The following is a 56,736-nucleotide window of genomic DNA, read 5'->3' as shown; positions in this document are numbered from 1 at the left end:
GTAATAGAAGAGCTAAGAGATTGAAGGTCAAGTGAAAGAATAGAAATCTACAGAGCCGCCAGCGGATGAGAGGTACTAACATGCATGTCGTTTGTAAAGATCATGTGGAAATAGCCATAGATGAATTTGTTGATGAGTATGAGGAAGCACCAGACGTTGTGGATCTGCAGAAAACCCACTTCGCCCACTGGGCACCGCCTGAGCACTGCGAGCATTGCCAGTCATTATCACGTTTTCTAATCGTATGAGGGGAGGCCTGAGGGCCTCTTTTTTCTACATATAAGTAATTAAATGTGTTTTTGGCGTGAAGTGGGCTGGTGGAGATGGTTTAAGCACAAGCATCGGCACTAGCCACAGGGCATCTTGGCCAAGCAAATAACTGGATTTTATGCAGCTAATTCAAGTGGAATCACCGCATTTCGCAAATTAACTGGATTTCCTCCCGTTATTTCAGGGCGAATTCGCCAAACGGGACATTTTGAGCAAAAATAGATGTAGAAAATCCATTTAAACTCCCAAAAGGCTAGTTTTACCCCGAAATAGATGTAGGAAATCCAGTTAATCCCCAATAGCTATCCAGCCTGAGAATGTAAAAGAACCCCATATAACATCACGAGCAGGACTAGATGGTATCGAGAAAGACGACGTAGCCGTTTATTTCGTTTATGGTATGATGATGAGATCAGTTAGGCCTAAAATGGGAAAAGAATAGGGGCTCACTATGCAGATACAGATACTGACCGTTGGTAAATTAAAAGAGCGCTATCTCGTGGACGGGATCGCGGAGTATGTGAAGCGTCTTGGCCCGTATGCCAAGATGCAAATGATTGAGGTGCCAGATGAGAAGGCACCGGAGAACATGAGCCCTGCTGAAGAGCAGCAGGTGAAGGATCGTGAAGGCGCGCGGCTGCTGGCTGCGCTGCGCCCAGATGTGTACGTCGTTGCGCTTGCCATCGACGGTGAGATGTGGACGAGCGAGCAGCTGGCGAGCTCGCTCGATAAGTTGGCCACCTATGGGCGGAGCCAGGTGGCCTTCGTTATTGGCGGCTCGCTGGGGCTGTCCAGAGAGCTGCTGCGCCGTGCGGATATGCGGCTGAGCTTCGGCCGCATGACGCTGCCGCACCAGCTGATGCGGCTGGTGCTGGTGGAGCAGATTTATCGCGCGATGCGGATCAATCGGGGGGAACCGTATCATAAATAACGGCAGCGAGATAAGATGAAAAAGGTGCATGTACAACCGGACAGTTGAGAGAGCACCGAACTTTGACCCCAAGGGATGGGATACAATGGGATTGAAGTTGGTTGTAAACAGTGTTAGTCTAACAACGGTAAACTCATAATCTATTTTTTGCAATACATTTACTAATAGTCACCATTTTAGTTATAAAGAAAGGTAATACTATGATAAAAGTTGATAACTTATCCTTCTCATTTCCGCAAAAAGAACTATATAACAACATTTCATTTACGCTTGAAGAGGCACAACATTGCGCTTTTATAGGAACAAGTGGCAGTGGGAAAAGTACATTGATCGATATATTGATGGATCCAGAAAGATATTTGTTCGAGGGCAAGTTAGAAATAGATCCAACTTGCAAAATTACGCATGCAAGTCAATTCCCACAATTTGACAAAAGAAAAGAAACAACAGTTTTTGAATATATAGGGGAAGAATTTATTAAGGTACAAAATGAAATAACATCTATTTGTGCGGAGATGGAAACTTCATCGGATATGGATGCGTTATTAGAAAAGTATCAATTAGCTTTAGACACATTTGATTCAATCGGTGGGGCTGATTTTGAAAGCAATATTAATAAGAAACTAAATCTAGCAAACCTCATGAAGCTAAAAGATCTTAGGGTATCCGACCTGAGTGGTGGGGAATTCAAACTTATTCAAGTGATGAAGGAAATGCTTAGTAGTCCAGACTTAATGATTATGGACGAACCTGATGTATTTTTAGACTTTGAAAACCTAAATGCGCTTAAAAATCTAATTAATTCTCACAAAGGAATGCTGCTAGTTGTTACACACAACCGATATCTATTGAATCATTGTTTCAACAAAATTTTACACCTTGAAAACATGGAGATCCAAGAGTTTGATGGGCGGTATATTGAGTATAATTTCTCATTACTTCAGACAAAAATTGAGTTGCAAGAAATCGCAGTCGCTGAACAAGAAGAAATTGAGAGATACGATAACATTATTGATAATCTTAGAGCTATCGCAACGTATAATTCAGAAGCATCTAGAGGGAGAGCATTAAAAGCTAGAGTTAGGTTTCAAGAAAGATTGGAAGCGCGTAGAATTAAAGCGCCATTTGTTGATATTAAGCAACCGAATATTAGTTTTGGTATTGAAAATGAGATTGAAGATACCATTGTTGTAAAGGTCAATAATTATCGTGTTACGTTTGATGAGTTGCTTTTAGACAATGTTAACTTTGAGATAAAATCTACGGATAAAGTAGCCATTATTGGTCCAAACGGTACCGGGAAAACGACTTTACTCCGAGATATCTTTAAAAATAATCATGCTTCAATTGAAATACATGCTGATGTTAAGGTGGCTTATCTATCTCAGAATCAAGGCGAAGTGCTAAAGGATTCTAATACAATACTAGAAGAATTCATCGATGCTGGGTTTAAAACGTATGATGAGGTTAGATCGTATCTTTCAAACTATGGCTTTGAAGGAGAGATCGTTAATCAAAAGATAGCCTCTTTATCTGGTGGAGAAAAGAATATGCTTCAATTGGCTAAAGTTTCTGCCAGTAAAGCAAACGTATTGCTTCTTGATGAACCGACAAGCCATTTAGACACCTATACACAAATAGCACTGGAGAAAGCCATTGAAGACTATAAAGGTGCGATTCTCATGATTTCTCATGATTTCTATTCTGTTGTAAATGGTATGGATTATGTTTTAATCATTGACGATAAGACAATTAGAAAAATGAGTATGCGAAAATTTAGACAGATGATTTATGCTAGTCATTTTGATAGAGACTATCTAGAAAATGAACAAAATAAAAAATCTGTTGAAATGAAAATAGAATTGGCTTTAAAAGATACTAATTTTGAACTTGCAAAAGTATTGGTTGACGAGCTAGAAGAGCTGATTAAGTTGCTTTAAATTACAACCCTTTGATTGAAATAAAGCGTGCGCTCTTCTCAATGATTCCAGAAATTCACAGTCGGCTGAATGGTCTTTTTATGGCTATCTTCTTTTTTGGCGGTGCCATCGGATCCGCAATTGGTGGATGGGCATATGCTACAGGAGGTTGGAGTGCCGTGTTATGGATTGGAATAGCTTTCCCGATCGCAGCCCTCCTTTATTTTACGACAGAGAAGAAATGATAATTCCATTCCACATAGTAATTGGGAGATGCCCTGTTGTACTCACTCAGAAAGACAAATAAAAAAAAGCGTACGATCCCAGAAACGAGATCATACGCTTTTTCGTTTTCTGTGACGGATAAGATTATCAAGTTCATGGCGAACTGCAAGGTTTACGCCTAGATGGATCAGAAGTATAATTATGGAAAACATGCGACCCAGTCTAGATAAACGATTTTCACAAAAAGGAAGGAACTGATTCCCATCCATGAACCGATTAATAGATCAATATAGCGATGAGATTGTCCGGATCTTCGGAGAAGCCTCGGCTCAATTGCAGACGCTTCCGGAGGAACTGAAGGAGCAAGCTTTGGCGCTTCTGGGCGGGTGCTATCCATTAGACAGGAAGGACAGCGAAGGACCTAATATGATCAGCTACCTGCTCCCGTATTGGGTTGGAGAGACCTTGGGGAGTCCGATCGAGCTGTGTCGCGAGTTAGCGGTGGGAAATGTGTACGGGATGTTGTCCTTTTTTCTCTTGGACGATGTAATGGATGAGAAAGGTGAGGTTCGGCGTTCGCTGTCCCTAAGCACGCTTTTGAATCAACGGTTCTTGGAGGCTTATCAGCGGTGTTTCTCAGGAAATGCTCAACTGTGGGTTTATTATAATCGCTATTTAGCGGAATGGGCAGATGCTATGTACCGTGAGGTGGACGAGTCAATGGATCCACGGGATCCTGGCCGATTGGCCCGCAAGGCTGCCCCGGTGAAGCTGTGCGCCACGGCATTGTTGCTCCAAGTCGGACGGGCCCAAGAGATTCGGGTTATGGAGACAGCCATCGATTTGGCCCTTGCGGTACTCCAACTCTCCGATGACTGGACAGATTGGCGGGAGGATTTGCCGATGGCTTCCTGTAACGCTTTTCTAGTGTTGCTGCGGGAGAACCTTGCATTACATGCAGGCGAGGTTTTGGATGAGAGTATGGTGAAACGCAGCATTTATCGTGAGCAGGCCTTAGGAGGGCTTGCGACCCTTGCAAGCGATTATGCGGATCAGTTGAGCGCCATGAAGGATGCTCCCGCATCCCTTCAGGTTTTCGCATCCTCGATCGCTCAAAGCTTGCAGAGCAAGGCAAACGAGATCAGAGATCGTTACAATAGTTTGTTAAATGATGGGGGATTTTCAATTTATTTAGCGATAAATGGTTAATTATGGTACAAAATATCTAGTTCTATGGTATTATGAAAATGCAATATATCCTAATATTTGGAAGGTTGTGTTGTCATGTCCATAGATACGTTGAAAGTGAATATCATCAAGAAAGCTTGGGAGGACCCGGATTTCAAGGCGCGTTTGCTGGCAGATCCCCGTAGTGCGCTGCAGCAGGACTTCGGACATAATATTCCTGAAGGTATTGAGCTGCATGTGATGGCGGTAACACCCACTAAGTATGCGCTGATCATTCCCCCGAAACCGGAGGAATTGGATGGTTTGACAGCTACTGAGGTACAACCGCAAATGGCTACTTGGACCTAGGGTTGGAAACGAGAGGGAACCGGGCAATGGCTTCGGTTCCTTTTCCTTTTTCATTAGATCATTACGATGGTTTGTTGAATGGTGGCGTATTTGAAATTTATTTGTCGATTATTGGTAAACAATGGTACAAAAGATCTAGTTCCATGGTATTATGAAAATGCAGATATCCTATATTTTGAAGGGTTGTGTTGTCATGTCCATGGATACGTTGAAAGTGAAGATCATTAAGAAGGCTTGGGAAGACGCGGATTTCAAGGCACGCTTGTTGGCAGATCCCCGTAGTGCGTTGAAGCAGGACTTCGGAATTGAAGTTCCTGAAGGTATTGAGCTGAGTGTGCTGGCAGAAACACCAGCTCATTATGCACTGGTCATTCCCCCGCAACCGGAGGAATTGGATCAATTGAAATCTACTGGGGTACAACCGCAGATTTCTTGGAACTAGGGTTGGAAACGAGAGGGAACCGGACGATAGTTTCGGTTCCTTTTCCTTTTTCACTATGGAATTCCAAGGTGCCCTCCATCACTTCGATGATACGAAAGGTAACCATCAGGCCGAGGCCAGTTCCTTTGGATTTTGTTGAGAAGTAAGGCTCTCCTAGTTTCGCGATTTGCTCCGGTTCCATGCCTTCCCCGTTATCTGCAATGAGGATGACAGCGGTTCCTCCCTCGGTCCAGGCGTTGATGGTAATGTGGCCTTCTTCGTGAAGGGACTCGATGCTATTCTTGATGATGTTGATCAATGCTTGCTTGAACTTGGATGAGTTGCCCAGAATGATTTGAGGTTCGGGCACGTGGACTTCCAGCTCCCCATTGTTCAGCAAGACCAGCGGCGTCATCATGGTTTCGATCTGTGCGAGCTCATGCTGCAAATTCAGCTCTACTAGGGTATCCAGCTCCGGTTTCGCAAAGGTCAGGAAGTCCGTTATGATGCCTGACGCCCGATCCAGCTCCTGAATGGCCAAGGTAAAGTAGGACTTGTCGTGCTCCACTGATTTTCCCGAGAGTAGCTGCAAAAAGCCTCTTGTGACCTGAAGCGGGTTGCGCACCTCATGGGCAATGGATGCAGCTAGTTCGCTAATGATCTCCATTTTCTCCGTCCGCTGAAGTTGGTGATTATAAAGCTCCAATTCTTTGGAGTAGGAGAGGAGCCGGGCATAGTCAGATGCAATGCGGCGGTTCAGGATCATCACCAAGGAAGCGATCAGAATAAGGATGCCAAGCTTCCATAAATTAAGCATACGGAGCATATCTATCGCGTACATCAGCAAGAGATCCGTCACACCGGATAGGGCAAGGATCAGAATGCCTAGAGAGAGGATCAGGGAATTGGGATTCTGCATGGCGTTCCGAAAGGCGAGGACGCTAATGAGAATCAGTTGTCCGATAATGAGCGGTGCACCCAACCAAAGGGTCAGGAACGCGTAGAGAGAATACAAGGGAGTTCCGATGATCTTATAACAAACCATAACGCAGAAGCTAATCGAATAATAGACGACAAGCCAGCGGAACACCCGCTTGATCCATGGATACCGGCCTTCGAATATGTGGGTGACGAAGTACAGCAAGGCAGGAAACATAATATAAATAGACGTATCAAAAATAAATACAAAAAAGTGTCCAAGCTCAGGGAAATAGTAGTAAGGCATTGCCGAATAGGTTACGATCAGAATGCCGCTGCACATGACAAATAGGGTCAGCGCCAAGGCGGTATTGCGTTGGGCTCGGTTCAGGTACAAGGAGCAGAGAAGCATCATGAGCGATAGGAAAACGAAGCCTCCCCCTAGCAACAGGTTAGGCAGTTCCTTGCGGACGGCTTGCCGGGAGTTTTCGGGAAGCTCACCAAGTTGGACATCACTGGTGATGCCTGCCCGTTCCTTCGCCGTGAGCCGCAGGTAGAGATCGCTGGTTTTCTCAGCATGGTCGAGCGGCAGTTGGAGAAGGGTGCGCTCGAAGTCAAAGCTGCGATCGACCTGATAGACAGGCTTGCCGTTCTCATAAATCATTACGTTCATGGCATACAGGCGTTCAATATACAGCCCGGGTTTGGATAGGTTGGACGTCGGGGGGACAGTCAGGTGAATCCATGCGCCGACCTTCCCTTTGGGAATAGCATCAAACGGGTGCTCAACCGTGGCAGACAGCCACTCTCCGTCTATGTCAGGCGGGGCGTCTTCTGGAGCTCCAACAGGAATCCATTGCACTCTCCATGTGGTTATTGGAAGATTGGTTGAATCCTTCGATGAGTTTATGAAGGGATACAGGAGCAATGCCAAGAAGGCAGCCCCGCCTAAAGTGAGTAGTAACAAGATCAAGTGGAAACGCTTCATTTATGCACCTCGTGGGAACAACCCAATATGTCATGTATGCCTATAAATTCGACAAAATTGTGTGCAAATCCTTTCGTTGCCGACAAATTTTTACAAATCCCTCGACATGCCAAAAGACCCACTTCACAACCGTAAATGAACGGATAGAAGAGGGTCTGTATTCAAATTAGGGCATTAAATTCTATCGGCCAGCCAGAATGGCATCAGCCAAGATATCGATCTGATTTTCGACGGCAATAGGATCATCGTTATACAAGTAATTATCCTTAGGTCCGCCATAATGCTTCTTCATTAATCATTTTACTTATTCGTGAAAAGAACTATTCTCTCCTGTAAACCTTCCATAACCTCTTTAGGTACTTCCCTAATCTTGATATCTCCACCTAAGAAAAGCAGCCAATTTGTGATTTCGGTCAATTCATCCGAGTGATGAATATTGATGAAAGTCTTTAGAATAGCCGTAGATTGATAAGGGTTCGTGTATGAAATTGACATTTTTAACGGATGGTATTTTTTGAACTGGGCAATCGCTTTTGGACCAAGTTCAAGGACAAGATTGATGACTTCTTCCTGCTTGCTTAGTTGTTCTATAATCTTCTTCTTACTTATTCTTTTTTTCTCAGAGTAAGGTGTAACATCGGTGAGATTGTCGACGGGAATAATCCGCCTCTTCTCTTCCTCTAGGTCAAAGCCTTCAATTTGCCAAGAGCTTTTTTCACGATATAAGTGCAGGAGATAGATGGGATAAGTCTCTATTTCCCTCCCTACTTCAACGGAAACCACTAAGTAGCTATCCATAATAATGATTTGGATAAGTTGTTCTAACATAGGATGGGGCAGATCCGACAGATCAAGCAGGTCGGGATTGTGGGGGTTGGTTCCCTCAAATAGCAAGATTTGATTTAACATAACAAGATCGTCTTGCTGGTTTTCCGAGATAAGTCCGAGTAATTTTTCCGCTAAAGAGTGGCGACTCTTAAGATAGGGGAGTTGTTGATTTCTAGTGGCCATGAAGGCAATAAAAAGGGCTTTGATCTCATTATCGGTAAAGCGGACAGTCGGTAGGACGGAATTTTTCATGACAAAATAACCCCCGTCCCTCCCGACTTCGGCGACAAGCGGCATTCCCATCGTCTCAATTTCTCTGATATCTCTAATGGCTGTCGAACGAGAGATATTAAATTCCTGCATAATCTCAGAAATGGTAAAGTGGGAGCGGTTATTGATATACCGCATGATGATGTTAATTCGTTCTACCTTTTTCATCGGATCCTCTAAACAGTATCATTTTTTGACATGGTTTATTGTTATTATAAACCTATCAAGTAGAAAAACAAATCATTTCATCCATTTGAAAAGAGGAGATGTCATTATGGCAGCGTATACCCTTGAAGAGAAAGACAGTTTTATTGTTCTAGGTATTGGCACGGAGCTGAAGAGCGATTACACGGATTATGCCGGCATGAACAAGGAGAAGGAAAACTTTTGGCGGGCAGTGGAGCAAGATGGAAGCCTTGACGCTTTAAAGGCTATCGCTACGAACGACTACATCTTTGCCGTGAATGAAGCGGTAAATCACAAGAGGATGTATTATGCTGGCGTTATGACAGGAGGATCAGTACCAGAAGAACACAGGGTGATCCAATTCCCAAAGGGACAATACCTCGTCATTAAAGGCAAAGGGAAGACGGCTGATGAGTTGAGTAGTATGCTTACTGGCATTGCCTTTGGTCAAGTCTTGCCAGCAGCTGACGATTTTGCCTATGTTGGCGGGCCTAATACAACGGTTGAGATGGGTCAACGAGATGGCTTCGTATTTGGGGAAATGTGGATTCCGGTTGTTAAGAAGTAAACAAGATCTGAGGAGGAATGAACATGAGTACGATCATCAGTAATGAAAAAATGGCAAAACTAGAGTCCCGCCCTTTTGGAAGGATGGCCATTTATTGGACCGTCACAATCATCCTCGCATTCTCAATTGCATTAAGTGGTATCGGGCAACTCATGCGATATGGGGGGAATGTCGATCTAGTGACCGATATTGGTTTCCCGTTATATGTCACAACCATTCTCGGAACTTGGAAGTTGCTTGGCGTCATTGCAATCGTAGTGCCTGGTTTCCCCCGGCTTAAGGAATGGGCTTATAGTGGTATCTTTTTTCTAATGACTGGTGCGGCCTTATCTCATGCCTTTGCTAACGATTATGGCGATTACGGATTCCATATTATTCTTCCGCTTTTCTATGCCGCGCTTAGTATCGCCTCTTGGGCGCTGCGTCCAAAAAGCCGCAAACTTTAGTAGGTAGTATAATTAACATCAGTCCATTTAAAAACAAATCATTTTATCAAATTTAAAAAAGGAGATTTCATTATGACAATGTATACGCTTGAGGAAAAAGACAGCTTTATCGTTCTAGGTATTGGCACGGAGCTGAAGAGCAATTACACGGATTATGTGGGTATCAACAAGGAGAAGGAGAACTTTTGGCGGGCAGTTGAGCAAGATGGAAGGCTTAACGCTTTAAAAGCGATTGCCACGAACGACTACATTTTTGCCGTGAACGAAGCGGTAAATCACAAGATGATGTATTATGCTGGCGTCATGACAGGGGCATCGGTACCGGAAGAACACAGAGTTATTCAATTTCCTAAGGGACAATACCTCGTCGTTAAAGGCGAAGGGAAGACGGCGGATGAGTTGAGTAATAGGCTCACGGGTATTGCCTTTGGCCAGGTTTTGCCAGAAGCCCAAGATTTCGCCTATGTAGGCGGGCCAAATGCAACGGTTGAGATGGGGCAGCGAGACGGCATCGTCTATGGTGAAGTATGGATTCCCGTTGTTAGCAAATAAACGAGATCCTTGGAGGGATGAAAATGTCTTATATTGTTGATTTCAAAAATGTGTCTACGGTTGGTTTAGAGTCATCACCAGTAGCAGAAGCGCTTGCCGGTTTACGTGCGAATGAAGCCCGTTACTTTATGAATAAATACCAACATGAATTTTCGGTTATACCCGCTAGCGAAAGTCAGGAGAACCTTGATTATGTGAACCGCGTTTTGAAAGAACGTGATATTGCGTTTGCGGCCAAACCTTTAGAAACGTCGCGTTTTCAAGTGGAAAATATCCAATTTACTTACGTTTTTTATGAGGATGGTCTGGGTATCAATGTCATGTATACGGTTGATGACCCTAAGAAGCGGGCTGTGGGTTTTAAGCTCTCTGAGGGGATGGAGGTACCAAAGGAGTTAGAAGAGAAGTTTAAGTTTGCTAGACAGAAGTCTAAACTGGCTGGAACCATTCGCGGCTCGTTTTTTGTAATTAAAGGGCAATACTAGTAAGCGTCATGATAACCTAAAGTATAAGAATGCATCGTTTTCTGCTCTTCATGACTCGATCCTTCTAAATGGGGGTTGCTGTATTAGACCTATAGTTCTCGAACCACCTGTTTAACTACAAGGGTGGTTCTTTTTGTTTGAGGTACAGCATCATAAGCTGCCGTATCCCCGCGACCACCGGACAAACGCACTTTTTTTTCTTGTACACATGTATACCATACCAAAAACGATTCAATTGCATTTAATGAACTATATCAAAAAAAAAGGGAGGTTTTGAGGATGGGAAATAGAGGACCTGGCGGTTATGACCCCGTTCAGATCTTTAACTCTACTTCGTTTAATGCGTTTGGAAAAGTTGAATATGCATCCATCTTTTGTAGTGACGACAATTATGATGTTCAGCGTGACGAGACTTGGAGAGCTTCTAGCCGTGGAGTCTGTTTGGTGACTAGAATCACCGCAACGGTTAAAACGCCGAGTGGAAATATTGAAGCGGAGCCTTATACTTCTTCCGGCACTTCTTTCAGCCAGTTTGCCATTATACAGGTAGGGGTAAATAGGTTCCAAGTGACACGCGTTGTAAGTGCGAGTAGACGTAAGTGAAATCCCATGCGGGGCATGATCAAGAATAGGTACCGAACATGAAAAGACGACAGGCCAAAGATAAAAGGCAGGTCGTCTTTTTTTCGCTTTAATGTTTCTTATACCATAATATTCTGCGATGCATCGAGGAATCTTTCAAGAGCCGGAAAGGGCGCAAGTCCGGTTGATAATTGCCTTCGATGATCCAAATCCGACGTTCCTTGTCGATGCCTATATCGAACCCGACTTGTCTAAGTTTGGGGTAACGCTCTTCCAGTCGTTTGGCAGCCAATAGTGCGATCTGTTCCACTTTGACAAGCAAGCTCCGATCTCCGATTCGGGCTAATTTTAGCGCCTCAAGCACTGGAATGGTGCGGCTAGTCACATTCGTGACTAGATATCCTTGCGCCGCGACTTTCGCGTATGAGCCTGTCACGTTCCAAGTGGATGAAGAGCCTTTTTTTCGCTGAGCCATTATCCGAATGTCGAACGGCTTGTGCCCAATTTGAGCAAGCTGCAGACGCCTTTGGACAATATATCCACGACCTCTATTTTTTTTGCGGAGCAATTTGAGTAACTTATCAGTGTCTCTCATGGTGACCGCATTCTTTTCGTTATGAATACGATAGGCGTTCGCACCGTTCCGTTTAATGAACAGGATATCCCTTCCGTAACTCCCGTCGCGAGGTTTCAGTACGACGCTTTGATATTGAAGCAGCATCTTCGATAAAACGTTTTTCTTAAGCAACTGTGTCTCTGGCAACCGTCCAGCAAGAGAAGACCCCTTGCGAAGGATGTGATATTGCAACCATTTGTCTCTTTTAATTAACATTAGAATCACAGCCTTTTTCAATCTTTTACGGTAATTCTAAGTCAAATTGGTGATCAGCATAAGTGACTATCCGTCTATATTACCGGCTTTCTCCTTTTGATCACGATCAGTTATATAGTCCATTTCAATCTTTGATGAAGTAATCCATCAGAGTCTTTATTTTCTCCCACGACAAAGTCGGTCATATGGTACGTTAGATATTCTCCGTACTTGCTTTCGGTGTTGAGCAGGAGCTCATGAACATTATAAATACCTACAGGAATATCATCTAGGATTAGGCTGGCCAAGCCTGCATAAATGCCGCATGCGACTTGAAAATACGTGGCATTCGTTTTGTACTTAGCATAAATGTCACTACTTTTCATCGAATTGTACATAAACTTTTCCATATCCTCGTAAACCAAAAGAACACCAACGAGGTCTTCACCTTCAACCTTGCCTTTTTCTGGATCAATTATGCACTGGTTCCAATCCCATAAATCGTCTACATGATCTATATTGTTTCGGATTAATTCCGTTGTATATTCACTGACACGATAAATAAATCCAATCTGTATATCAAATATTTCACCTAGTGTTAGTACTTCTTCATGCGGCATCAGACATCCGTAAAATTCCTTGTCTCCTAGCCTTACTTTGTATTCCATCGCATAGACTTCTTCATAAAAATAATGAGGCAAATGATTATGGACAAACATCGGATAGCTTAATATTGATTCATCCAGGAAACATTCGACCGACCAAGAAGTGTAGATGGTGTTAGGTTCGATTAATGTTTGGTCTGCAAAAAAGGAAGTATCATGCTCAACAATGTAGCAGGCTAAAGGTTTTTTGTCTGGATTTTCTTGCATCAGTTTTAGAGCCATCCATTGTACGACACCGGGATTCATACCCGAGCATGTAATGGCCGTTGTATGGGTAAAATCAGTTTTTCTAGATTTATATCTAAGATATCGCTCTGCAAGGGGAAAACCGTATAGACTCTCGTCCTCATCGACCTGCGCATTCTCAAGGGCTGAATTGACGTACAATATGCCTAATTCGTTACAGCAGTTAAGCATCTCAATAGTATCGGCCCATGATACATCAATGACTACTTCTGTATTTGTCTTAGTAAGGTGTTTCCGAAAGTCGCTTACATTCGTAAGATCTAGCTGGTGGAGCTTGATTTGATTCGAAAGATGGGGGAATAGTTGATCAAAATATGCTTTATCCTTTTGATTGATATCAATGAGGTGAAGTTGCGAATGGATAATGACAGGGTGTATAGGGTCATTTTTATCTTGAACGGATTGATTTAGAATGGCTAACACCGCTTTAGCAGCACCTCCGCTGCTGCCTAATATCGTAATGGAAGAGGGTCTTGTACAATTCAACATCTCATCACTTCCTTCAAAGTTATTCATGCTGTATGTATAAATATATGATTCTACTAATTGCAACGTAAGTGCTACTACCCATTAACAAGAAAGATAGATCATGTTTTGTAGGAGTGATATTACGATTTTGGTTTAATAGGAAAGCGTACAAGCCGATCAAGCTCCCTTTCATATACTAGTTTGGAAGACTAGATTGAAAGGGTGGATGGGGAGTGACGAGCAGGAAGGACTTGGGTCAAACGGAGCCAAGAATGCGAACCGCAGCCGTAATCGGGCTTGGGTATGTTGGACTTCCGTTGGTTTTGCATCTGTTGAGGAAGGACTTCCGGATTGTGGGCTATGATTTGGATGTCCGAAAGATCTCCTCACTAAAAGCAGGCAAGAGTTATATTGCGGAGATTGAGGATTCAGAAATTATGGAGGCCCTATCGACTGGGCGGTTGGTACTGACGGATCGATATCAAGAAATGGGGGATGCGGAAGCCTTCATCGTGTGTGTGCCCACTCCTCTCAGTGATAGGGGGACGCCGGATTTAAGCTACTTAACACAGGCCGTTTCCGAGATCAGCCGGTTAGTTCCCAAAGGGAAGTTGATCGTCCTGGAGAGCTCAACCTATCCCGGTACGACAAGGGAGGTTGTTGCCCCGATTTTAGAGCGAATCGGACTTACCGTCGGGCAGGACGTTTATTTGGCCTACTCCCCGGAGAGAATTGATCCCGGGAACAAGGATTATCCTTGTCACATGATCCCGAAGGTCGTGAGCGGGATGACGCCGACCTGTTTAAGGCAGGTTGAGGAGCTCTACAGAGGTGTATTTCCCCAGATTCATTCGGTCTCCTCCGTAGAATCAGCTGAAATGGCGAAAATCATGGAGAACGCTTATCGATTGATCAACATCTCCTTCGTGAATGAGCTGGCCATAATTTGCGATGAGCTGAATTTGGATATTTGGGAGGTCATCGAAGCAGCCAAGACAAAGCCATTTGGTTTCTCCGGATTTTATCCCGGACCAGGGATCGGGGGACACTGCATTCCAGTGGATCCCATTTATTTAGAATGGAAACTTCAACAATATGGTATGGGTTCCGGATTCATTCAGCTCTCGCAGACCATCAATCACCGGATGCCTCAATATATTGCCGGACAAGTTCAAAAGCTTCTAGATACGAAGTCACTGCAGGATGCTCGGATTCTGGTCTACGGGATAGCGTACAAGAAAGATATTGCTGATTCGCGGGAGTCTTCGGCTCTTCACCTTCTGCAAGTTCTTCGAAGCATGGGGGCTAACGCCGTCTATCACGATCCCTATATCCCAAACGTAAAGGTGGATGGGGAGATATGGAACAGCGTGGAGATAACTATCGAGCTCTTGGCTGAGATGGATGCTGTGATCTTGGCTACGGACCATTCCTGTATTCCTCTTTCGCTGCTCCTTGAGCATGCGAAGCTTGTATACGACACACGAAATGCGACAGACGGCTATGATGGTATAGCAAAGGCAAGGGTTGTCCGCTTAGGAGGCGGAGGTGTTTCATAAGGGTGGATATAAAAAGGGACCGGCCAATTAGGCTGGTCCTTATAGGTTTTTATGCCATTGGCCGAAATCGAGGGCGACCTTTCTAGATATCCTTGCGATTTTAGGGGCGAGAATGACAGCGCTCACTCCAGTAGAGATTAGAACCAAGTCGAATGAATGCCTTAAGATCTTGACTTTATCGAGGGTTTGGCCGATCTGTTTGTAATGAGTAAAGGGGATGATCCCGACAACGTTCAATCCTCGTTTTTCCAAAATATTCTTCATGTTCTTAGCGTGCTGGCTGATGATGAGGATTCGTCTTCCCTTAAGCATTCCCCAGAATGCCTTGTCCCGCGGGGCGTACCGATTAATGCAGGCGTTGCACGTAAAGAGAGGAGAAAGCCGGAAGTGGGCGAACACTCTATTGGTCAGTGGACGCTTTAGACGCCGCGGTGCCCGAATTAAGGTATCACTTGGTGACAACACACCCACAACGGTAGCTCTCTTTATCTCGGTCACCATCTGATTGCGTAGCCGAAGGCTTGGAAGGGTTACTCCCTTCTCTTTAGCCTTAACGGCCCAAGGCTCCTTCAGCACTTGTTTAATGGACCAAACCGAGCTTTGAGCCAAACAAATATTCTCACCATCTCCGATTCGAACCAGGGAAAACGGTTGTTTATGATCCATGGCATACCGGATTCTTGCGTATGTCTGTCCCCGGGTTAAAAGGGTCGGCATTCCATCATCGCTCCTCTTCCATCATATATTTGTTTATCATATGATCCTACCTGCTGATCGTTTGGGTTCGACTTTATTCATGCCGGAAATCCGCATTTATCCGTATAACTGAACCTTCCTTGTATAGCAGGAATAGCATATATTTCAGGTACAAACTAAGGAAGAAGGGGGCTGTGCAGTGAAGGCTAAGAAGCTGTTGCATCCAAAAGTGGGCGTTACGGTAATTTCGGTGACGAATAAACCTGACTTTATGAAGAATCTCTTTCGCAATTACCGTCATCAGTCATTGGACCGCCGGGAATTAATCATCGTCTTGAACCACGACAGCATGAATTCCGCCGCGTACCGGGAATATGCAAGTCGTTTGGGAATACGGGCTTCCGTTTTTCAGCTTCCAGAGAGGGCATCCTTGGGAGAATGCCTGAACTACGGAATTCAGAGAGGACGCTATAAGTACATCGCCAAGTTCGATGACGATGACTACTATGGACCTGACTATTTGGCGGAAGCGGTTCACATGGCGGAGAGCACAGGAGCGGATCTAATCGGAAAGAACCGATTCTACATGTATATGGTCAGAACGAAGCAGCTTCTCCTATTGAGGAAGGGGCGGAAGGACTCCGTAGCAGGGGCGACCCTGGTATTCAGGCGAAGCGTTTTTCCACGCGTTAGATTTAAAAGAATGCGGGCGGGCTCTGATATGAAATTTCTTCAGGATATTTGGAAGCAGGGCGGTGTGGTGCGCTCTACGAGCCATCATCATTATGCCGCCATTCGCCGAGCAGATCAATCCAGGCATACCTGGAAAATTGATAGGACCACGATGCGGAAATTGAGGGCGGTTGCCATAGCACGGACTGAAAATTATGAGAGCATCGTACGAGGCGTCAAACGTAATCAGAAAGTGAGACATTTATTGCTAAGTTCTACAATCAACTTTTCTCAAAGCGGGGAGGACGCTTAAATGGTAGATTCAACGCCTGGGCGAAGGCTTGCTGTAATCGATTCTAATTTCCCATGGAAGCAAAGTGGATTTAGGTATTGGGAAAATTATGAAATATACCGACAACGGCCTGATACTTTGTTCTTTGCCACCAAGCCATATACGGATTGGAGGGGCTACCCAGTGCCGGATAGCTTCCCGGTGATCGTGCACCCTTTTTCGCAGCTTGTTGACCAAATTTATTCCGAAAAAATAACCGACATTTATTGTGTATTTTTGAGTATGGCTCTCAACTTAATCGGTAAAAGCTGCCTTCCTAACGGTTATACGGTTCTCGGGTCCAATAGTGAGCTGAACATATTGCCGGTAATAATGGATCGGCAATTAAAGCTTCATACGACCATCTATCCAGGTGGCGGATTGACTACAACTACGCCAATTGAGATAAGCAAATTGGACTCTTATTATTCTACGATTTTTTCCAACGTTCAAGAGGTGCTTAAACAATATCCCGGCAGTGTTTATGTTCCCGGTATGATCAACTCAGAGTTCTACAGTCTACTCCCGAAACCGAAAACTCCGCCGATTAGATTGGTATTTTCAGCGCATCAAGGCGTGCGTAAAAATTTCCCTCATATGGCCGAAGCTTTCAACCAGCTCGACGAAAGCTTTCATCTTGATATTGTAGGTGACTGGGAAAACTATTTGCACTTGTTGACCAACAATAACTTTACCTTTCACGGTTTATTGGGGCCTGAGAAGCTCCGAGATATATATCATCAAGCTCATGTGTTCATTAGTTGCAGCACAATGGACCTTTCGGGGATGGACGGGTTTCCGACTACGGCTGCCGGCGATGCCATGTCGACCGGGTGCCTGTTGGTTTCAAGCAATCCTCGTCGCGATAGTTTTGTGTTGTTGAGCGGCGTGGACTATCTTGAAATCAACGAAACCAGAAGGTTGGTCGACATTCTATGGTGGATAAAGGATCATTTCAACGAAGCGATGGTCATCGGCGGCAACGGTACCAGTAAAATCAGATCCTATTATGATTCCAAGGTAGTTGTATCAAGGAAACTAGAGGTTATGGGATTGATTTAAAAGGGTATGTCTAAGAGATGCGTTCAAGAACAATTTAATGTTCTTGGACGCTTCTTTATTATGGTCTGGTTTTTCGTGTTGCTTGCATTTCTAAAGGAATTTATGGAATAATTTTTAAAGAGTGTCTTGGTATGAACAACAAATTTAGGGTAATGGAGGTTTTTCGTAATGTCAGATAACACGGCAAGCAACAATCCGGGAAAAATGCACTTCATGTTATGGTCTACGCCGCCAAGAACAACTTTTCATCAGGATATGACCGTAGAAGAACGGAACATTATGCACCAACACATCGCCTATTGGACGGATAAGCAGAATCAGGGGATTGCTTTGGTTTTTGGACCTGTTCGAAAACCGAACGATCCTCATGGACTCGCCATCATTGAGGTTGAGAATGCAGATCAAGTCCCAAAACTTATCGCAGAAGATCCTGCCGTTATCGCGGGAGTAATGAGCACAGACTTTTATCCAATGATGGCAGTCTTACCGAAATAACACGTTTACTTATAATTAGGGAATCCCTCGGGGTTCCCTTGTTTGCTTTCGAGTCGATGTTCAGCAGGAAAATTAGAAAACATTTACAGGGCAAATTTAAGATGGTATGCTTATTCATAAATAGTTCTAGTAGATATATCTATACGAAACAAGAATGGTGGAATACAATATGCAGGACAAAATCATTTTAGGGCTACTGCTAGACGGTGATAAGTCGTCTTATGATCTGAAGAAAAGCATGGAATCAAGCACGGGATTCTTCTACAATTCCAGTCAAGGCAGCATACAACCGGCTTTGAAAAAGCTCATCCAGAATGGGCATATTCAGGTAACGGAGGAGCATCGAGGAGCAAGAATCAAGAAGGTTTACTCGGTCACGGAGGAGGGGGAGAAGGCGTTTCTGCAGTGGGCTGGCGAGCCGATCGCGTTAGACAAACCCAGAGATCCCGCGCTCGTCAAAATGTTTTTCTTCAACTATGTCGAAGATCACCAAAAACTTGTGCTTGTTGAAGCATACTTGCGTGAAATCGAGACGGTCGAGACGACGTTGAAAATGATTCAGCAAATGAACCGTGAACAGATCGGGAATAATAGGGAGCTATTGAAAAATCCGAAAGTGAAAAGCAGATTGGATACGTTGGAGTTCGGATCGGAGTATTATGCTTTCTTGAAGGAGTGGTACGGGAAGTACCTAAAGAAAATTAAAGAGGAGATGGAGCATTGAAGGCAAAGGAAAACAAGACGCTAAGGAATATCATCATTTTTTCTATTATTGCATTAAGCTGCGGGTGGATTGGACGTCTGGTGGATTTGCAAGTTGGAACGGATGAAAACGGCAGCCTCGGACAGCTGATTTGGATCGTGTCACCGCTTCTGTGCATGGTGATTTTGCGCAGTTGGATGGGAGACGGGTGGAAAGATTTCGGTATTCATCCTCGATTTAAGAGAAGCATATTTCTGTATATGTTCAACATCCTATTCTTTCCCTTCATGGCAACAGTAATTATCGGAATAAGTCTGGCATCCGGGTGGGCGGATATGCCTCCGTCATCTTCAACCTATTTAGCGGCATTCGGCATGGCACTCCTACCTAGCTTCTTCAAAAACATTTTCGAGGAGTTTGCTTGGAGGGGCTATATGGCTCCGAAGCTGTTCACGCTTGGATATAACCGGTTTCTCGTTCATATGGCCGTTGGAGTGATTTGGGGGGCGTGGCATTTCCCATATTTGTTTATGTTCGTGGACACCACGGAAAGCATGATCACTTATATCCCTCGCATGATGATTGGTGTGATCGCTATGTCGATTCTGTATGGCGAGATTCTGTTGATGACTAGAAGCGTCTGGCCAGCTGTCGTTATGCACACGATGGGGAATGCCTTCATTGATACTTTGATATTGGAAAAATTCATTCATATACATGAGGAGTTTAGTATTGTGGCCATGCCCAGTCCGGAAGGAGTGCTGACCATTGCTTTGACGGGGCTTGCTGGGCTATGGGTATATAAGAGAAGAAGAAGGAACATTTCTGAGTTTCCTACTCAACCAAAGTTCCCAGCCTAAATTGCAAGTATTAAATAAAGAACGTGTCCGCCGCCTCGAAAAGTTAGGGTTCATGAGAGACGAAGGAAGAATGGTTCTTCCTGATATGAGTGACGATTCTTTCAGAATAGATGAAGTTATAGAGCATAAGAATCAGCCAGAATTATTTAAGAGCAGATTGGACAAATTCATAACAAATACGAGAGAAAACAAAATGTACGGTCAATGGAGCGATAATAATGGGAAATACGGATAAGTTTGAAATGATAGCTAATGTATATGACACGCCTGAAAGAATTCAAATTGCAAAGGTATCATCAGATGCCATTCGTGAATATGTAGTTGACGCTACTAGTAAGAATGCTATTGATTTTGGGTGTGGAACTGGTCTTGTTGGAATGAACTTGTTAAACGATTTTAACTCTTTGCTTTTTCTGGACACTTCACAAAACATGATTAATCAAATAAAGCAGAAAATTTCTGGTTTACATATTCAGCATGCAGATACGTTATGCTTTGATTTTGAAAAGGAAGGTCTATCTGAGTTACATGCTGATTATATTTTTATGGCTCAGGTTCTACTCCATATTCCTGATGTAGAATTCGTTTTATCCAGATTATTCGATGTTCTCAATGAGGGAGGACATTTACTAATCGTGGATTTTGATAAAAATGAAAAAGTAGTTTCAGAGATGGTTCATAACGGATTTAATCAAGAAAAGCTAACTGAGATTATGACGAAAATAGGGTACAGGAATATTCAATCCAAAACTTTTTATCATGGAAGTAAAATATTCATGGGACAAGATGCCTCCATGTTTATTCTTGATTCTCAACGTTTATATTGAATTCATTTTTGATATAATAATAGGAAATAGTGAGAGAAAACGAGGGATGGAAATGTCGTATATTGTTGATTTTAAAAATGTGTCTACGGTAGGTTTAGAGTCTTCACCTGTAGTAGAAGCGCTTGCTGGTTTACGTGCGAATGAAGCGCGTTACTTTATGAACAAATACAAACATGAATTTACGGTTGTGCCAGCTAGCGAAAGCCAGGAGAATCTTGATTATGTGAACCGCATTTTGAAAGAACGTGATATTGCGTTCGCGGCCAAACCGTTAGAGACATCGCGTTTTCAAGTGGAAAATATCCAATTTACCTACGTCTTTTATGAGGATGGTCTTAGCGTCAATGTCATGTATACCGTTGATGACCCTAAGAAGCGGGCCGTTGGTTTTAAGCTTTCTGAAGGAATGGAGATTCCAAAGGAGTTAGAAGCGAAGTTTAAGTTTGCTAGACAGAAGTCTAAACTAGCTGGAACCATTCGGGGCTCGTTTTTTGTAATTAAAGGTGAATATTAAAGTAACTATTGTAACATGCAGGGGAGGTAAAGTTACGCTCCATCTCTGAACTTGAACGGAAGGAGAGAGGCGATATGCCTCTCTTTTTGTTCTATACGCAAGAATAAAGTTTGGTAGTTACGCATAAGGCTATGGGGGAGAAACGATGGGTAGTTGCCCTTTTTGAATAGATGCTGACGTACGGGCTATTCCTCTACCTTTTCCTGAGCCAACTCGAAAATATTACCCCATGGATCGGTGAAAAATGCGAGGCGGCGACGGATGGCATCCAAGTCAAAAGGCTCCCCGATTAGACTGACCCCTTTGGAATTCAAATACGCAATTGCTTCATCCACGTTGTTCACGGTCATGCAGAGGTGATGGTAACCGGCTTTATACATACTGCTGTTAATATCATTGTAAATGGGAGCGTCACTTACCTCTCCGTCTCCAATAATTTCAAAGTAAAAGGAGTCGTCTTGGGGCGGGGCGACATAAGCAAGCTGCAGCTCTCCAAACGGCCATTCTTGAATGACACGGAAGCCCAGCTTCTCCACGTACCAACTCTTTGCAGCCTCATAGTCTGGCACGCGGATAGCGATATGATGACCTTTCAGTGAAGCGATAGGGTTGGCAACAGAATCCTGCCGAAGGTTAGAGTTAGACATGATTTTTCCTCCTTGGGTTCAATAGGACTAGACTTGAATAGGTACATTTATAAATGTAACAGATGGTTGCGCCCTATACTTTGTTCGGAGGTCCAAATCAGTTGTTCATTCAGCTCAAGTTCATTCTTGTTTTGGCGGTTGTTTGAGTGCGGAAGGTGGGATTCCAAATCTCAGTTTAAACACTTTGGAGAAGTGTGAGACATTCTCAAAACCCGTTGAGAAGCAAACTTCAGTTACGGATAAGGACGAATGGATCAGCATTTCTTTGGCTCTATCCAATCGGCGGTTTCGTATCCACTGGAGTGGGGAGGTATTATAGACAGCTTTAAAATCACGTTTGAAAGAGGACAGGCTTCGTCCAGATAAGTAGGCAAGATCATGCAAGGTTACAGGATTTGTAATATTTGCATCAACGACGTCCTTGATGCTTTTTCGTTCTTGGCGCTTGATTATCTGGGAAAGTTCAGATAGGAAAATATCATTTCTATCGGCTATGCCAAATAATAATTCTAATAACTTTACCTTAACTAACCCATCTCTAATCCGTTCCGGTTCATTGAAATACGGTTTCAATGATTCCAGATAGCTGAAGAGTCTATCATCGATCGTATGTACAGATACTGGGCCCAGTGTCCTAACTACTGAGGAAGGAGTATAATCTGTTAGCTTCATAAACTCGTTAATTAATTCATCATTTAATAAGAACATCATATAGTTGAGTACATAATCGGAGTTGGGTTCCCCGCTCTTTTCATATTGGATCGCAATAGATTTATGGATCAGCACCATTTCATGCTTGTGTACCGTATGCACCTCAGTTCCAAACCGTACGGTATATACCCCTTCAATTACGAATAAGAGCATATGGTCTTCAAGAAATAATGTGCCGGTGGCGCCTTCTGTACGGGTACAAGATTCGATGGCAGATAGTCCATTCATTCTTAATATTTTTTGTTGATGGTTTGGTGTTTGGGTTAGGATCTGAGATGTTTTTGTCAATCTACTCCAGGGTACAGCCAATGGACATGACTCCTTAAGGATATTTTTGTAGTCCATACTTAAATATCAAGTTTCTTTTGAAGATGCTCACTTCATGTAAAAAAAAGCAATTATGGAGAAGTTGCCTATTGTTCTCACTCTACCAGACCGAGAAGTATTTTTCTATTTCTTCATTTTTAGACGCGCACAAAGCTCCCGGAGATGAAGCATGACAATCCGCTCAACGGTCTCTGGTGTGTAGAGCTCTGGGCGAAGCAATGCAAGGATCGTCAGGCCTTCGACAACCGCAGCCAATCTAAATGTTTCGAGTTCAACGTCTACCGACTTCGGTTCGTTTTTCGTGCGCTTCACCCAATTTAAGATTCATTAAAGGTTCAAGCCGTATACTCCATACATTCAGATATGGAGGTTGAACGGAATGAAAAAAATCAATTTTGTAAAGTTTGCGCTTGATGTTGTTATGGGCTTATTGTTCGTCTTGTTTTTCAACAAAAATGTGTTGGGCGGGTTAGCGTTTCATGAAATTGCGGGCCTCTTTTTTGCCGGCGCATACATCACTCATATTCTTCTGAATTTGGGTTGGGTGAAGAGGGTCACTTTAAAGATGTTCGATCGCAGCTTGTCCTGGAGAGTGCGCGGCAGTTATGCGTTAAATTTGTTGTTGTTGGTTTCTATGACGTTCATTATCGTCAGCGGGATCATGGTTTCCCATGTGGTATTTCCAAATATTAACGTGGGCAATGAGGGTTGGTTTAAAATGACTCATATCTCGGTATCTTTCTTGGTGCTGGCGCTAGTCGGGATCCATGTCGGGCTTCATTGGCAGTGGGTCGTGAACATTTGTAAGAAAATGACCAACATAAAGAAGAGCCGAGCTTGGATGCGGTATGTTGCTCAAGGCTTGACTCTGATCGTTCTGCTATTCGGTCTCTACCAAATCAATCAGACATCGTTCGTTACGCATCTAAAAAGCTCGGTTTCGGCGTTCGGCGTGAACACGCAGCAAACAGGCTTCGGAGGCAAGGAGGCTTTCGGAGAACGAGGAGGAATGAGTGAAGGGAGGCCTTCCGGCGGAGAAGGTCAATCTGGATTCAAACGAGGAGAAAAGGGAGGTAACGTGAACGTCGTTACCGTTATTTTGACTTATACCGGCATCATGGCCGTGTTTGTCATTGTAGCCTATTATCTGAGAAAATTGAGCTTATACCGTAAGAAAAAAACAGTTGCAAACCAGAATTGAGGAGGGCAGCGAATTTTAGAATATGTGTAAATAAAGGTAGATAACCGATTGGTTGTCTACCTTTATTTACTAATCATAAAAAAGAAGGAAACCGGTCGAAAAAAATAGAATGTTAATAATTGGTATTTTTACCTAAGGGAATCTTATATGACAAACATGCAGGGAGAACTCATCTATGGTATATGGAAATAAGTTTTTAAAAGTGTTGCTTGGTCTTTTTATCATAGCTTCAGGGTTATTTATTGCTCAGCCACAAGCGGAGGCGGCCTCTTATTCTTCCTATTGGTATCCACAAGGAAAAGTAGGATTGATGAAACCAACGATCGTGTTTGAATTTGTAAAAAGTGATATTACACCCGAATTCAAAAGTTATACGATGAAAATCGACCAAGTCAAAGTAGATGCCCAATGGGATATAGGCAGAATGATCCTGTCTTATACACCATCAGCGGATTTAAAGCCAGGAGAGCATACCGTTAATATCGTATTGGAGCTTAAAGATGATGGCTATTTACCACTTGAGAAGAGTTGGACATTTCGTATTGACGAAAAAGCAATTTCTGACCTTCCTTCAAAACCTACGGCCCAGCAGTTAGAAGGCATTGAGGCGATAAACGATTACAGGGTTATGCATGGATTGAATCCCCTTACCTTCAATAAGAACCTAACGTATGCGGCAAAACTGCATGCTCAATATTTAGAAACTAACAAGGTTAGTGAATCTGGCGTATCGATGCACGAAGAAAATAGTAGTCTCCCCGGCTATATTGGAAGTAAGCTGTATGAGCGCGGTATGTATGCGTCGTATGCTGGTAATTTCTCAGAAGACGTATCTTACAATGGAAGCTCGCAAACGACGATTACACAAGCGATCGATGGTCTTTTCGATGCCCCTTATCACCGTACGCCGTTCTTAACGCTTGATGCCGTAGAAATTGGTCTCGATAAACAAGGTGATTATACGGTCATTGAATTTGGATTAACGAATGAATGGAACTCGCGATTAGTCGTTTCTCCGGCTCCTGGTGATCCCTATGTTCCGATTGGTTTTGATGGTCATGAGTCGCCGGACCCGATTCGAAACCATTCCGGTACAAAGTACCCTGTCGGTTATCCAATCATGGCTCAACTATCAGGAAGATTTGTTAGAGAAGTAAAATTGGTAGAATCCACGCTGACGGACAGCACGGGCCAGAAGCTTGACCTATTGCTGAATACGCCGCAAGACGACGATCATCTGCAGAACGAGGTAATGTTGATTCCGACGAAGCCGCTCTCCCCTGATACGGTCTACACAGCATACGTTAAATTGTCCGTCATTGAAGATAATCAACCCAAAATCTATGAAAAGAAGTGGGATTTTCGTACGGAACCTGTTGAGTATTTAGGGAAAGATAAATTACATAGCGATTCTTCCGAGTATTTGAAAAAAATGAATCAACCTGGCAAGTTGCCACATGTGGTTTCTTTTGGACTAACAGATAATAAATTCATCTTGGATGATGTTAAAGTGCCGATGAAGCAAAAGCCTATCATTAAAGAGGGGAGCTCATACCTTTGGATAAGAGATTTAGCAGGGGCACTCGGGGCATCCGTAGAATGGGACGATAAACAGAAAGCAGCTATATACACGAAACAAGGCAGAACCATTACACTCTTTACGACCAAAAGTGCATATGCGCTAAATGGAGTGGAAGTTGCGACAGATTCTCCAGCTATTTTGGACAACGATTCTACGATTATCCCAGTGAGACTGCTATCTGAAGTGCTTGGCGCTAAGGTAGAATATGAGGAACAAACACGAACGGTTAAAATTAGTTATTAACTCAACTTTCGTTACAAAGGCACGTACCAACCCGCATCAGTTGATGCGGGTTTTGTTGTTGATGGAGGTGTACCGCGGATTCAAGAACAGCAGGGATGAAAAGCGCAGCAATTCCATTTAAGCTCCATTAAAGGTTTAGAGTCTAAGCTATAGACATAGAGGCGAGATACTTGTGTGGGCAATACGGGATGTCGAGATAGTTACACAGCTGCTTCTGTACCCTCCAACCAAGAAAGAAAGGTGATGAGAATTGTGTTTAAACTAACAAAAATTATAATAATAGCGTTAACTGTAGTGGTTACTTCCATGCTGACCGGTTGCGCGATTCATACATCAAAAGACTCACAGGTGACAACCCTTGGATATGTGGATGAGTTTGATAAAAATAAAATCATGACATTTGGGATTACAGTAGATGAAACCAAATGGCAGGCCATGTTGGACAACGCGGCAGAAGAAGAATATATATCAGCAGACATTACTATTAATGGTATGACGATACAAAATGTTGGTATTCGCCCTAAAGGTAACTCGAGTCTCTCTTCGATCGTGCGAGATGAGACTACAGACCGTTACAGCTTCAAGATTAAGTTCGATGAGTATGTGGAGGGTCAAACATGGCTTGGTCTTGACAAAATCGTGCTTAACAACAATTTCTCCGATGCAACAAGCCTAAAGGAATACCTATCTTATGACATTATGTCTTATATCGGAGTAGATGCACCGCTATTTGCTTTCGCTGACATTTCGCTTAATGGCCAGACAAGGGGCTTTTATCTGGCTGTTGAGGATTTTGACAGCAGTTATCTTGAACGTGTTTATAACGATGAAGGCGAACTGTATAAGCCCGAATCCGATATGGGCGGCGGTGAGATGGGCGGAGGGCAGCTGCCGGATGGTGCAAAAGAGGGACAAGGCGTTACACCTCCTGTGGCAAATGAGAGTGTATCCGAAAAGTCCGCTTCGACGGCTCCAACCGCTCCAAATCCGACAACACAGAATCCTGTTCAAGCAATGCCTGACCGACAGAATGGCGGAGGGATGAGAGGCATGGCCAATAACGGTGTCTCCCTGCAATATACGGACGATCAGATCAGCAGTTATTCTGCTATCTTTGACAATGCGGCAACCAAAACAGAGGAAGCCGATCAGCAGCGCGTTATTGAAGCTTTGAAGAACCTAAGCGAAGGTAAAGAACTTGAAGCTAATGTTGATGTAGACGCAGTGCTAAGGTATTTTGCTGGCCATACCGCGGTCGTCAATCTCGACAGCTATGTTTCCAATATGGGGCACAACTATTACCTCTATGAGAACGAAGGACAGATCAATATCCTTCCTTGGGATTACAATCTTGCGTTTGGCGGTTTTCAGTCGGGCAACGCGTCGAATGTCGTAAACTTCCCTATCGACACCCCGGTTTCAGGCGTGAGCATGGAAGAGCGTCCGCTGCTTGCCAAATTACTTGAAGTACCCGAATATCTTGAAAAGTATCACGAGTATTTACAAGAGATCGTTAATGGTTATTTTACCGACGGTAAATTCGAGCAGACGGTTGATAAGCTAAGCTCGATGATATCCGAATATGTTAAAAACGATCCCACGGCGTTTTACGGCTTCGAGGAATTTGAAGCAGGAATTGTAGAACTGAAAGAGCTGGGAGCACTTCGGGCAGAGAGCATTCAAGGTCAGCTTAACGGGACAATACCATCGACGACGGAAGGTCAGAAGGAGGATCCAAGTACACTCATTGACGCATCAGCTGTAAATCTCCAAGCGCTCGGCTCTCAGAGTGGCGGAGGTGACCGCGGGGAAATGGGAGGTGCAGGCGGCCAAGGTGGTTTTCCCGGAATGAGTGGGCTTGATCGTGAAGTCATGCAACAGGCCATGCAGCTCATTCAGGATGCAGGAGGACAGATAACGGATGAAGTAAAAGCGAAGCTCGTTGTGCTGGGCCTAACTGAACAAATCACAATGGTATCACAAATGCGAAGTGGTCAACGTCCGAATGGTAGGAATTAATTTTCGTTTTGCTCTACAATTGCCGCAAGAGATCGTCGATAGCTGACGGTCTCTTTTCTTTTACAGCTTATTAATGCACGTCGTCTTAAAACCGACAGATTGTAATAAGTGCAGCTAACGAGAAGAACACAATGTTCACGCCGATTTCTCGATATTCCTTTCGTGAAACATGGAATAGGGCACCGAGAAGAACGACTGCAGCAAGTCCAGTTGCAGCAATTGGCGTCAAAATAGGTGCAATACTGGTCACCTGAGGCAGAATAAGTCCAATTGCCCCGATTAATTCAACTATCCCGATAAAAACAACGAACGCTTTTGAAACGTCTTTTACCCATCCCCAAGAGGCTTTGGCTTGTTCATACCTAAAGGCCTTCAACCAGCCAGAATAGACAAAACCTATAGCTGCGAGACCTTGAATGGTCCATAGTGCGATATCCATGAAAGGTGTAACCTCCTCATTACTTTTGACAACTCTACAGGTATAATAAACGCAAGTATTCGATTAAGGAAGTAGGCACTTTTACTAAACATAGTAAATAAAAAGTTACCTAACAAAGAGAAGTGTGGGAGGTTTTTATGAAAGAGTATTGTAAATTTGAATCGGCGCTGAGTATTTTAGTAGGAAAATGGAAGCCTGTCATTCTGCTTCAGCTGATTTCAAACGGCACAATGAGATTCAGCGAGCTTCAAAAAGCGATACCGGATATAAATAAGAAGATGCTTACCCAACAATTAAAAGAACTTGCGTATAACGATATCGTACATCGCGAGGTGTACAACCAAATCCCTCCGAAAGTAGAATATTCGATTTCGGATTACGGCAAAGGTTTAAGTGCGGTGTTACAGCCATTGAACGATTGGGGAGCCGCTCATATTGCGCATATGGCGTCGTTATACGGCGTAGATCGCTCATCCACGAAAGACTGATTACGGTACCGGAACAGCGTAAGCAACAGCAGGTTGGTCAATATCCTTTAGGTTATAAATTCATCCAATAGTAAGCTCTAGTAAAGAAACCACTCCATGACTAAACTGTACCCTATCGAGAGACTTTTTAAAGTGTCTACTCAATAGGGTACAGTTTATAAGGAAGTGGCTTTTTGCTTTTTTAATATACGAATTTTCGCTGTGCCCAATAACTGAATGAGAATAAGAAGGCTTCCGTCATGAGCTTTGCAGCTATGAGCGGGATGCCGATGCTTTCGTGAAAAAGGTACATAATACTGTAATTTAACAACATGATAATGATAACTAGAGAGAAATACCGGGGCAACGATTTGCGGATAGCCGCTCCGTTCCTTTTGGCAAAAACAAATTTGCGATTCATTGTGTAATTGAACATGGAACTGAATAGTCGTGATCCAATGACGGATACGAGCAAATTTGAGGTTATCCCTTGCAGCAAGAGCAGCAGCATGAAGTCCAAGATCGCCGCGAATCCCGAAGACGCACAGAACTTCAGGAAAGGAAAGTAAACTCTGGCAGAATCGGCGAGTGGGCGAAAATGCGAAGATTTATTGTCGTCCAAATAGATGGTGTCGATCGGCACCTCAACCAAGTCGTACCCCACACGGGGAGCCTCGAGAAGCATGTTCATTTCATATTCGAAACGATTGCCTGGAATTTGGCACAGCCAATCCAACATCTCGGAGGAATAGCCCCGCAGGCCAGTTTGCGTATCTTGTATGGGTTTACCTGTCGCAAAAGCGTATACCATTCTCGTTGCGGAATTCCCGATGCGGCTGCGCATAGGAACTTTACCCGTAAATTGTCTGCTGCCCAGCACGATATGATTGCGATGCTCACGAACGGCTTCCGTGAGCCTTAGAATATCTTCCGGCAAATGCTGTCCATCACTGTCGGCGCAGACAACGCCATCTCTTTCGCCATGCTGTCTCACATAATCAAAACCCGTTTTCAATGCACTGCCTTTGCCTTGGTTAATCTGGTGCGTTAGCACGGTACAGCCTGCTTGTTTCGCTGAATCAAAAATACCGCGGTATTCTTCACCGCTGCCATCGTCAACGACAAGGATCGAAGCGTCGCTAACTTCCTTTAGCTTATGGATAAGAGAAAGTAACCTTTCGTCCGGCTCGTAGGAGGGGATAAGGATGGTCATAGTATCAGTCCTCCTTGCTAGGATTTAGGAATGTAGATAATGTCGCTTACGCCTCGTTCATTGCCTTTGCCAAGCGGATTATTAACGACTCTACCCATGAAATACATCGTGGACGAGCCACCGCCATCGAGATTGTAAGCTTCGGTAGCGCCAAGTTCATGGAATAGATTCGCGAACTCGTTTAACGTCATGCCTCGGCTATAATTGGCTTTTCGTCCGTCGACCACGACAAACAAAAAGTGATTCGGCGAAATCATCCCAATGCCGGTTCGCGGATTGGCATCTTGAATCGATCGGTTTCCGAAGTTTTTGTCAATTTGCACGGTGCTGAAATCCCCGGCTACTTCGCCATTAGTCACAAGAGTAGGGCCGAAGGAAAAGGTATTTGTAGTCCCCTCAGCGAGCAAATCTTGAGAAGATATCTCCTCTTCGTTGTAAGCTTGCAAAGTGCCGTTGCTGAGTAAGGCCAGACCGTCACGTGCAGGTTCATCGCGGTAAACGGTACCGCCTCGGATGATGACGCCGTCGTTACGAAAGCCGTAATAGTCGCCGTTAATCGCGAATATAGCGTTGTTGCTTGCAGCAATCTTCGAAGTGTTTTCGATGATGTTCGTGCCGAAGGCATTTTTAGCGAATGCTGTGAGCAGGTTTGTGGTCTTGTTGAAAGTCACATCTGCGACGAAATAGGTGATCGTATCGGCTCCGGAACCCGTTTGAACCTTTTTGATATGAATTGTTTCATTGTCGTCTTCATAATTCCAATCATCGGATTGGGCTTGTGCGGCTACTTGTTTCACGGGCAAATCTTGCGTTACAACGTTATTCGGGGAGACGACAACTTCGACATGCTCGAATAAATAACGATTGGCAAGCCCATATAGAATCGCAGCGATGATAATCAGTAATGTAGCGATGATGGTGATAATTTTGGTTCTTTTTCGCTGACGGAAAATGATGATCACTCCTCTCAGGTTCATAAAACCATCTTAGAGCGGCAACCTTTAATGAATCTTAAATGCCAGCAGGATATGCAAGTGAGTGACTGTTATCACACGGAGATAAAGTTCAAATTGTACAATTTAAGCTCTAAACTTTAAGCTCTAAACTTTAAACTTTAAATGCTAAACTTCATGTCCACCCCAAATCGAAATTGTTAAAAATTCCTAATAACCGTCTTAAATCGCCTCTATCAACCGAATCTATTTATAGTATTTAAATAAGGTTGGGAGAGGAAATAGACATGGCTAAACATGATATTCTTACCACAACTATTCACTTATCCATTGATAACGGCAGCAGTCATATTAAAGGTATATATGACGATTTGAACAACAGCTTTATTTTCCCTAATGTTGTCGCACAACCTTTTGGAGAGCGCTTTTTGCTGATGGAACAAGGAGATCCCTTGGATTTCTTAGATGTGCAAATCACATCTCCGGCGATTGATACGGAGCAATATCGTCATGTCTACGTTGGAAACTTGGCTATCGGGGACGAAGGGATCGTTCATGAAATCGTAGGAGATAAAGCGGTACAAAAAAAGGCTCAGCGGCCTGAAACGATGGTTACTCTGCTAACGGCTGCGGCATATGCCATTGCTATGAAGCATGAGGCTGCTATTAAACGCGGTAAGAACCGCATTAAGGCTACGGTGCACTTAGGAACGGGATTACCGATAAGAGAAATTACGAAATTTAGCGAGGAATTTGCACATAAGATAACAGGAGGCGTTCATTCCATTACGTTTGTTACGACACCAATATTTAAAGGAGTAACGGTGGAGATGGAATTTACGCTGCCATCGGACATTAGCATTGACGATGTGTCAGGTGTTTATGATATGGAGGCTACAGCCAAGTCACAGCTGTCACATAAAGGTTTCGGGATTGCAGATGTTGGCGGTGTCGATATGGATATTGCTTTTTTCAGACCAGGGCTTGATCTGGATCAACGGCATTCAACGGGGGCTAAAATCTATTTAAACGATGCTTTAGAAAGCATACGTAATGAAATCAACGCCCAAGGAGAAGAGCTAATCTCAAGCACAGCGGAACTGACGATCATGCTAGTCAACAAGGAGTATGAAATTTACGCTGAGGGTAAAGTAGCGTTTGACATGACGAATCTCGTAAACCGTCACATGCGTATCCTAGCCGAAAAGGTGTTAAAATACGCCCGTAACTCGTGGAAACATGTCCGCTATGCCAACGAGTTTTGGTTTATCGGTGGCGGGGCCATCGTTCTTCAACCTTGGATCGAGAAATTAAATGCCGAGTTAGGCTTGCCGATCCGATTTGATAAATCAGAGTACAGTCAATTCCGTAATGTTCGCGGTACTTTCTTTCTGCTGGAGCATGCCTTGAAACATACGAATAATGAAGCAGCGGCAAGCATGGAAACCCAGAAGGAAACTGAGGCTGGGAGCGGAGCGGATTGAAGAAACGGAGATCGACTGTTTTGGTGAGTCCGGGTAAGGATGTAACGCTATACATTCCGACAGAAACACCGCCAGAGGTCATTGCGTATATGAACCAGTTGAAAGCTGAAGGCATGTTTAGTCATGGCATTATGGATATTTTGACAAAGCATATCCTTCACGAACAAACGATAGCGACGTTGGTTGGTGAAGAGGATCCAAATCAGGTTATCGAATCATTTGTAGAGGATGATATTTTCTTTACCGCACCCATGGAACACCAGGAATCTGTGGATATCCCGGTTTCTAGCAGACAGAAGAACTTCAGTTTAGAAGACATATTTCGGCAAGCCGGTCGGAATGCTGGCAAGCTTATGTAGGATTTGACTGGGTGGGGTGAACTCCGATCATATTGAAAAGGAGGACATCGAAATGTCTAACGCACAAGTAAGTGAGGGTACACGTAATTTTGCACTTTCAGATGATATTTTCCGTCAACCAGGCCTAGATTTGTGTTCTCAAATGGTCTACATTATTTTGAAAAGCTTTGGCTCCGAGTCAAATTTCCCTGGGTTATCGGAGATTGCCATCCTTGGGAGAATGACGGATAAGCAGGCGATGAAGGCGCTGCAAGATCTTGTAGAACTTAAAATCCTTCCGCATAAACTGTTTCGCCGGATGGTGGGAGACTTCCAAGATGACCGCCTCTCATGGGCGGCTAAGGGTTTACTTATCTTTTGCAAAGAGAACCCGCACATTCATTTGCATGACTTGCTGGAATTAACGAGCCAATCGGGTGAGGATGAGCTTAGCATTCGCAATTCGTTACGAGAGTTAAGTCAATACGGCTACCTGGATGACTACCCAGAATGGCTGCAAATCGCGAACTGAGATGAGCGAGGATGGTTTGGAGCCAAATGAGACACACTAAAGCGTATGCCAAGGCCAACGCGTCTGGCAACCCAACCATTAACGCTAAGGGGTGATCATGTGAGCGGAAGAAATAATAAGCCGGATAATGACGGCCCAGCAGGGAAGCCAGGCAGGCTTGACCAGTATGGTGACAAGCTGGGATCGAGCAATGAGGCAGAGTTTGAAGCGGCAGCCAATCAGGCATGCGACGTTTCCTCGACAGAGGATTTGACCGATCAGGGGCAGCACGAATAAAGGGCTTCGTTAAAGTTGACACAGTAAGGCCATCCTACCTAGGATGGTCTGTTTGATGTCTTATCTTTGATGGTAAACGGCGAATCGTTCGGGTGGCGCTTTTATTCGTTTCTTGTTACACTAGTTTATGATTGATTAATCACTCATTACACATGAGGGGAGCTTTTTACATGGCAAAAGACGAAACCGTTTCGGTCAATCGCCGAACTGACATTATATCGGCCGCCATTGAGGTTTTTGCGGAAACAGGCTATTATCGTACGACGACAGCGCAGGTGGCGCAGCGCGCAGGCATTTCACAGCCGTATGTTTTCCGCTTTTTTGCAACCAAAGAGGCGTTGATGCTCGCGGCTCTGGAAGCCTCTTGGGCAAGAATTGCAGAATCCTTCTGCCAAGTCATTGCCACTGCTTCGCCGAATGGATTGGAGCAGGAGCTGATTACTGCCTATGAGGAAATCCTAACTGCTCACAAGCCAGAGATGCTGCTTCAGATGCAGGCGCAAACCATGCAGGAGGAATCGATCCGCGAAGCGATGCAGGCCGGTTTTAGAGAGATTCGAGGCATTGTGCTTGAAGCCTTCCAGAAGAATGCAATTCCGAATTCGGAGGAGAGGACGCTGCTCTTTCTTGCGCGGGGCATGCTTTGTAATATTTCTATGGCACTGGGCTTGCCAGAGCTGATGAAGAGTTAAAAGGCTGCAAAGCCGAAACATTTAGTTATTGATCAATCACTAACCATCTGATATAGTGGCACTATTAAGTTAGTGATTGATCAATTACAAACCAAATTGAGGAGATGTTTAATATGCAAAAAGCGATTGTTATTGGAGCAACTGGCGGAACCGGTGCCGCTGTCACGGAGGAATTAGTGAATAGGGGAATTCCCGTCATTGCATTCGGGCGTTCGCTCGCGAAGCTGGAGCAGTTCGCTGCTAGGTTAGGTCATCCAACACATCTGACACTTGCCGTAGGGGATGCCTTCTTAGCAGATGATGTGGTAGCCGCGGCCCAAGGTACGGACGTCCTGTTCCACTGCGCAAACGTTCCTTACCATGAGATGGCTACGCGGCTGCTTCCGCTGGGAGAGGCTGTTATGGAGGCTGCTGACCGATTGGGTCTCAAAGTGGTCGCGGTCGATGGCATCTACCCCTATGGAAGAAAACAAATGGATTTCGTGACGGAGAAGCACCCTAAACAGCCTCACACGCGAAAAGGACAGATTAGGCTGCAATTTGAACAGATGGTTTTCGACAAGCGTTGGAAGCAAGCACGCCCATTGATCGCTCGTCTACCCGATTATTATGGCCCAACGGCGAATCAAGCCTCGTATCTAGGTTCTACGTTAGAAGCTATTGCAGTTGACAAGATGGCTTTCTTCATTGGGAACATGCATGTACCTCGCGAGTACGTGTATTTACCAGATGCGGCTAAAATGCTCGTGGAGCTTGCGATGAATGAGCATGCCTTTGGTCAGGAATGGAACATTCCTGGTGGGGGAACGATTTCCGGCCATGATATTGTCCGCATCGCGCGCCGAGCTAGCGGCACTTCCAAACCTGTGCTCTCCTTAGGGAGGATTGGCCTTTCTTTAATGGGATTATTCGTTCCAGTCATGAAAGAAGTCGTGGAAATGCTATATTTGACGACGGATCCGCTTCGCCTTAGTGGCGAGAAGTACGAACGTTGGATAGGGCCAGTCCCAGCAATCAGCTTCGAGGAGGGCATTACCGCTACGATTCATCGGTTAAAGCGGTAGACAGAGAGGAGTAGTAGGAGCAGGGAAAACGTATTTCCTCGTTTCATGTGGGGGGTTCGTAAGGAGTTAAATGGATATTCTACAGCTATTTTCGCGGGGAATTCTATTTTAGGAGGATTAAATGGATTTACTACAACTAATTTGGCTCCTATAGCTTAGTTTGACGAAATTGTCCGAAAGTAACTGGAGTAAATCCAGTTACTTGCTCTAGGAAGACGAAATCGCAAAAATTAGATGCAGAAAATCCAGCTATTCTCATAGGGAGAACGTACCGAACAAGCATGTCCCGATTAAACAAGGCCATCCTTTCTCGACCAGTTATTACGTTCAAAAACTTAGAACTTACAGGGGATAGTAAGATAGGTGTAGACGATATCGCTATCATTGCCAGTTCTGCTGAATCGGATGTGGATATGAATCAGGATGGTATTTTCGACCGCGAGGATGTTAGCAGGTTATTAAGTCAGATTTCAAGGGTAGTCGAATAAGCGATGCACAGCTAATTAGCCTGCAAACGATTCAAATCGTATGCAAGGCTTTTATTTTTTGGATTGTATCAAATTCAGCTATCTGCTCATAATAAGCTCGCACTATCTAAAACCTATATTTCAAGGAGCGTGAGCAACATGTCAGGTCACAAACAGCAAGGGCAATCCAGAAAAAATACAACCACACGAACACAGGACCAGAGCAGCAACAAGGGTGGAAAATAACGCTGATCGTACATGAGGAGGCTGGATTATGCTCGAAAATGTAGAAAGCAATTATGATTGCGCGAATGCGGGAGATGATTTACACAATTTAATACAGGAACTTGAACAGTTCCATGGCTCTGAAGAGCAGTGCAATCGGCTTAAAAATCAGATCCATTTTATACAGAATAAATGTTCCATCACGCATGAACATAACCCTAAATAAAGAAAAGTCCATGCCTCTATTTCAGAGGCGTGGATTTTTTAAATGACATTAACCCTTTGTCATCCGGTTGAGATCGGAAGTGAGTTTATCGAGCTGAAGGAAGCTTTCTAGAATGTCGCTAATGCGGCTGTCTTGTGTCGTCATACTTGCGGACATTTCTTGGATGGACGCCATGTTTTCTTCGGTAATACCAGCAATCGTGACGATCTGCTCCGTGATTCGAGTGTACTGTTGGTGAAGATTCTCCGCTGATTGTTCCACGTGAGTGGACTGGCTCTCCAGTTGGCCTGCATCGGTCGCCAGTGCATGCATGACTTGTACGACTTTCTGCGCGGCATCACTGCCATTCGCTACGGATTGCTGCCCCTGCAAGACTTGCGCCGCGGCTAGGGTTGTTTTCGAGCGAATATCCTCGAGAATACTTTCGATCTGCTCGGTAGATTGCTGCGAGGTTTCGGCCAATTTACGAATTTCGTGAGAAACAACGCCGAATCCTCTACCGTGCTCGCCTGCACGTGCGGCTTCGATTGCTGCGTTCAGCGCGAGCAAATTCGTCTGCGTCGAAATATGCTTAATCGTCGCGACAATATCACTGATTCGTGAGTTCTGACTGTCTAGATCATTCATCAACTGAACGGAAGAATCCATGGTCTCGTGAGCACTCTTCATTTGTGCCTCCAAGGACTCTGCTTCTTCACTCCCCACCTGGGTCAGTTGGGCAGAGCTTACGGAGAGATTTCTCATTTCCGTTGAGCGGTCAGCTAAGGATGTGACGGATTGCTCGATATGACGAATGGATTCGCTAATATCATTAATGCTGGACGTTTGCGTTTCGGTGCTTGCGGTAATTTCCCCGAAGGCTAAGGTTACTTCTTTGGAAATAGTGCCCGTTGCAGTGGCATTCTGCTTCAGATTAGAGCTGAATTCGGTCAGTGAGACTAGCGAAGAGGACACCAGATTAACCAATTCGACGGATTTGTTTTTCTCAAAAACAGCCTGCTCGCGCTCGGAAAAAATAGTGGTTTGCAATTTCTCGCTGAATCTTGTAGATGCGAATAACGGCACGGCGATAAAAGCAAGATACATAAACATCGTAACAATGTTGTTTTCACCGAATATTTCTGTTTTATAGGGGCTAAGGAAGAAGTAGATAGTTAAAATAGCCCCCATAAAACTGGAAAAAGCAATCGCTCGAGAACTGCTGTATAAGGTCATGATGGCTAGATTAACGTAGATAAGCAGGTAAGTTGTTAGGATAGGACCCGTAAGCATTAATAACCAGATCAGGAGTGTAACGATGGCGGATATGATATACATGATGTAGGATGTAAGCCAACGTTTGTAGGTAAGAACGGTAGCCACGCCGCTAGTCAATGTGCCGACGACGAGCAGGACGATAATCGAATCCATACCAGCGCCAGTCAGGAAATCAACGGCTATGCCAAGGACCAGCATCCCCCAAATAATATTCACAAGCAGTTTGTTGCGGCGGTGCAATGTCTCTAAATAATTCATGATCCGTCCACCTTTTCCGTATAAAGTTACGATAAGATGATACCACGAAACGACAAATTTTTACATAAAAACAACAGCGCAAGCATGCGCCCCTTAAAATTTACTCTAGTGCTTCCCGCCATTGGTTTAGCAGCTTTTCATGCTGCTGTGCAGCTAGATCAAAGCGGTACGCAGCAAGGAGATTCTCCAGCTTCACTGGCGCAAGGAGCGGATTCACAGGGATATTTGGCGCTACAGGGAAGGAAAAGGCCGTGTTCATGTAATCAGTTTGAACCTCTTTGGAGAGCATGAAATCAACAAGCTGTTTGGCCGCGGCAGGATTGTTGCCTCCCTTCAGAATGGAGACAGCACCAATCTCCCAGCCTGCTTGCGGTGGAATAAACGAGCTTATGTTATAGCCTGAGTTTTTGAAACGCAGCTGGTCGCTTAAGAAGGAGACGGCCGCTGCCACTTCACCTTCAGCTAGATGCTGTGCGCTCGTGTTGCCGGCGAACGTCATGGAGGCGCTTTGCTTCTTCAACGCTTGCATGAGATCAATCGCTGCGCTGTCCCCGCGCTGCTGGGCAACCGATGCGAGCAGCGTGTAGCCTGTCCCCGACGTCTCGGGGTCGGGGATTTCGATCTTGCCCTTGAGTTCAGGGCGCAGCAGATCCTCGTACCGCTGTGGCAGCGGGAGATTCGCCAGCTGTGGATCTTGCTGCCAGACGGTTTGGTTGACGCCAATGGCCAGTGCACCCATGTAAATGCCGGTCCAATAACCGTCCGTATCTTTGTACTTGGAGGGGATGCTGCTAGCGGAGGCAGATGAATAACGAAGCGATTTGCTCTTATTCTTGAGCTGCTCGTGTAGATCCGCAGGGCCACCGAGCACGACATCAATACCCGTTTTGCCTAGCGTCAGCAGGTGGTAGCTCGCTTCACCACTGGACATCCGGATGATATCGTAAGGCTGATCCGTTTTTTCCTTGAACGTCTCGAGCAGAATTTTCCCTGCATCCTCCTGGAAGATGACGTATACCTTAAGAGGCTGGTTACTTTTCTTCTCCCCGAAGACGAGATATCCAAGATACACCCCAATACCGACTATCAGCACGAGCAATCCTTTTTTCCACATGGCGAAACTCCCTTCTGAACAGCCAAAAAAGGAAACCAAAGTTTCCCTTTTCAACCCGCTGCTATTTCATATGTCCAACTAACTTAGTTTAATTAAATGAATTTTATCATCGGCTGCACTAATCGTGACATTCCCCTGGTATCTTGTCAAACCGATATCATACGCATCGACAATCCATTCTTTCATATCATCATCTAAAATGAAGTATCGTTCCTTCTCGCCGAGGAACATGGAAGATTTTACGAAGCCGCTCACCATAAATTCGCCGGCATTCGTTGCATTAATACGCATGGACTCAGGTCGAATACTGAGCAGCACTTTTTCACCTGCTGTCACAGCTTCATCAATCGTCACGCTTGCCGTACGTTTGCTCGTGCCATATTCCACAGTGGCTTTGCCATTTGAAGATTCACGTACAACGGCATCAACGAAATTCGTTGTACCAATAAAGTCGGCGACGTAAGGCGTGCGAGGCTTGTAATAAATGTCATGCGGCGTGCCGTACTGATCAATCGCTCCTTTGTTGAAGACAACGATGTGATCGGACATCGATAAGGCTTCAAGTTGGTCATGGGTGACATAAATGACCGTTAAACCAAGCTCTTGTTGGATGCTGCGCAGCTCCACACGTACCTCTTCACGCAGCTTCGCATCCAAATTGCTTAGCGGCTCGTCGAGCAGGATGATTGGCGAGTTCATGACGAGAGCCCGCGCCATAGCTACCCGCTGTTGTTGCCCCCCGGACATCTCGTGCGGATACCGCTCCTCAAGTCCGGTCAGTTTCACTTTAGCCATCGCAGACTTAACGCGATCCTGTATTTCCGCTTCAGGGCGCTTTTGAATATCGAGCCCGTAAGCTACATTATCGAATACCGTCATATGCGGGAACAATGCATATTCCTGGAATACCATCGGTGTTCCGCGTTTATAAGGGGGCAAATCGTTGACGAGCTGGCCATCAATCTTGATTTCACCCTCATCAATGGTATAAAAGCCTGCTATCGAGCGCAACAGAGTCGTTTTCCCACATCCACTTGGACCGAGAAATGTAATGAACTTCCCGCTTTCAATCTGTAAATTGATCTGTTTGAGAACGTGATTGCTGCCAAACACCTTACTCACATTTTTTAAATCTAACAATATATGTGAACTCATGATTCTCACTCCTTAGGACGTCAGTGTTACGTATAGTTAGAAATCGAATATTTTGACCTTCGAACGGAAAATGAGCTTCATCACACCAAGCGTAGCTAGCGTTGTCCCCATCAAACCGACGGCAACAGCCGCTGCCCAGTAGTAAGTGCCGGTCTCTGCATAATTGAAGATGGATACAGCGGCGACGACCCATTTGGGCGTAATAAGAAAGACAATTGTGCTTAGGGTGTTCATATTTTTCATAAATGCATAGACGAAGTTCGCAACGATGGTCTTTTGCAGCATAGGAAATACGATGGTTGTTAATGTGCGGCGGCTGTCTGCGCCAAGATTCGTTGCGGCTTCCTCAATCGATTTATCTACCTGCTTGAAGGAAGCGGTGAGTCCGCGATAGCCGACTGGCATCTGCTTAAGGAGCATGGCAACGATAATGAGAATGGCTGACCCTTGCAGCATGATAGGTCCATTACTGAAAGCGACGATCAAGGCTAGACCAACGAACGTCCCAGGCAAAGCAATTGGTAATACAGCTGTGAAATCCAGCAGCTTTTTGCCGGGGAACGGCTTGCGTACAACCACATAGGCCAACACAAGGGCGAAGCCAACAGCCAGAATAGAACTGATGAGCGACAAGACTAAGCTGTTCATGACAGCGGGGCTGGAGGGGTTAAAGACGATTTTGAACATATGATCCAGCGTAAAGGTGTTGTCCCGTCCGAAGTTTTTGGTAAAAGCAAACAGGATGGTGATCGCGAACATGGACAAGATGAAGAGCGCCATCATGCTGTTGAATATGAAAAGGAAGATATCTGTCTTGCGGGAAGTCTTCACCCGGTTGAGTCCTGAAACAGGCTTTCCAGTGATGGTCGAGTAGGAGCCTTTGGACAGCAGCTTGGCTTGAATCATGAATACCAACAGGGCAGGAATGACGAGAATGATACCCATGACGGATGCGAGTCCAGGCTCGTTATTAATGATTTCTCCGTAGATTTCAACAGCTAAGAGAGAGTAATTCCCCCCAATCAGCTTGGGATTCCCAAAGTCGGCAAAACAGTTGATTGCGACGAGTAGAAAAGCGTTAATGACGCCGGGAAGTGCTAATTTTAACGTAATGGTGCGGAAAAGTTTGAAGCCGCGTGCACCAAGATTCTGAGCAGCGATTTCCAGATTTGGCGAAATGGAGCGAAGGACGCCTGTTATGGTCATGTAGGCAAGCGGAAAATACGAAATCGTTTGTACGATCCAGAGGCCCGGAAGTCCGTATAAGTCCAGTTCTACGTTAAACCATGCTTTCATGGTTTGGGATACCATACCTCCTCTGCCGAATAAAAGCAGGAAGGCTAGTCCGGTCATGACTGAAGGTGCGAGAATCGGGAGGAAGGCGATAAAGCGGAAAAACTTTTTCCCCACGATGTTGCTGTAATGAATCGAGTACGCATAAATAAAGCCACAGATGGTTGCGGTTAGTGCGGATAGGGAGGAGCTGACAACCGTATTGAGCAGAGCCTTAGCATACCGGCTTTTGCTGAAAAAAGTTGTCCAATCCGTTGCTCCTGGCAGCGCTATCACATAAATAAGCGGATAAATTACGAAGAGACAGAGAACAGCGAAACTGATGAGGACAAGGATCAGCGATGATGGATCTTTCATCAGTCTGCCGATCGACGAACCCATTCCCTTTTTTTCTATGATCATAAGGGGTTCACGACCACCTTCCAAATTCATTGTGTAGGAGGGCATTGATCAGCATAAGAAGCATACATCAATGCCCTGTACATAGGCTCTTATTTGAGATCTTTTAGTGCATCTTGCAGCTCTTTACGCTGTTCGGCAGCTTTCCATAAGCTGTAGGTGGTGTTATATTTCGTTGTTTTGATATCAATGCCGCCTTTAGGGATTGGTACAGTAGGTTTCACGGAACTTGCAAAAGCAGACTCGGTGTAAAGAAGTCCAGGTTCATTGGTTAACATATAATCCATTAGTTTCTTAGCGCCCGCTGTGTTAGCGCCGCCTTTCACGACAGCCAATCCACCAACCTCATAGCCTGCGGCTTCAGGGACGATACTAACAATCGGGTTACCTTGATTTTTCATCTTTAACTGGTCACCAAGGAAAGTAATACCGATCGTGTACTCGCCTTTGGCTGCCTTCTGAATCGGCTCAATGCCGGATTTCGGTCTTTCCTTGAGATTTAGAAGAAGTTTGGCAACATACTTCAGCATCTCATCTTTACCCCATACTTGCGCCAGCGAAGCTACCGCTGTGTAGGCTGTACCCGAAGTAGCAGGGTCGGACATTCCGATCTCGCCTTTAAATTTCGGATCCAGCAGCTCTTGGAAGGTCTGCGGGTAAGGGGCTGCAGCATATTTCTCTTTCCAACGCTGTTCGTTGATACCAATAGCGATAGGATTTAGATAGAATCCGGTCCAGAAGCCTTCTTTGTCCTTCATATTGTCAGGAATATCTTTGGCATTCGGTGAAATGTAAGCTTCAAGTGCACCTGCTTTTTTCAGTACCTCATGCGAATCAGCGGGACCGCCCATCAGGAAGTCGGCCTGCGGCTTGCCCATCTCATTTTGTACACGGGTCACGGCCTCACCGCTTGGCAAACGAAGGACATCGTAGTCGATTCCTGTTTCTGCTTTGAATTTATCTAGAATCTTTCGGGCTTCTTCTTCTTGGAAGATAGAGTACACCGTAATTTTACCTTTCGATGTCCCGCCAAAAACACCGGATTTGTACAGGAAGAATCCTGCTACTAGTACGAGAACAATGACCGACACGATCATAATGGAACTATTGCTTTTCTTTCTAGCCATTTCATCAACCATCCCCTCGATATGTTAGGAGGCATCACTTAACTTGAAATAGGCTTTATGGTTGGTTTCATCTAACAAATCGAAAACGATGAAGTAAGCGTTATCATATCGGTCGAGATGCAGCCAATGCTTACCGTTCGCGGCTTCGTCGGTTAATTGTACGACATAATGGCTACTAGGCTGTTCAGCCATGAAGTCGAAATGACTGAAATCGATTAGCCTGACGGCAGTTCGCATTTGCGTCGTAAGTGCAGCCCGATCTGCCTCGGAAAGCGTTGTAAGAAGGCCATCTTGCAAACGAAATACTTGATGGTTCCTGTTTGCAATAACGCCACTAACTGTATCCGCAGTGAGCGTCTTATCGATGAGCATATTCTGCAGTTTCCGAATTTCAGCGCTTATTTCCAGTGAATTGACCGAGTCTGTTCCGAAGCGAAAGCCGCTGGTACCGATTTGGAATGGGATATCCTCCTGATCCAGATAGGCGATGGAGCCCGTTAACAGCAAACGTGAAGCGTTTGCACGCGTTTGCGGCTTTCCCCCGTTTAATATGCGGGTAAACGATGCTTTCCACGCAATCAACTCTTTCGGATCATCAATGGAAATCGTGCCAACGCCAGGATACGTCACGTTCATGCGCATAGGAACACCGTCGAACATATCACGGCTGTTTGCTTCCTTAGGGACGATACGCACTTCATCGACGCCGATACGAAACACATAGGCAAAAATGCCGATCAACGTACACCCAATAACGATTTGTAGTAAGATGAGACGCAACCATGAAAGCCCTTTCTTCTCCTCTTGCATGTAGATTACTCTCCTTTTATCTCAGAAAAATCATCGATTTGTATCAATTTTGTAACAAGCCTTGCGTGAGGGTTGGTTCGGTTTGGAACATCAAAATGACTTCAGTACCAATTTTCTCACGGCTATGTACGGTGATGTTACCGCCTTGCAGCTCCATTAATTGTTTGCAGAGCAGTAATCCAAGCCCATGGGAATGCGTCGAAATGGGACGCTTCTGATTGTGCTCAGAAGAAGCTAGGAACAATGCGGCAGTATCTTGCTCGCTTAGACCTTTGCCGTTATCTGAGATACGGACGTGGCAATGATATTCTAGCTGCTCTAGTCGAATATTCAGATGTGTGCATTCACTGTGCTTAATCGCATTTTCAATGACGTTGAACAGGACCTGCTGCGTGCGCTTGGGATCAACGTAGACCTCGCACGGCTCGACCTCCAGCGTCGTCGTAATGGATGATTTATGCAACGTAGGTTCAAGAATTCGCAGACTATCCGTTAGGATTGCCGCCAGATCTGCGCGCTCAAGCTGTACGCGCCAAGCTTCATCGCCTTTGAGCGATGTTTGTAGCAGCTCTTCAACCATTTGTAACAGACGTGTGCTTTCCTTGCGGATGTAGACATTGCAGGTTCGAATATCTTCGACACGCTCCATTTTGTCAATCAGATCAGAAAAGCCAATGATAGAGGTTAGCGGCGTTTTGAGCTCATGCGTCACGTTGTCATAAAATTTCTTCTGTTTGCTTTGTTCATACTGAAGAAGCTCGATATGCTCTTGGAGCGCTTCTGACATTTGATTGAAGTCATCGGCCAGTTCCCGCACTTCGTCTTGACTGGTGACAACAATCTTTCGGCTGAAATCACCCACGGTTACTTGCTTTAGCGCCTGTTGGAGGGCGTGCAGGGGTCTCATGATAAAGAAGGAGAAGGAGTAGCTTGCAAGCAACGCGATGAGTAAGCAGCCGAGCGCAACGCCAATAAACCAAGAGCGCATCTCAGATAGCGTTTCTTCGTGCTTATTCAGATCTAGCAGGTAGCGGAATCCGCCTACAATTTTCCCCTCATAGGTGAAAGGAGAGGCATAAATAAGAATTTTGTTATTCTCACCTTCGGTAATGACAGTTGCCGATTGTCCAGCTAATGCAGCGTCAATATCGCTTCGTTTCATCAAGTCTTCTTTGTTGCCGCTATCGCCGATAATGGTACCCTCCGGATCAAATAGCTGTACTTGGAAGTTGCTGTTAGCTGCAAGGTGGGAGGCAATCAGCGGAGCATAGGTCCCAGAAAAGAGCTGTTCAATGCTAATTTTCTTATCGTTAACAATTTTTAAAGCTTCAATGCGGTGCAGACCATAATACTGGGCTAAGGTTTGGGTATCCCGCTCGATCATGCTTTTACTCAGTGTATAATTCACAACAACATACATCGAGGCAAGCAGCATAATGATCGTTATAGAGTGCTGGATGAACAGTTTGTTGCGAAGCTTCATGGCTTAAACCTCCAGTTTATAGCCCGTACCATGAACTGTGGCGAGCACGTGATCGTAGGGTTTAATTTTTTCCCGCAGCCGATTTACCATCATATCAACAGACCGCGTCTGTCCGTAATATTCAAATCCCCAGACTTGGTCCAAAATGTGCTCTCGGGTAAAGACTTTCTTAGGATTTTTGCACAGCAGCCAGAGGAAATCGAACTCTTTGCTTGTCGTTTTAATAGGTTTGCCTGCCAGCTTTAAGGATCGCTCATTTCTATCAATTTCGATCATGCCAACTTGAAGGACGTCAGAGGCTTGTGCGGTTGTATCCGATGTTACACGGCGCATGACAGCGCGAATCCGCATAATAAGTTCTCGTGTCTCAAAGGGTTTGGTTAAATAATCGTCGGCTCCAAGTTGGAAGCCTAGTATTTTATCATTCATTTCATTTTTGGCCGTGAGTACAATCACCGGTATTTCCTTATGAATTTGCTGGAGTGTCTTCAGGAGCTCAAAGCCTGACTGATCAGGCAGCATCAGATCCAGCAAGATGAAATCGATAGGCTCTGAGGCGAGTACCTCAAGACTAGCAGCGACAGTGCCAGCTACAACAGGATGAAACCCCTCTACTTCCAAACTTAATTTGAGCAGCATTTGAATGCTGGAATCGTCTTCGATAATTAAAATATTCATAGGAAAAGCTCCTTCCTTTCTGGTCGCATTTTGCTTACCTCATTCACCAATCATGAGCATGTTCCTTGTGTATCCATTCTACACAAGGATTACAACATGTAAATACGTGAATGAAATGTGGCTCTCCGAAAAGAGTAAGCCCGCCGGGGCTGCGGCGGGGTTGAGGAGGGATAGCGCCCAAAAAGGGCGCTATTGTAGCGCTCAGGGCAAATAGCCGAGGGATAAGGCCCTTTTTGGGTCTTACAGCCCTGCGCGCTAGGGCTGCGGCGGGGTGGAGGCAGGAATAGCGCCTTTTTTGGGCGCTATTGCAGTGCTCATGGCTAAGTAGCCGCAGGATAAGGCCCTTTTTGGGTCTTACAGCCCCGTGTGCCGGGGTTGCGGCGGGGTAGAGGCAGGAATTGCGCCCCCCGGAATTGCCGAACTACTCTCACAGAGTGTGCTATGAATTCTAACGCGGCTTCCGATAAACGAAAAAGAGCTAAACGCTTGATAAGCCGCTTAGCTCCCAAATAATAATCTATGAAGGAAGCTGCACATAAAACGACGTCATCTCATGCTGCACGCTTTTGGCATGAATTTTTCCTTTATGCTGCTCTACGATGGACTTGGCTATGGCTAATCCAAGCCCGTAGCCGCCATGCTTGCGTGAACGCGATGGATCCGCGCGGTAGAAGCGGTCGAAGATCCGCTCCACATGCTCAGGCGAGATGCCTTCACCGGTATTGGTCACGGTGAGGAGCGTATCGCTATGATGCTTCTTGAAGGTGAGCGAAATAGCCCCCTTCGGTGGCGTGTATTTGATCGCATTGTCCATGAGAATCATGACGACTTGCTTGATTTGCTCGCTATTGCCGTGCAAGGTTAAGTCGGGCTGAATCTCGTAGTCCAGCGTAATATCCTTCTCGAACACGACGGCTTCCATCGTGAGAAGAACACTTTCCACAGATTCACTCACATTGAATTCGCTATACAAGATTTCCGCCCTGGTATCATCCATTTCCGTCAGATAGAGGAGATCGTTGGTGAGCGTCTTCATGCGTTCCGTCTCGGATTTGATACGATGCAGCCATTTCGATTGGCTTTCGATTGTATCCTCGCTATTCGCTAAGAGAACGTCCGCATTGGTATTGATGACGGCTAGCGGTGTTTTCAACTCGTGAGAAGCATCCGCGATGAATTGTTTCTGTTTCTGGAAGGCTTCGCGGACTGGAGTGATGGAACGATTCGCGAAATAGCGGCTCGTAAAGAAGATGACGATGAGCATCACTAAGCCGACGATCGTGAAGGTATAGACAAGATTCGTCAGGATGGTTTTCTGAGCCGTAACGTCAAGGTAGACGACGCTATACCCGGTGTCATTCTTTTGCACCATATACGCCCATTGGTTGCCATCGAGCGTAAACTGGCCGATATCCGAGCTGCTGGAGGAGGCTTCCTTAATGGCAGTTTCGTAGAACGCTGTATCCATGTCAAAACGGGAGTTTGTGGCTAGGATGTTCCACTGGGCATCCGTTTGCAGCGTGAAGGAAACGGATCGCTCGGGTAGTGAATTATTGTACCCCTGAGGTTCTTGGGGGTGATGCCCGCCATCAGGTCCAAGCTTCGGATTTCCCTTTTTTCCGTCAGGCTTGAGATTGAATTCCGCTACGCGATGCAGATCCATATCGATATCGGCCTTCACATTCCGATAGGTAATGAAATAAATCGTAGCGAAGGATAAGAGCATGATGCAGGATATGATGACTAGATTTACAATCAGAAATCGGTTTCGGAGCTTGATGAACATTAGGAAGTCACCTCCTCTAGCACATATCCGACGCCTCTAAGGGTCGAGATGCGGATCGCCGCGTGTAGGAAAGTTAGTTTTTTGCGTAAAAAAGAGATATAAACCTCCACGTTATTATGCTCCACCTCAGAATCGAAGCCCCATAGCTTCTCGATAATCTGTTCCTTCGAGGTTACTGCGCTTTTCCGCGTCATTAGCAGCTCCAGGAGCTCGCTTTCTTTTAAAATCAGTTTTAATTCTTTCCCCTTGCAGGTTAGCTTGAGGTTTCCTGTATGCAATTCGATGTCCCCGAATTTCAAGGCATCCTCCGGCACGACCTCGCCCTTGCGTCGTAACGCCGCGCGTATCCGAGCTAACAGCTCTTCCGTTGAAAACGGTTTGGACACGTAATCGTCAGCACCGTAATCCAATCCTGTGATTTTATCTGAAATTTCTCCCTTTGCCGTAAGCAGAATTACAGGTGTTGAAATTCCCTTGGTGCGCAGTGTCTTGAGAATCGTGATTCCGTCCATTTCAGGCAGCATGATGTCGAGCAACAGAAGATCATATATACCACTTAACGCATTATCCAGCCCGGACTGTCCATCGTGAACAACGTCAACGGAGTAATGGTGTTTTTTTAAAATTTGAGTTAACGCTTCAGCTAAATGTACTTCATCTTCCACGATTAGAATTCTCATGGTCGTTTCCCCCTTAGTGCCTCAAGATGCTTCGAATGGCATGGCTTCATTATAGGCCTGTGAACCTTTAATCAACCTTAATAGTAGCACTACAAGTGCGGATTTACGAAAAAAACATAATTCATTTTGCATTTAAGTTTCACTAAAGGTTCGAGGGCTAAGATACAGTCATGGAACAGCGAGCAACACGCAAGGTGAAACAAGAAGGAGGCGCATCACAATGGCGATTGAAGTATTTAATCGGTATGAAAATAAGTATCTGATGGATACGAAAGCCTTTTACACGATCTATAATCGACTGCTCGAATATATGGAAATGGACGCTTACAACAAGAATGAACAATTCTATTCGATCAGTAACATCTACTTCGATACCGAGCATGATTCATTAATTCGAAATTCGCTGGCGAAGCCGAAATACCGAGAGAAGCTACGAATAAGAGCTTACGGGGTTCCAAACGCAGATGCGAAGGTGTATCTAGAGCTGAAGAAAAAGGTGTTCGGCCTGGTGAATAAAAGAAGAACAGCTCTGAAGCTGAACGAGTCGTATGACTTTGTACGAACCAAGGTAGAGCCTGAATTCAAGGACTATATGAACAAGCAAGTCATTCAGGAAATCAAATATTTCTTACAGCGTTATGATCTGGAGCCGAAGGTATATCTGGCGTATGACCGGATTGCGATGTTTTGCAAAAATAATCGAGATTTGCGGATCACCTTTGACACGAATATCCGTTCCAGACGGTATGATCTCAAGCTCGAAAGTGGCGATCATGGAGAGCAGCTGATGGGCCGCGGGCAATGGCTTATGGAAGTGAAGGCGGAGAAAACGATCCCGCTCTGGTTGTCGAAGATGCTTTCGGAGCATGACATGTTTCGAACGAGCTTCTCGAAGTACGGCAACGAATATAAGAAAATGCGAAATGAACAGCTAACGGGGGAGAGGATTCAATTATGATCGATTCAATTTTTGCACAAGTCACAGCAGGCACAGAATTAACACTAATGAATGCTTTATTAACCATACTTATTGCAATTGTACTAGGTGCTATGATCAGCTTCACTTATATGAAAACACAAACGAACTACACACAAAGCTTCACGTTAACCATGATTGTTCTGCCAGTAATTGTAGCCATTATTATTTTATTAATCGGCAGTAACATCGCTAGAGCGTTCAGCCTTGCAGGGGCCTTCTCCATCATTCGATTCCGGAGCGCTCCTGGAGATCCAAAGGACATTTCCTTCGTCTTGTTCACAATGGCAGCAGGACTTGCCTGCGGTGTGGGTTCGTTTGGTTACGCGGTACTTTTCACGCTTGTACTGTGTGTCTTGATGTTTGTCCTGAAAGTCACCAATTTTGGTGCGAAGAAGGCTGCACAGAAGCTATTGAAAGTGACGATTCCCGAGAGTCTGGGGTATGAAGAAGCGTTTGCTGAAGTGTTCAAGATGTTCGACATTGCCTATGAGTTGAAAAAAGTGCGTACAACCGAGTTAGGCAGCTTATATGAGTTAGTTTACGTCGTGACGATTGATCATTTGACGAGTCAGAAAGAGTTCCTAGACGCCATTAGATGCAGAAATGGGAACTTAGATATCACCTTAACGATGAGCCCTACAGCGGCTGAATTTTAAAAACAACGCAACTGAGAGAGGAAGAGATTTCTATGAAAAAACCGTTGAATATGAAAGGCGCAGGTGTCCTACTATTATGCGCTGTTGTGTTAGCAGCATGCAATGAAACGACTGACATCGCTTCGATTACTACGGAGGCTACACCAGCAGTAACAACGGCTGGAACGACGGCTTCAACAGCAAAAGCAACAACCACAGATATCATCCAGAAGGTGGAGTATGCGGCGGAAGATGCTTATACAGACTGGGCTTCTGCCAATCCAACGAAGATCTCATTGACGGGTACTAGTGCAACCATCGAGGGTGAAGGGGCAGCAGCGAAGGACGGTAAGATTGCCATTACGAAGGCTGGCACGTATGTCGTGAGTGGTAAATTAACAGACGGTCAAATAGCGGTCAACGTGAAAGATAAGGGTGTCGTTCGTTTAGTTTTAAACGGAGCGGAGATTTCGAACAGCACGTCCTCCGCCATCTTCGTCGAAGAAGCGGGCAAGGCAATCATCTCCTTACAAGAAGGAACAGAGAACATCGTTTCGGATGGAACTAAGTATGTGTATCAGGACGCGACGACAGACGAGCCTAATTCGGCGATCTTCAGCAAAGACGATCTGACGATCAATGGCTCAGGAAAGCTTGTCGTGAAAGGGAACTACAACAATGGGATTACCAGCAAGGATAAGCTGAAAATCACGGGAGGCATGCTGGATGTTAAAGCTGTTGATGATGGCGTGATGGGTCGCGACTTGGTCGCTGTCCAGGCGGGCACTTTGACCATCGATGCAGGTGGACACGGAATCAAAACATCGAACGATAAAGAGGGCTCGGAAGGTTACATCAGCCTTGCTGGTGGATCATTCACGATCAAATCCGGTGAGGATGCGGTGCACAGCAGCGGAGGCCTTGATGTGAGCGGCGGAGATCTTCACATTAACGCTGGCGATGATGGCATTCACGCCGAAGTATCTCTTGCTATCGCAGGTGGAACGATCGATATCACGCAAAGCAATGAAGGGATCGAGGCACCCGCGGTTGTGATCTCGGGCGGTAAAACCAACGTCGTCTCTGCGGATGACGGTGTGAACATCTCCAACAGCGCTGAGTCCGCTGAAGGTGGCGCTGCTGCTCCGGGAGCGGCGACTGGCGGAGCTGGCGCTGGCAAAGCAGGGGCAGCTGCTGGAGCACCTCCAGGCGGTGCACCAGGCGCATCCGGCGCGAATTCGAGCAATATGCTGACGATTACCGGCGGTTTCTTATCCGTCGACTCGAAAGGCGACGGTTTGGACTCGAACGGCTCCGTCACAATGAGCGGTGGTACGGTGGTGGTCAACGGGCCGATCGAGAACAACAACGGCTCCCTCGACTATGACGGTACGTTCGTTATGACCGGCGGCTTCCTCGTTGCCGCGGGAAGCTCCGGCATGGTACAAGCCACATCCGACAAGTCGACGCAAGCCGGCGTCCTGATGACGTACACCAAGACCCAGCAAGCGGGTGCGCTGGTTCATCTTGAAGATAGCGCAGGAAATGAAATTATAACCTTTGCGCCTTCGAAGAGCTATCAGTCGGTGTTTGTCAGCTCACCGAACCTGAAGCAAGACGCTTCGTATACGCTTAGCTCGGGCGGATCTTCAACAGGCACGGCTACAAAGGGCCTTTATGAAGGTGGCACGTACCAAGGCGGGACGAAGGTTGTCGACTTCAAGACATCAACTTTGATCACGTGGTTGTCCGAAACAGGTGTTACTGCCGCTAGAAGCGGGATGATGGGTGGTCCTGGTGGTGGCGGACAAGGCGGAGGTGGCGGACAACGTCCACAACGAACCGCACAGTAAATCGAACGAATCGGTATGTTTATGAGGCTGTCCTCACGTAGATCATCTGCGTGAGGACAGCTTTTTTTAATAAGGCATACCGATGTGTGAAATGCTGGTTGCGGGTAGAGTTAGGTGAGTGGAGAGGGAGAGAGTAGTTGTAAGAGTAGAAGTAGAAGTAAAGCTATCAATTGCTGAGTCTGATGAATGGGTTGGTGGCAGCAATTTTCGTAAATCTACGGTGCCCCAGCCAAATAGATGGATTTTATCCAGTTATATTCCCGGATTTTCCCATCAAATACTGAATAGATGGAGAACCTACAGCTAATTTTATTCAGTTAAGCCAATTGGAACAAAAGAGGCTGTTTTACCTACATATTGTACAGTTAAATCGAATTTTCGAAGAAATATCTCGTAAATAGCTGTATTTTTTGCAGTTAATGCAAATGTGTAGAGAACGCGTCCCTTTTGCACGTCGAGAAAAAGCCATTGACAATTCATAAGGATAGAAATATTCTTATAGTGCACTAGTTCAATAGTGCACTGGTTCGCGGTGAAGAGGAGGGTAGGACGGTGCAACTTAATTTTAATAGCCCGAAACCGATTTATTTGCAGATGGTCGATGAGGTTAAGAAAGCATTGGCTAGGGGCGAGTTATCGCCAGGTGATAAAATTCCGTCCCATAAGGAACGGGCACAAATATCACAAGTGAATCCTAATACGGTGATGAGGGCTTACCAAGAGATGGAGCGGGTGGGTTTGACGGAGACGTTACGCGGGCAGGGTACTTTTATCAAGAATGATACTGAGATGCTTTTATCGATTCGTTCCGAAATGGCGCAGGCTGCCGTCCATCAATTTATTGAAGAAATGCGCGGTTTGGGCATTAAGTCGGACGAAATGGCGGATATGCTCCGCGATACTTTACATATGGAACGTAAGGAGGGATAGACCGTGTCGAGCGAAGAGAATCCGTACATGATTGAGCTCAAAGGCATTCAGAAGAAGTATTTATTAAAACAAGCCATAAGAGGCATCGACCTTCAGGTTAAGAAGGGGACGATTGTCGGCTTACTGGGGCCGAACGGGAGTGGGAAATCTACACTGCTCAAGATGATGGCCGGTCTAATCTATCCAACTTCGGGTACGATTCTCGTAGGTGGGAGGAAGCCGGATGTTCATAATAAGCAGCATGTCGCTTATTTACCTGAGATTGATCATCTATACGGGTGGATGACGGTGAAGGAGACGCTGAAATTTATCTCAGGGTTCTACAAGGATTGGCAGGCAGACAGAGCGGCGGAAATGGTTATCAAAATGGAGCTGGATGAGAACCAGAAGGTTCGGAATCTGTCCAAAGGGATGCGGGCGCGCTTGAAATTAATTGCAGCGTTATCCCGGAAAGTGCCGCTGATCTTGCTGGACGAGCCGTTCTCTGGTATTGACCCGTCGTCGCGAGCCAAAATTATCCGCTCCATCATCAGTGAGTTCCAATCGGATGAGCAGACAATTGTGCTTTCCACCCATTCGGTGAATGAATCTGAGCCTATGTTCGATGACGTTATTTTTCTACAGAATGGGCAGGTTACGATATTCGACTCAACGGAGAATTTGCGCGAGACGTACGGCTGCTCGTTAGAGAACATTTGGGAGAAGGTGTACGGGTAGATGGCACTCTGGAACCTATTTAAGAAAGAAATAAAAAGTATTTCCCCCTTATTCGGTTTTTTCACAGTGGGTGTGGTTGCGCTGCACGTAATTGTTTTGTACAAAAGCGCCGATTTCCAAATGGATGCGACGATGGTATTGGCACTCATTATACCTTACTTATTCTTAGTCGCCTTAGCGATAGGAACGGGCTACTATCAACTCCATGTGGAGTGGAGAACGAACTCGATTTACCTCCTCCTTTCCTTACCTATACGGGGGTGGAAGGTGTTAGCGGCTAAGCTAGCGGCAGTGCTATCTTTGCTAATTGCAACGTCTATCGTGATTGCAGCAAGCTTTGCGAGCTTGTTACTCCGTGTGATGTGGGAGGAAGTAAGCACAAGCGAGGATTGGTCGGAGCTAGGGCCCAGCCTTATGAGTCTAGTGCTCAATCTCTACTGGATCTGCCTTTTCGTTATGTTGTTCTTATTAATTGTCGTGCAGTTCACGTTCCTATGTGGGCAGCTCGTAGCAAAATTCAAATGGTTTGTGATGGTTAGCGCCTTTTTTGGCATCAGCTGGCTGTCCCTTCTTATCAGCCCGCTGCTATCGAACCTGCTGGTCTGGACGCCTGAGATCGTGATTGGACATAAGGATTCAGATATGGCTTTCTTGCATTCGGGACCTTTTATTGTCCTCGGCTTACTCTGTATAGGGTTAATAGCGCTGAATGGTTTCATTTTCGAGAAAGAAGTGGAGGTGTGAGGATGTCGTTCCGGCAAAAAAGAAGTGTTCTTCTCATCTCCGTTGTGATGCTGTTCCTACTCTCCATTCTGGATGTGTTCATCCGTAAGGAAGATGTTTTTCAAGCGTTCATCGAGCAATTCGTGAATGAAGAGAAGACAGAGGCCTATATCGGCGAGAGGCGAGCTGTAACGGAAACCGCGCAGCTTCAATCAGAAATTAACAAGCCAGAGATCAAGGAAGTACGGCTAACAAGTCAAAAAGGCAAAATATCCGTACAACGTTCGGAGACGTCTACGATTCGGTTACAGGCTACGGTGACAGTAACTGCCGCGAATACAGAGGTGGCTAATCGCAGGCGAGACGCTGTTAAGGTCGAACAAGAACTCCAGAATGGACAACTCACGTTTGTTACGACAGCGAACGGAAAGGCCATTGATCCTGACTATGTATCTATCGATTATGTACTTGCTATCCCCGAAATGATGAAGTCGACGATTGAGAATAAAGATGGCGCTGTGCGAATCAGCGGGATTAACGGGAATGTTACGGCTACATCTACCAGTGGGCTCATGGAAATTGTCAATGTAAAGGGAGATCTCAAAGTGAAATCCTCCTATGGAAGTCTATACATGGCCGACATTAAGGGAAATGTGGAATTGGTGAACCGATCTAGTAATGCCAATATGGATCGTATGCAAGGTAATCTGGTCCTCGATCATCAATCAGGCGATACCGATCTAACAGACATTACAGGGGAAGTTACAGGAAATGCGAAATACGGATCCGTGTTCTTTCGTGAAATGAAAGGTGCTGTATCCGTTGTAGGACATGGTTCCGATATGAAATTTGACCATATCCAGGGAGACACGCAAGTAGTGTCGAACGCGGGCGGTAATCTGACGTTCATTTTGTCCAAAGATGAGGGGTATACGTTGGATGCTGCGGTGAGTGCGGGACGCATTCAATCCTTACTTCCTTTACCTATCCAAAAGGGTACCGACAACGAATTTGACACCCGCATGAACGGTGTCTTAGGCAAAGGGACAAGAAAAATAGAGGCCAAGGTGGCCTCAGGCGATATCATTTTCCAAGTTAACTAAATCGAGAAGGAGGCTTATCCATGAGCAGTGAACCTATTGTAAGTCTGCGCGGGGTTACGAAGCGGATCGGGCGAACAACCATTATTGATAATCTAACGTTTGACGTGCCGCAAGGTGAGATCTTCGGATTCCTCGGGCCAAATGGTGCAGGGAAGACGACAACGATCCGTATGATGGTTGGATTAATGTCTATCACGCAGGGCGAAATTGTAATTAAAGGGAAGAACATTAAGCATGACTTTGAGCAAGCGATCCGCCATGTGGGAGCAATTGTTGAGAATCCGGAAATGTATAAGTATTTAAGTGGCTATCATAACCTTATTCATTATGCGCGCATGGTTCCCGGAGTTACGAAGGAACGCATTGACGAAGTGGTCAAGCTGGTGAAGTTGGAGACGCGGATACATGATAAGGTGAAAAAGTATTCGCTCGGTATGCGCCAGCGACTGGGGGTCGCTCAGGCGCTGCTGCACAGGCCGTCACTGCTCATTCTGGATGAGCCGACGAATGGCCTGGACCCTGCAGGGATACGTGAGCTGCGTGAGTACCTGCGTTATCTGACGCGATCCGAAGGGATCACCGTTATTGTTTCCAGTCATTTGCTGAGCGAGATGGAGCTGATGTGTGATCGTGTTGCCATTCTTCAGCAAGGCAAACTAGTTGATGTGAAGACAATTCAAGATTTCATGGCAGATTCGCAGGATGGGACGCAAACTTACTTGATCGAAGTTACACCTGCGGAGCTGGTACACTCAGCTATTGTTGGTATGACAGGTGTGAAAGATGTAAAGATTGTTCCACAAGGCGTAGAGGTTGTGACAGAGAGAGACTGTATTCCTGACATTTTGGCAGACTTGATGCGTAGAGATATCCGGATCTACGGTGTTCAGGTGCTGCGACAATCACTAGAAGATCGGTTCTTGGAAATGACTGGGGGTGAGCAAGTTGGTTAATTTGTTTCTGAACGAAAATATGAAGCTCTACCGTCGTGTACGTACATGGATCATGGTCGCCATCATGATTGGCGCCGTTTTCTTAGGCAGTTTCATGGATTGGTACTATGATGACAAATCGGGAGAGGTCGATGCGTGGCGGAATCACGTAATCGAGCAGAAGCAGGAGCTCACCGATGCGCTGAAAGAGCCGAAACGGAGTGCTGAGAGCAAGGCCAGCATCGAAAAGCAGATTGCTAGGTACGACTACCATCTCGAGCATAATATTCACCCGGAAGGGGGGACCATGTGGAGCGGAATTAACGATTCGGCGCACTTAATTATCTTAATCACCTTGTTCACCGTTATTGTTGCAGGGGACAGCTTGGCTGGTGAATTCACGACAGGGACCATCAAGTTACTCTTGATTCGACCAGCGAATCGAACGAAAATTCTAGTGTCCAAATATTTATCCATGATTGCTTTTGGTTTGTTCTTGTTAATTATTCTGTTCGTTGTGTCTATTCTAGTAAACGGGATTCTATATAAGTTTGGGTTGATTGACCTACCCCTAGTAACCATCGATGCAGCGGGCCAGGTTGTAGAGAAAAGCATGGTTGCTAACTTGTGGAAAACCTATCTACTCAATGGCGTGTCTACGATTATTTTCGTCACAATGGCCTT

Annotated in this window: 60 protein-coding genes and 2 pseudogenes (1 of these 62 only partly in view); 41 read left to right on the top strand and 21 right to left on the bottom strand. The window is 45.2% G+C overall.

What is annotated here, in order from left to right; all coding sequences use genetic code 11:
• Positions 1-80 precede the first annotated feature (80 nt).
• The 7 genes and pseudogenes from ACSQ8P_RS35195 to ACSQ8P_RS35165 all read left to right on the top strand — a co-directional run bounded on the left by ACSQ8P_RS35195 (position 81) and on the right by ACSQ8P_RS35165 (position 5,323).
• Positions 81-248 (top strand): CxxH/CxxC protein, encoded by a 168-nt coding sequence (locus tag ACSQ8P_RS35195; protein WP_063795715.1) that lies wholly within the window; start codon positions 81-83, stop codon positions 246-248.
• 473 nt (positions 249-721) lie between these two features.
• Complete coding sequence (rlmH, locus tag ACSQ8P_RS35190) at positions 722-1,201, top strand: 23S rRNA (pseudouridine(1915)-N(3))-methyltransferase RlmH (RefSeq protein ID WP_436239380.1); 480 nt, start codon at positions 722-724, stop codon at positions 1,199-1,201.
• Positions 1,202-1,401: 200 nt separating this feature from the next.
• Complete coding sequence (locus ACSQ8P_RS35185; RefSeq protein ID WP_436239379.1) at positions 1,402-3,141, top strand: ABC-F family ATP-binding cassette domain-containing protein; 1,740 nt, start codon at positions 1,402-1,404, stop codon at positions 3,139-3,141.
• A gap of 26 nt (positions 3,142-3,167) precedes the next feature.
• Positions 3,168-3,365, top strand: a pseudogene (locus ACSQ8P_RS35180) (MFS transporter); the annotation flags it as partial.
• Positions 3,366-3,612: 247 nt separating this feature from the next.
• Positions 3,613-4,554: a hypothetical protein gene (locus tag ACSQ8P_RS35175; protein ID WP_436239377.1), complete on the top strand. Its 942-nt coding sequence runs from the start codon at positions 3,613-3,615 to the stop codon at positions 4,552-4,554.
• A 75-nt stretch (positions 4,555-4,629) separates the two neighbouring features.
• Complete coding sequence (locus tag ACSQ8P_RS35170; protein ID WP_436239376.1) at positions 4,630-4,881, top strand: NHLP leader peptide family RiPP precursor; 252 nt, start codon at positions 4,630-4,632, stop codon at positions 4,879-4,881.
• A gap of 151 nt (positions 4,882-5,032) precedes the next feature.
• Positions 5,033-5,323, top strand: a complete 291-nt coding sequence (locus tag ACSQ8P_RS35165) for an NHLP leader peptide family RiPP precursor (RefSeq protein WP_436239375.1) — start codon at positions 5,033-5,035, stop codon at positions 5,321-5,323.
• Here the strand turns inward: ACSQ8P_RS35165 and ACSQ8P_RS35160 are convergent.
• Together ACSQ8P_RS35160 and ACSQ8P_RS35155 are read right to left on the bottom strand one after the other, a co-directional pair.
• Positions 5,289-7,208, bottom strand: a complete 1,920-nt coding sequence (locus ACSQ8P_RS35160) for an ATP-binding protein (RefSeq protein ID WP_436239374.1) — start codon at positions 7,206-7,208, stop codon at positions 5,289-5,291. The two genes, ACSQ8P_RS35165 and ACSQ8P_RS35160, sit on opposite strands and share 35 nt — an antisense overlap.
• 300 nt (positions 7,209-7,508) lie before the next feature.
• On the bottom strand, positions 7,509-8,474 hold the full coding sequence (locus ACSQ8P_RS35155; protein ID WP_436239373.1) for a helix-turn-helix transcriptional regulator: 966 nt from the start codon (positions 8,472-8,474) through the stop codon (positions 7,509-7,511).
• Between the two features lie 106 nt (positions 8,475-8,580).
• Between ACSQ8P_RS35155 and ACSQ8P_RS35150 the strand changes: the two genes are divergently transcribed.
• From ACSQ8P_RS35150 to ACSQ8P_RS35130, 5 genes are all read left to right on the top strand, one after another.
• A complete protein-coding gene (locus ACSQ8P_RS35150) occupies positions 8,581-9,060 on the top strand; it encodes a GyrI-like domain-containing protein (RefSeq protein ID WP_436239371.1) in 480 nt (159 codons plus the stop codon).
• 23 nt (positions 9,061-9,083) lie between these two features.
• A complete protein-coding gene (locus tag ACSQ8P_RS35145) occupies positions 9,084-9,506 on the top strand; it encodes a DoxX family protein (protein WP_436239370.1) in 423 nt (140 codons plus the stop codon).
• A gap of 72 nt (positions 9,507-9,578) precedes the next feature.
• Positions 9,579-10,058, top strand: coding sequence for a GyrI-like domain-containing protein (locus ACSQ8P_RS35140; protein ID WP_436239369.1), 480 nt, complete (start codon positions 9,579-9,581; stop codon positions 10,056-10,058).
• A gap of 23 nt (positions 10,059-10,081) precedes the next feature.
• Entirely contained in the window at positions 10,082-10,543 is a 462-nt protein-coding gene (locus tag ACSQ8P_RS35135; protein ID WP_436239368.1) for a phage tail protein, read from the top strand.
• Between the two features lie 279 nt (positions 10,544-10,822).
• Entirely contained in the window at positions 10,823-11,146 is a 324-nt protein-coding gene (locus tag ACSQ8P_RS35130; RefSeq protein ID WP_436239367.1) for a hypothetical protein, read from the top strand.
• An 88-nt stretch (positions 11,147-11,234) separates the two neighbouring features.
• Here the strand turns inward: ACSQ8P_RS35130 and ACSQ8P_RS35125 are convergent, their stop codons facing one another.
• Together ACSQ8P_RS35125 and ACSQ8P_RS35120 are read right to left on the bottom strand one after the other, a co-directional pair.
• Positions 11,235-11,957, bottom strand: a complete 723-nt coding sequence (locus ACSQ8P_RS35125) for a YheC/YheD family protein (RefSeq protein ID WP_436239366.1) — start codon at positions 11,955-11,957, stop codon at positions 11,235-11,237.
• Positions 11,958-12,067: 110 nt separating this feature from the next.
• The gene (locus tag ACSQ8P_RS35120) at positions 12,068-13,336 is read right to left on the bottom strand and encodes a saccharopine dehydrogenase NADP-binding domain-containing protein (RefSeq protein ID WP_436239677.1); all 1,269 of its coding nucleotides are present in this window, start codon (positions 13,334-13,336) and stop codon (positions 12,068-12,070) included.
• 212 nt (positions 13,337-13,548) lie between these two features.
• On the opposite strand from ACSQ8P_RS35120, the gene ACSQ8P_RS35115 reads away from it, so the two are divergent.
• Entirely contained in the window at positions 13,549-14,874 is a 1,326-nt protein-coding gene (locus tag ACSQ8P_RS35115; RefSeq protein WP_436239365.1) for a nucleotide sugar dehydrogenase, read from the top strand.
• Positions 14,875-14,913: 39 nt separating this feature from the next.
• On the opposite strand, the gene ACSQ8P_RS35110 is transcribed toward ACSQ8P_RS35115, so the two are convergent.
• Complete coding sequence (locus ACSQ8P_RS35110) at positions 14,914-15,591, bottom strand: GT-D fold domain-containing glycosyltransferase (protein ID WP_436239364.1); 678 nt, start codon at positions 15,589-15,591, stop codon at positions 14,914-14,916.
• A 178-nt stretch (positions 15,592-15,769) separates the two neighbouring features.
• Between ACSQ8P_RS35110 and ACSQ8P_RS35105 the strand changes: the two genes are divergently transcribed.
• The 8 genes and pseudogenes from ACSQ8P_RS35105 to ACSQ8P_RS35070 all read left to right on the top strand — a co-directional run bounded on the left by ACSQ8P_RS35105 (position 15,770) and on the right by ACSQ8P_RS35070 (position 21,034).
• Positions 15,770-16,555 carry a glycosyltransferase gene (locus tag ACSQ8P_RS35105; protein WP_436239363.1) on the top strand — a complete coding sequence of 262 codons (786 nt, stop codon included), beginning with the start codon at positions 15,770-15,772 and terminating at the stop codon, positions 16,553-16,555.
• On the top strand, positions 16,556-17,635 hold the full coding sequence (locus ACSQ8P_RS35100) for a glycosyltransferase (RefSeq protein WP_436239362.1): 1,080 nt from the start codon (positions 16,556-16,558) through the stop codon (positions 17,633-17,635). It begins immediately after the preceding gene.
• A 168-nt stretch (positions 17,636-17,803) separates the two neighbouring features.
• Positions 17,804-18,130, top strand: a complete 327-nt coding sequence (locus ACSQ8P_RS35095) for a YciI family protein (protein WP_436239361.1) — start codon at positions 17,804-17,806, stop codon at positions 18,128-18,130.
• Between the two features lie 169 nt (positions 18,131-18,299).
• Complete coding sequence (locus ACSQ8P_RS35090; protein WP_436239360.1) at positions 18,300-18,854, top strand: PadR family transcriptional regulator; 555 nt, start codon at positions 18,300-18,302, stop codon at positions 18,852-18,854.
• Positions 18,851-19,693 (top strand): CPBP family glutamic-type intramembrane protease, encoded by an 843-nt coding sequence (locus tag ACSQ8P_RS35085; RefSeq protein WP_436239359.1) that lies wholly within the window; start codon positions 18,851-18,853, stop codon positions 19,691-19,693. The genes ACSQ8P_RS35090 and ACSQ8P_RS35085 overlap by 4 nt, the downstream gene beginning before the upstream one ends.
• Positions 19,694-19,703: 10 nt before the next feature.
• A pseudogene (locus ACSQ8P_RS35080) lies at positions 19,704-19,928 on the top strand (YdeI/OmpD-associated family protein); the annotation flags it as partial.
• Positions 19,912-20,520, top strand: a complete 609-nt coding sequence (locus tag ACSQ8P_RS35075) for a class I SAM-dependent methyltransferase (protein ID WP_436239358.1) — start codon at positions 19,912-19,914, stop codon at positions 20,518-20,520. The pseudogene ACSQ8P_RS35080 and the gene ACSQ8P_RS35075, both read left to right, overlap by 17 nt.
• A 52-nt stretch (positions 20,521-20,572) precedes the next feature.
• The gene (locus ACSQ8P_RS35070; protein ID WP_436239357.1) at positions 20,573-21,034 is read left to right on the top strand and encodes a phage tail protein; all 462 of its coding nucleotides are present in this window, start codon (positions 20,573-20,575) and stop codon (positions 21,032-21,034) included.
• 185 nt (positions 21,035-21,219) lie between these two features.
• Here the strand turns inward: ACSQ8P_RS35070 and ACSQ8P_RS35065 are convergent, their stop codons facing one another.
• The 3 genes from ACSQ8P_RS35065 to ACSQ8P_RS35055 form a co-directional block, all read right to left on the bottom strand.
• Positions 21,220-21,681 carry a VOC family protein gene (locus ACSQ8P_RS35065; protein WP_436239356.1) on the bottom strand — a complete coding sequence of 154 codons (462 nt, stop codon included), beginning with the start codon at positions 21,679-21,681 and terminating at the stop codon, positions 21,220-21,222.
• 120 nt (positions 21,682-21,801) lie between these two features.
• Positions 21,802-22,701 carry a helix-turn-helix domain-containing protein gene (locus ACSQ8P_RS35060; protein ID WP_436239355.1) on the bottom strand — a complete coding sequence of 300 codons (900 nt, stop codon included), beginning with the start codon at positions 22,699-22,701 and terminating at the stop codon, positions 21,802-21,804.
• A 141-nt stretch (positions 22,702-22,842) separates the two neighbouring features.
• On the bottom strand, positions 22,843-23,031 hold the full coding sequence (locus ACSQ8P_RS35055) for a TetR family transcriptional regulator C-terminal domain-containing protein (RefSeq protein ID WP_436239354.1): 189 nt from the start codon (positions 23,029-23,031) through the stop codon (positions 22,843-22,845).
• Positions 23,032-23,098: 67 nt separating this feature from the next.
• Between ACSQ8P_RS35055 and ACSQ8P_RS35050 the strand changes: the two genes are divergently transcribed.
• From ACSQ8P_RS35050 to ACSQ8P_RS35040, 3 genes are all read left to right on the top strand, one after another.
• Positions 23,099-23,920, top strand: coding sequence for a DUF4405 domain-containing protein (locus tag ACSQ8P_RS35050; protein ID WP_436239353.1), 822 nt, complete (start codon positions 23,099-23,101; stop codon positions 23,918-23,920).
• A gap of 175 nt (positions 23,921-24,095) precedes the next feature.
• On the top strand, positions 24,096-25,745 hold the full coding sequence (locus tag ACSQ8P_RS35045) for a stalk domain-containing protein (protein WP_436239352.1): 1,650 nt from the start codon (positions 24,096-24,098) through the stop codon (positions 25,743-25,745).
• A 252-nt stretch (positions 25,746-25,997) separates the two neighbouring features.
• Positions 25,998-27,764, top strand: a complete 1,767-nt coding sequence (locus tag ACSQ8P_RS35040) for a CotH kinase family protein (protein ID WP_436239351.1) — start codon at positions 25,998-26,000, stop codon at positions 27,762-27,764.
• Between the two features lie 85 nt (positions 27,765-27,849).
• Here the strand turns inward: ACSQ8P_RS35040 and ACSQ8P_RS35035 are convergent, their stop codons facing one another.
• Positions 27,850-28,203 (bottom strand): DoxX family protein, encoded by a 354-nt coding sequence (locus tag ACSQ8P_RS35035; protein ID WP_436239350.1) that lies wholly within the window; start codon positions 28,201-28,203, stop codon positions 27,850-27,852.
• Positions 28,204-28,340: 137 nt separating this feature from the next.
• On the opposite strand from ACSQ8P_RS35035, the gene ACSQ8P_RS35030 reads away from it, so the two are divergent.
• Complete coding sequence (locus ACSQ8P_RS35030; protein ID WP_436239349.1) at positions 28,341-28,691, top strand: winged helix-turn-helix transcriptional regulator; 351 nt, start codon at positions 28,341-28,343, stop codon at positions 28,689-28,691.
• Between the two features lie 181 nt (positions 28,692-28,872).
• On the opposite strand, the gene ACSQ8P_RS35025 is transcribed toward ACSQ8P_RS35030, so the two are convergent.
• Entirely contained in the window at positions 28,873-29,883 is a 1,011-nt protein-coding gene (locus ACSQ8P_RS35025) for a glycosyltransferase (RefSeq protein WP_436239348.1), read from the bottom strand.
• 17 nt (positions 29,884-29,900) lie between these two features.
• A complete protein-coding gene (locus ACSQ8P_RS35020) occupies positions 29,901-30,860 on the bottom strand; it encodes a phosphodiester glycosidase family protein (RefSeq protein ID WP_436239347.1) in 960 nt (319 codons plus the stop codon).
• A gap of 263 nt (positions 30,861-31,123) precedes the next feature.
• On the opposite strand from ACSQ8P_RS35020, the gene ACSQ8P_RS35015 reads away from it, so the two are divergent.
• From ACSQ8P_RS35015 to ACSQ8P_RS34985, 7 genes are all read left to right on the top strand, one after another.
• Positions 31,124-32,320, top strand: a complete 1,197-nt coding sequence (locus ACSQ8P_RS35015) for an Alp7A family actin-like protein (protein WP_436239346.1) — start codon at positions 31,124-31,126, stop codon at positions 32,318-32,320.
• Positions 32,317-32,679 (top strand): hypothetical protein, encoded by a 363-nt coding sequence (locus ACSQ8P_RS35010; protein WP_436239345.1) that lies wholly within the window; start codon positions 32,317-32,319, stop codon positions 32,677-32,679. The genes ACSQ8P_RS35015 and ACSQ8P_RS35010 overlap by 4 nt, the downstream gene beginning before the upstream one ends.
• Positions 32,680-32,731: 52 nt before the next feature.
• Complete coding sequence (locus tag ACSQ8P_RS35005; RefSeq protein ID WP_436239344.1) at positions 32,732-33,190, top strand: hypothetical protein; 459 nt, start codon at positions 32,732-32,734, stop codon at positions 33,188-33,190.
• A 99-nt stretch (positions 33,191-33,289) separates the two neighbouring features.
• Positions 33,290-33,466, top strand: a complete 177-nt coding sequence (locus ACSQ8P_RS35000) for a hypothetical protein (protein ID WP_436239343.1) — start codon at positions 33,290-33,292, stop codon at positions 33,464-33,466.
• A gap of 170 nt (positions 33,467-33,636) precedes the next feature.
• Positions 33,637-34,158 (top strand): TetR/AcrR family transcriptional regulator, encoded by a 522-nt coding sequence (locus tag ACSQ8P_RS34995; RefSeq protein WP_436239342.1) that lies wholly within the window; start codon positions 33,637-33,639, stop codon positions 34,156-34,158.
• Positions 34,159-34,271: 113 nt separating this feature from the next.
• Positions 34,272-35,222, top strand: a complete 951-nt coding sequence (locus ACSQ8P_RS34990; RefSeq protein ID WP_436239341.1) for an NAD(P)H-binding protein — start codon at positions 34,272-34,274, stop codon at positions 35,220-35,222.
• Positions 35,223-35,503: 281 nt separating this feature from the next.
• Positions 35,504-35,710 carry a hypothetical protein gene (locus ACSQ8P_RS34985; RefSeq protein WP_436239340.1) on the top strand — a complete coding sequence of 69 codons (207 nt, stop codon included), beginning with the start codon at positions 35,504-35,506 and terminating at the stop codon, positions 35,708-35,710.
• Positions 35,711-36,188: 478 nt separating this feature from the next.
• Here the strand turns inward: ACSQ8P_RS34985 and ACSQ8P_RS34980 are convergent, their stop codons facing one another.
• From ACSQ8P_RS34980 to ACSQ8P_RS34935, 10 genes are all read right to left on the bottom strand, one after another.
• Positions 36,189-37,655, bottom strand: a complete 1,467-nt coding sequence (locus tag ACSQ8P_RS34980) for a methyl-accepting chemotaxis protein (RefSeq protein ID WP_436239339.1) — start codon at positions 37,653-37,655, stop codon at positions 36,189-36,191.
• A 100-nt stretch (positions 37,656-37,755) separates the two neighbouring features.
• Positions 37,756-38,769, bottom strand: a complete 1,014-nt coding sequence (locus ACSQ8P_RS34975; RefSeq protein WP_436239338.1) for an extracellular solute-binding protein — start codon at positions 38,767-38,769, stop codon at positions 37,756-37,758.
• A 78-nt stretch (positions 38,770-38,847) separates the two neighbouring features.
• The gene (locus ACSQ8P_RS34970) at positions 38,848-39,924 is read right to left on the bottom strand and encodes an ABC transporter ATP-binding protein (RefSeq protein ID WP_436239337.1); all 1,077 of its coding nucleotides are present in this window, start codon (positions 39,922-39,924) and stop codon (positions 38,848-38,850) included.
• Between the two features lie 36 nt (positions 39,925-39,960).
• Complete coding sequence (locus ACSQ8P_RS34965) at positions 39,961-41,619, bottom strand: ABC transporter permease (protein WP_436239336.1); 1,659 nt, start codon at positions 41,617-41,619, stop codon at positions 39,961-39,963.
• An 89-nt stretch (positions 41,620-41,708) separates the two neighbouring features.
• A complete protein-coding gene (locus ACSQ8P_RS34960; protein WP_436239335.1) occupies positions 41,709-42,743 on the bottom strand; it encodes an ABC transporter substrate-binding protein in 1,035 nt (344 codons plus the stop codon).
• Positions 42,744-42,767: 24 nt separating this feature from the next.
• The gene (locus tag ACSQ8P_RS34955) at positions 42,768-43,553 is read right to left on the bottom strand and encodes a DUF3919 family protein (protein ID WP_056622518.1); all 786 of its coding nucleotides are present in this window, start codon (positions 43,551-43,553) and stop codon (positions 42,768-42,770) included.
• A 43-nt stretch (positions 43,554-43,596) separates the two neighbouring features.
• Complete coding sequence (locus ACSQ8P_RS34950) at positions 43,597-45,036, bottom strand: ATP-binding protein (protein WP_436239334.1); 1,440 nt, start codon at positions 45,034-45,036, stop codon at positions 43,597-43,599.
• A 3-nt stretch (positions 45,037-45,039) separates the two neighbouring features.
• Positions 45,040-45,714, bottom strand: coding sequence for a response regulator transcription factor (locus ACSQ8P_RS34945; protein ID WP_436239333.1), 675 nt, complete (start codon positions 45,712-45,714; stop codon positions 45,040-45,042).
• A gap of 517 nt (positions 45,715-46,231) precedes the next feature.
• Positions 46,232-47,500: a sensor histidine kinase gene (locus ACSQ8P_RS34940; RefSeq protein WP_436239332.1), complete on the bottom strand. Its 1,269-nt coding sequence runs from the start codon at positions 47,498-47,500 to the stop codon at positions 46,232-46,234.
• The gene (locus ACSQ8P_RS34935; RefSeq protein ID WP_436239331.1) at positions 47,500-48,180 is read right to left on the bottom strand and encodes a response regulator transcription factor; all 681 of its coding nucleotides are present in this window, start codon (positions 48,178-48,180) and stop codon (positions 47,500-47,502) included. The genes ACSQ8P_RS34940 and ACSQ8P_RS34935 overlap by 1 nt, the downstream gene beginning before the upstream one ends.
• A 220-nt stretch (positions 48,181-48,400) precedes the next feature.
• Between ACSQ8P_RS34935 and ACSQ8P_RS34930 the strand changes: the two genes are divergently transcribed.
• The 9 genes from ACSQ8P_RS34930 to ACSQ8P_RS34890 form a co-directional block, all read left to right on the top strand.
• Entirely contained in the window at positions 48,401-49,138 is a 738-nt protein-coding gene (locus tag ACSQ8P_RS34930) for a polyphosphate polymerase domain-containing protein (protein WP_056622508.1), read from the top strand.
• Positions 49,135-49,815, top strand: coding sequence for a DUF4956 domain-containing protein (locus ACSQ8P_RS34925; RefSeq protein ID WP_436239330.1), 681 nt, complete (start codon positions 49,135-49,137; stop codon positions 49,813-49,815). The genes ACSQ8P_RS34930 and ACSQ8P_RS34925 overlap by 4 nt, the downstream gene beginning before the upstream one ends.
• A 32-nt stretch (positions 49,816-49,847) precedes the next feature.
• Positions 49,848-51,647 (top strand): carbohydrate-binding domain-containing protein, encoded by a 1,800-nt coding sequence (locus ACSQ8P_RS34920; protein ID WP_436239329.1) that lies wholly within the window; start codon positions 49,848-49,850, stop codon positions 51,645-51,647.
• Positions 51,648-52,199: 552 nt separating this feature from the next.
• Positions 52,200-52,577, top strand: a complete 378-nt coding sequence (locus tag ACSQ8P_RS34915) for a GntR family transcriptional regulator (RefSeq protein WP_436239328.1) — start codon at positions 52,200-52,202, stop codon at positions 52,575-52,577.
• A gap of 3 nt (positions 52,578-52,580) precedes the next feature.
• Positions 52,581-53,294 (top strand): ABC transporter ATP-binding protein, encoded by a 714-nt coding sequence (locus tag ACSQ8P_RS34910; RefSeq protein ID WP_056622500.1) that lies wholly within the window; start codon positions 52,581-52,583, stop codon positions 53,292-53,294.
• Positions 53,295-54,038 carry a hypothetical protein gene (locus ACSQ8P_RS34905; protein WP_436239327.1) on the top strand — a complete coding sequence of 248 codons (744 nt, stop codon included), beginning with the start codon at positions 53,295-53,297 and terminating at the stop codon, positions 54,036-54,038.
• A 2-nt stretch (positions 54,039-54,040) separates the two neighbouring features.
• Positions 54,041-55,120 carry a hypothetical protein gene (locus ACSQ8P_RS34900; protein ID WP_436239326.1) on the top strand — a complete coding sequence of 360 codons (1,080 nt, stop codon included), beginning with the start codon at positions 54,041-54,043 and terminating at the stop codon, positions 55,118-55,120.
• 20 nt (positions 55,121-55,140) lie between these two features.
• Entirely contained in the window at positions 55,141-56,073 is a 933-nt protein-coding gene (locus ACSQ8P_RS34895) for an ABC transporter ATP-binding protein (RefSeq protein ID WP_436239325.1), read from the top strand.
• On the top strand, positions 56,066-56,736 hold the 5' portion of the coding sequence (locus tag ACSQ8P_RS34890; protein WP_436239324.1) for an ABC transporter permease. It continues 274 nt past the right edge of the window; the window shows 671 of its 945 coding nt (coding positions 1-671); the start codon lies at positions 56,066-56,068; its stop codon lies beyond the right edge, outside the window. Before ACSQ8P_RS34895 ends, ACSQ8P_RS34890 begins: the two co-directional genes overlap by 8 nt.

The organism is Paenibacillus sp. LjRoot153 (assembly GCF_964253085.1).
Taxonomy (GTDB): domain Bacteria; phylum Bacillota; class Bacilli; order Paenibacillales; family NBRC-103111; genus Paenibacillus_E.
The sequence above is the reverse complement of the archived record's forward strand: the minus strand, read 5'-3'. Positions and strand labels throughout refer to the sequence as shown.

Coding starts and splice junctions, on each gene's coding strand:
- ACSQ8P_RS35195 (WP_063795715.1), top strand. CDS start 81: ATGCATGTCGTTTGTAAAGATCATGTGGAAATAGCCATAGATGAATTT.
- rlmH (WP_436239380.1), top strand. CDS start 722: ATGCAGATACAGATACTGACCGTTGGTAAATTAAAAGAGCGCTATCTC.
- ACSQ8P_RS35185 (WP_436239379.1), top strand. CDS start 1,402: ATGATAAAAGTTGATAACTTATCCTTCTCATTTCCGCAAAAAGAACTA.
- ACSQ8P_RS35175 (WP_436239377.1), top strand. CDS start 3,613: ATGAACCGATTAATAGATCAATATAGCGATGAGATTGTCCGGATCTTC.
- ACSQ8P_RS35170 (WP_436239376.1), top strand. CDS start 4,630: ATGTCCATAGATACGTTGAAAGTGAATATCATCAAGAAAGCTTGGGAG.
- ACSQ8P_RS35165 (WP_436239375.1), top strand. CDS start 5,033: ATGAAAATGCAGATATCCTATATTTTGAAGGGTTGTGTTGTCATGTCC.
- ACSQ8P_RS35160 (WP_436239374.1), bottom strand. CDS start 7,208: ATGAAGCGTTTCCACTTGATCTTGTTACTACTCACTTTAGGCGGGGCT.
- ACSQ8P_RS35155 (WP_436239373.1), bottom strand. CDS start 8,474: ATGAAAAAGGTAGAACGAATTAACATCATCATGCGGTATATCAATAAC.
- ACSQ8P_RS35150 (WP_436239371.1), top strand. CDS start 8,581: ATGGCAGCGTATACCCTTGAAGAGAAAGACAGTTTTATTGTTCTAGGT.
- ACSQ8P_RS35145 (WP_436239370.1), top strand. CDS start 9,084: ATGAGTACGATCATCAGTAATGAAAAAATGGCAAAACTAGAGTCCCGC.
- ACSQ8P_RS35140 (WP_436239369.1), top strand. CDS start 9,579: ATGACAATGTATACGCTTGAGGAAAAAGACAGCTTTATCGTTCTAGGT.
- ACSQ8P_RS35135 (WP_436239368.1), top strand. CDS start 10,082: ATGTCTTATATTGTTGATTTCAAAAATGTGTCTACGGTTGGTTTAGAG.
- ACSQ8P_RS35130 (WP_436239367.1), top strand. CDS start 10,823: ATGGGAAATAGAGGACCTGGCGGTTATGACCCCGTTCAGATCTTTAAC.
- ACSQ8P_RS35125 (WP_436239366.1), bottom strand. CDS start 11,957: ATGTTAATTAAAAGAGACAAATGGTTGCAATATCACATCCTTCGCAAG.
- ACSQ8P_RS35120 (WP_436239677.1), bottom strand. CDS start 13,336: ATGTTGAATTGTACAAGACCCTCTTCCATTACGATATTAGGCAGCAGC.
- ACSQ8P_RS35110 (WP_436239364.1), bottom strand. CDS start 15,591: ATGCCGACCCTTTTAACCCGGGGACAGACATACGCAAGAATCCGGTAT.
- ACSQ8P_RS35100 (WP_436239362.1), top strand. CDS start 16,556: ATGGTAGATTCAACGCCTGGGCGAAGGCTTGCTGTAATCGATTCTAAT.
- ACSQ8P_RS35095 (WP_436239361.1), top strand. CDS start 17,804: ATGTCAGATAACACGGCAAGCAACAATCCGGGAAAAATGCACTTCATG.
- ACSQ8P_RS35090 (WP_436239360.1), top strand. CDS start 18,300: ATGCAGGACAAAATCATTTTAGGGCTACTGCTAGACGGTGATAAGTCG.
- ACSQ8P_RS35075 (WP_436239358.1), top strand. CDS start 19,912: ATGGGAAATACGGATAAGTTTGAAATGATAGCTAATGTATATGACACG.
- ACSQ8P_RS35070 (WP_436239357.1), top strand. CDS start 20,573: ATGTCGTATATTGTTGATTTTAAAAATGTGTCTACGGTAGGTTTAGAG.
- ACSQ8P_RS35065 (WP_436239356.1), bottom strand. CDS start 21,681: ATGTCTAACTCTAACCTTCGGCAGGATTCTGTTGCCAACCCTATCGCT.
- ACSQ8P_RS35050 (WP_436239353.1), top strand. CDS start 23,099: ATGAAAAAAATCAATTTTGTAAAGTTTGCGCTTGATGTTGTTATGGGC.
- ACSQ8P_RS35045 (WP_436239352.1), top strand. CDS start 24,096: ATGGTATATGGAAATAAGTTTTTAAAAGTGTTGCTTGGTCTTTTTATC.
- ACSQ8P_RS35035 (WP_436239350.1), bottom strand. CDS start 28,203: ATGGATATCGCACTATGGACCATTCAAGGTCTCGCAGCTATAGGTTTT.
- ACSQ8P_RS35030 (WP_436239349.1), top strand. CDS start 28,341: ATGAAAGAGTATTGTAAATTTGAATCGGCGCTGAGTATTTTAGTAGGA.
- ACSQ8P_RS35025 (WP_436239348.1), bottom strand. CDS start 29,883: ATGACCATCCTTATCCCCTCCTACGAGCCGGACGAAAGGTTACTTTCT.
- ACSQ8P_RS35020 (WP_436239347.1), bottom strand. CDS start 30,860: ATGAACCTGAGAGGAGTGATCATCATTTTCCGTCAGCGAAAAAGAACC.
- ACSQ8P_RS35015 (WP_436239346.1), top strand. CDS start 31,124: ATGGCTAAACATGATATTCTTACCACAACTATTCACTTATCCATTGAT.
- ACSQ8P_RS35005 (WP_436239344.1), top strand. CDS start 32,732: ATGTCTAACGCACAAGTAAGTGAGGGTACACGTAATTTTGCACTTTCA.
- ACSQ8P_RS34995 (WP_436239342.1), top strand. CDS start 33,637: ATGGCAAAAGACGAAACCGTTTCGGTCAATCGCCGAACTGACATTATA.
- ACSQ8P_RS34990 (WP_436239341.1), top strand. CDS start 34,272: ATGCAAAAAGCGATTGTTATTGGAGCAACTGGCGGAACCGGTGCCGCT.
- ACSQ8P_RS34985 (WP_436239340.1), top strand. CDS start 35,504: ATGTCCCGATTAAACAAGGCCATCCTTTCTCGACCAGTTATTACGTTC.
- ACSQ8P_RS34980 (WP_436239339.1), bottom strand. CDS start 37,655: ATGAATTATTTAGAGACATTGCACCGCCGCAACAAACTGCTTGTGAAT.
- ACSQ8P_RS34975 (WP_436239338.1), bottom strand. CDS start 38,769: ATGTGGAAAAAAGGATTGCTCGTGCTGATAGTCGGTATTGGGGTGTAT.
- ACSQ8P_RS34970 (WP_436239337.1), bottom strand. CDS start 39,924: ATGAGTTCACATATATTGTTAGATTTAAAAAATGTGAGTAAGGTGTTT.
- ACSQ8P_RS34965 (WP_436239336.1), bottom strand. CDS start 41,619: ATGATCATAGAAAAAAAGGGAATGGGTTCGTCGATCGGCAGACTGATG.
- ACSQ8P_RS34960 (WP_436239335.1), bottom strand. CDS start 42,743: ATGGCTAGAAAGAAAAGCAATAGTTCCATTATGATCGTGTCGGTCATT.
- ACSQ8P_RS34955 (WP_056622518.1), bottom strand. CDS start 43,553: ATGCAAGAGGAGAAGAAAGGGCTTTCATGGTTGCGTCTCATCTTACTA.
- ACSQ8P_RS34950 (WP_436239334.1), bottom strand. CDS start 45,036: ATGAAGCTTCGCAACAAACTGTTCATCCAGCACTCTATAACGATCATT.
- ACSQ8P_RS34945 (WP_436239333.1), bottom strand. CDS start 45,714: ATGAATATTTTAATTATCGAAGACGATTCCAGCATTCAAATGCTGCTC.
- ACSQ8P_RS34940 (WP_436239332.1), bottom strand. CDS start 47,500: ATGTTCATCAAGCTCCGAAACCGATTTCTGATTGTAAATCTAGTCATC.
- ACSQ8P_RS34935 (WP_436239331.1), bottom strand. CDS start 48,180: ATGAGAATTCTAATCGTGGAAGATGAAGTACATTTAGCTGAAGCGTTA.
- ACSQ8P_RS34930 (WP_056622508.1), top strand. CDS start 48,401: ATGGCGATTGAAGTATTTAATCGGTATGAAAATAAGTATCTGATGGAT.
- ACSQ8P_RS34925 (WP_436239330.1), top strand. CDS start 49,135: ATGATCGATTCAATTTTTGCACAAGTCACAGCAGGCACAGAATTAACA.
- ACSQ8P_RS34920 (WP_436239329.1), top strand. CDS start 49,848: ATGAAAAAACCGTTGAATATGAAAGGCGCAGGTGTCCTACTATTATGC.
- ACSQ8P_RS34905 (WP_436239327.1), top strand. CDS start 53,295: ATGGCACTCTGGAACCTATTTAAGAAAGAAATAAAAAGTATTTCCCCC.
- ACSQ8P_RS34900 (WP_436239326.1), top strand. CDS start 54,041: ATGTCGTTCCGGCAAAAAAGAAGTGTTCTTCTCATCTCCGTTGTGATG.
- ACSQ8P_RS34895 (WP_436239325.1), top strand. CDS start 55,141: ATGAGCAGTGAACCTATTGTAAGTCTGCGCGGGGTTACGAAGCGGATC.